Source organism: Mucilaginibacter aurantiaciroseus (assembly GCF_024055595.1).
Taxonomy (GTDB): Bacteria; Bacteroidota; Bacteroidia; order Sphingobacteriales; family Sphingobacteriaceae; genus Mucilaginibacter; species Mucilaginibacter aurantiaciroseus.
This window is the reverse complement of sequence record NZ_JAMXOF010000001.1, coordinates 519044-575654: the sequence shown is the minus strand read 5'-3', so window position 1 is coordinate 575654 and position 56611 is coordinate 519044. Positions and strand designations below refer to the sequence as shown.

At 42.3% G+C, this 56611-nt stretch carries 61 protein-coding genes and 1 tRNA gene (2 of these 62 cut by a window edge); 30 read left to right on the top strand and 32 right to left on the bottom strand.

Going from position 1 to position 56611, the window contains the following annotated elements; all coding sequences use genetic code 11:
• Window positions 1-230: the 5' end (the start) of an orotidine-5'-phosphate decarboxylase gene (pyrF, locus tag NAF17_RS02640; protein ID WP_252757470.1), read on the bottom strand. Its footprint begins 601 nt before the window's first position; only the first 230 of its 831 coding nucleotides appear in the window; the start codon lies at window positions 228-230; the stop codon falls past the left edge of the window.
• A gap of 255 nt (window positions 231-485) precedes the next feature.
• Here pyrF and rho point away from each other — a divergent pair, with 255 nt between their 5' ends.
• The 3 genes from rho (at window position 486) to purS (ending at window position 3246) form a co-directional block, all read left to right on the top strand.
• Window positions 486-2120, top strand: coding sequence for a transcription termination factor Rho (rho, locus tag NAF17_RS02635; RefSeq protein ID WP_252756428.1), 1635 nt, complete (start codon window positions 486-488; stop codon window positions 2118-2120).
• Window positions 2121-2212: 92 nt separating this feature from the next.
• The gene (gene pssA, locus NAF17_RS02630) at window positions 2213-2953 is read left to right on the top strand and encodes a CDP-diacylglycerol--serine O-phosphatidyltransferase (RefSeq protein WP_252756427.1); all 741 of its coding nucleotides are present in this window, start codon (window positions 2213-2215) and stop codon (window positions 2951-2953) included.
• Between the two features lie 38 nt (window positions 2954-2991).
• The gene (gene purS / locus NAF17_RS02625) at window positions 2992-3246 is read left to right on the top strand and encodes a phosphoribosylformylglycinamidine synthase subunit PurS (RefSeq protein ID WP_252756426.1); all 255 of its coding nucleotides are present in this window, start codon (window positions 2992-2994) and stop codon (window positions 3244-3246) included.
• 126 nt (window positions 3247-3372) lie between these two features.
• Here purS and NAF17_RS02620 read toward each other — a convergent pair whose 3' ends face one another.
• Together NAF17_RS02620 and folK are read right to left on the bottom strand one after the other, a co-directional pair.
• Window positions 3373-3750 (bottom strand): Hpt domain-containing protein, encoded by a 378-nt coding sequence (locus NAF17_RS02620; RefSeq protein WP_252756425.1) that lies wholly within the window; start codon window positions 3748-3750, stop codon window positions 3373-3375.
• A gap of 23 nt (window positions 3751-3773) precedes the next feature.
• Window positions 3774-4253 (bottom strand): 2-amino-4-hydroxy-6-hydroxymethyldihydropteridine diphosphokinase, encoded by a 480-nt coding sequence (folK, locus tag NAF17_RS02615; protein ID WP_252756424.1) that lies wholly within the window; start codon window positions 4251-4253, stop codon window positions 3774-3776.
• Between the two features lie 81 nt (window positions 4254-4334).
• Between folK and sppA the strand changes: the two genes are divergently transcribed.
• The 8 genes from sppA to NAF17_RS02575 all read left to right on the top strand — a co-directional run bounded on the left by sppA (window position 4335) and on the right by NAF17_RS02575 (window position 12397).
• Window positions 4335-6110 (top strand): signal peptide peptidase SppA, encoded by a 1776-nt coding sequence (sppA, locus tag NAF17_RS02610; RefSeq protein WP_252756423.1) that lies wholly within the window; start codon window positions 4335-4337, stop codon window positions 6108-6110.
• A gap of 125 nt (window positions 6111-6235) precedes the next feature.
• On the top strand, window positions 6236-7915 hold the full coding sequence (locus NAF17_RS02605) for a DNA polymerase/3'-5' exonuclease PolX (RefSeq protein WP_252756422.1): 1680 nt from the start codon (window positions 6236-6238) through the stop codon (window positions 7913-7915).
• An 83-nt stretch (window positions 7916-7998) separates the two neighbouring features.
• Window positions 7999-8982, top strand: coding sequence for a D-glycero-beta-D-manno-heptose-7-phosphate kinase (gene rfaE1, locus NAF17_RS02600; RefSeq protein WP_252756421.1), 984 nt, complete (start codon window positions 7999-8001; stop codon window positions 8980-8982).
• A 147-nt stretch (window positions 8983-9129) separates the two neighbouring features.
• Entirely contained in the window at window positions 9130-9684 is a 555-nt protein-coding gene (gene gmhA / locus NAF17_RS02595; protein ID WP_252756420.1) for a D-sedoheptulose 7-phosphate isomerase, read from the top strand.
• Window positions 9685-9702: 18 nt separating this feature from the next.
• On the top strand, window positions 9703-10209 hold the full coding sequence (gene rfaE2 / locus NAF17_RS02590) for a D-glycero-beta-D-manno-heptose 1-phosphate adenylyltransferase (RefSeq protein WP_252756419.1): 507 nt from the start codon (window positions 9703-9705) through the stop codon (window positions 10207-10209).
• On the top strand, window positions 10209-11171 hold the full coding sequence (locus NAF17_RS02585; protein ID WP_252756418.1) for a glycosyltransferase family 9 protein: 963 nt from the start codon (window positions 10209-10211) through the stop codon (window positions 11169-11171). Before rfaE2 ends, NAF17_RS02585 begins: the two co-directional genes overlap by 1 nt.
• A gap of 59 nt (window positions 11172-11230) precedes the next feature.
• A complete protein-coding gene (locus NAF17_RS02580; RefSeq protein ID WP_252756417.1) occupies window positions 11231-11854 on the top strand; it encodes a porin family protein in 624 nt (207 codons plus the stop codon).
• A 63-nt stretch (window positions 11855-11917) separates the two neighbouring features.
• On the top strand, window positions 11918-12397 hold the full coding sequence (locus NAF17_RS02575; RefSeq protein WP_252756416.1) for a SixA phosphatase family protein: 480 nt from the start codon (window positions 11918-11920) through the stop codon (window positions 12395-12397).
• A gap of 67 nt (window positions 12398-12464) precedes the next feature.
• On the opposite strand, the gene dprA is transcribed toward NAF17_RS02575, so the two are convergent.
• Complete coding sequence (gene dprA / locus NAF17_RS02570; RefSeq protein WP_252756415.1) at window positions 12465-13565, bottom strand: DNA-processing protein DprA; 1101 nt, start codon at window positions 13563-13565, stop codon at window positions 12465-12467.
• A gap of 126 nt (window positions 13566-13691) precedes the next feature.
• On the opposite strand from dprA, the gene NAF17_RS02565 reads away from it, so the two are divergent.
• The gene (locus tag NAF17_RS02565; protein WP_252756414.1) at window positions 13692-13862 is read left to right on the top strand and encodes a hypothetical protein; all 171 of its coding nucleotides are present in this window, start codon (window positions 13692-13694) and stop codon (window positions 13860-13862) included.
• Here the strand turns inward: NAF17_RS02565 and rsmG are convergent, their stop codons facing one another.
• Genes rsmG through NAF17_RS02550 form a run of 3 tightly spaced genes read right to left on the bottom strand, consistent with a single transcriptional unit; the run spans window position 13863 to window position 16139 of the window.
• The gene (rsmG, locus tag NAF17_RS02560) at window positions 13863-14489 is read right to left on the bottom strand and encodes a 16S rRNA (guanine(527)-N(7))-methyltransferase RsmG (protein ID WP_252756413.1); all 627 of its coding nucleotides are present in this window, start codon (window positions 14487-14489) and stop codon (window positions 13863-13865) included.
• Complete coding sequence (locus NAF17_RS02555) at window positions 14479-15084, bottom strand: RNA polymerase sigma factor (RefSeq protein WP_252756412.1); 606 nt, start codon at window positions 15082-15084, stop codon at window positions 14479-14481. The genes rsmG and NAF17_RS02555 overlap by 11 nt, the downstream gene beginning before the upstream one ends.
• Window positions 15075-16139, bottom strand: a complete 1065-nt coding sequence (locus tag NAF17_RS02550; protein WP_502212826.1) for a glycosyltransferase — start codon at window positions 16137-16139, stop codon at window positions 15075-15077. Before NAF17_RS02550 ends, NAF17_RS02555 begins: the two co-directional genes overlap by 10 nt.
• Before the next feature lie 694 nt (window positions 16140-16833).
• Between NAF17_RS02550 and tgt the strand changes: the two genes are divergently transcribed.
• The 4 genes from tgt (at window position 16834) to NAF17_RS02530 (ending at window position 21133) form a co-directional block, all read left to right on the top strand.
• Entirely contained in the window at window positions 16834-17964 is a 1131-nt protein-coding gene (gene tgt / locus NAF17_RS02545) for a tRNA guanosine(34) transglycosylase Tgt (RefSeq protein ID WP_252756410.1), read from the top strand.
• On the top strand, window positions 17965-19080 hold the full coding sequence (locus NAF17_RS02540; RefSeq protein ID WP_252756409.1) for an LptF/LptG family permease: 1116 nt from the start codon (window positions 17965-17967) through the stop codon (window positions 19078-19080).
• Window positions 19081-19089: 9 nt separating this feature from the next.
• Complete coding sequence (locus NAF17_RS02535; protein ID WP_252756408.1) at window positions 19090-20013, top strand: DMT family transporter; 924 nt, start codon at window positions 19090-19092, stop codon at window positions 20011-20013.
• 835 nt (window positions 20014-20848) lie between these two features.
• Entirely contained in the window at window positions 20849-21133 is a 285-nt protein-coding gene (locus NAF17_RS02530) for a hypothetical protein (protein ID WP_252756407.1), read from the top strand.
• Between the two features lie 51 nt (window positions 21134-21184).
• Here the strand turns inward: NAF17_RS02530 and ispE are convergent, their stop codons facing one another.
• Window positions 21185-21988, bottom strand: a complete 804-nt coding sequence (gene ispE, locus NAF17_RS02525; protein ID WP_252756406.1) for a 4-(cytidine 5'-diphospho)-2-C-methyl-D-erythritol kinase — start codon at window positions 21986-21988, stop codon at window positions 21185-21187.
• A 170-nt stretch (window positions 21989-22158) separates the two neighbouring features.
• Between ispE and NAF17_RS02520 the strand changes: the two genes are divergently transcribed.
• The 5 genes from NAF17_RS02520 (at window position 22159) to NAF17_RS02500 (ending at window position 29080) form a co-directional block, all read left to right on the top strand.
• Window positions 22159-22980, top strand: a complete 822-nt coding sequence (locus NAF17_RS02520) for a thymidylate synthase (RefSeq protein WP_252756405.1) — start codon at window positions 22159-22161, stop codon at window positions 22978-22980.
• A gap of 182 nt (window positions 22981-23162) precedes the next feature.
• The gene (locus NAF17_RS02515) at window positions 23163-23645 is read left to right on the top strand and encodes a dihydrofolate reductase (protein ID WP_252756404.1); all 483 of its coding nucleotides are present in this window, start codon (window positions 23163-23165) and stop codon (window positions 23643-23645) included.
• 114 nt (window positions 23646-23759) lie between these two features.
• Complete coding sequence (secDF, locus tag NAF17_RS02510) at window positions 23760-26732, top strand: protein translocase subunit SecDF (protein WP_252756403.1); 2973 nt, start codon at window positions 23760-23762, stop codon at window positions 26730-26732.
• Window positions 26733-26905: 173 nt separating this feature from the next.
• Window positions 26906-28219 (top strand): NAD(P)/FAD-dependent oxidoreductase, encoded by a 1314-nt coding sequence (locus NAF17_RS02505; RefSeq protein ID WP_252756402.1) that lies wholly within the window; start codon window positions 26906-26908, stop codon window positions 28217-28219.
• A gap of 3 nt (window positions 28220-28222) precedes the next feature.
• Window positions 28223-29080 carry a hydroxymethylglutaryl-CoA lyase gene (locus NAF17_RS02500; protein ID WP_252756401.1) on the top strand — a complete coding sequence of 286 codons (858 nt, stop codon included), beginning with the start codon at window positions 28223-28225 and terminating at the stop codon, window positions 29078-29080.
• A 567-nt stretch (window positions 29081-29647) separates the two neighbouring features.
• On the opposite strand, the gene NAF17_RS02495 is transcribed toward NAF17_RS02500, so the two are convergent.
• The 3 genes from NAF17_RS02495 to fbaA form a co-directional block, all read right to left on the bottom strand.
• Window positions 29648-30076: a GNAT family N-acetyltransferase gene (locus tag NAF17_RS02495; RefSeq protein WP_252756400.1), complete on the bottom strand. Its 429-nt coding sequence runs from the start codon at window positions 30074-30076 to the stop codon at window positions 29648-29650.
• Window positions 30042-30542 (bottom strand): low affinity iron permease family protein, encoded by a 501-nt coding sequence (locus NAF17_RS02490; protein WP_252756399.1) that lies wholly within the window; start codon window positions 30540-30542, stop codon window positions 30042-30044. The genes NAF17_RS02495 and NAF17_RS02490 overlap by 35 nt, the downstream gene beginning before the upstream one ends.
• 85 nt (window positions 30543-30627) lie before the next feature.
• Window positions 30628-31707, bottom strand: coding sequence for a class II fructose-bisphosphate aldolase (fbaA, locus tag NAF17_RS02485; protein WP_252756398.1), 1080 nt, complete (start codon window positions 31705-31707; stop codon window positions 30628-30630).
• A gap of 255 nt (window positions 31708-31962) precedes the next feature.
• Between fbaA and accD the strand changes: the two genes are divergently transcribed.
• Complete coding sequence (accD, locus tag NAF17_RS02480) at window positions 31963-32847, top strand: acetyl-CoA carboxylase, carboxyltransferase subunit beta (RefSeq protein ID WP_252757469.1); 885 nt, start codon at window positions 31963-31965, stop codon at window positions 32845-32847.
• Between the two features lie 443 nt (window positions 32848-33290).
• Here the strand turns inward: accD and NAF17_RS02475 are convergent, their stop codons facing one another.
• From NAF17_RS02475 to glmM, 3 genes are all read right to left on the bottom strand, one after another.
• Complete coding sequence (locus NAF17_RS02475) at window positions 33291-33581, bottom strand: hypothetical protein (protein WP_252756397.1); 291 nt, start codon at window positions 33579-33581, stop codon at window positions 33291-33293.
• 79 nt (window positions 33582-33660) lie between these two features.
• Window positions 33661-34797 carry a cysteine desulfurase family protein gene (locus NAF17_RS02470; RefSeq protein WP_252756396.1) on the bottom strand — a complete coding sequence of 379 codons (1137 nt, stop codon included), beginning with the start codon at window positions 34795-34797 and terminating at the stop codon, window positions 33661-33663.
• A gap of 74 nt (window positions 34798-34871) precedes the next feature.
• The gene (glmM, locus tag NAF17_RS02465) at window positions 34872-36263 is read right to left on the bottom strand and encodes a phosphoglucosamine mutase (protein WP_252756395.1); all 1392 of its coding nucleotides are present in this window, start codon (window positions 36261-36263) and stop codon (window positions 34872-34874) included.
• Window positions 36264-36398: 135 nt separating this feature from the next.
• Here glmM and NAF17_RS02460 point away from each other — a divergent pair, with 135 nt between their 5' ends.
• Window positions 36399-36968 (top strand): phosphatase PAP2 family protein, encoded by a 570-nt coding sequence (locus NAF17_RS02460; RefSeq protein ID WP_252756394.1) that lies wholly within the window; start codon window positions 36399-36401, stop codon window positions 36966-36968.
• Window positions 36969-37128: 160 nt separating this feature from the next.
• Here NAF17_RS02460 and NAF17_RS02455 read toward each other — a convergent pair whose 3' ends face one another.
• From NAF17_RS02455 to NAF17_RS02415, 9 genes are all read right to left on the bottom strand, one after another.
• A complete protein-coding gene (locus NAF17_RS02455) occupies window positions 37129-37578 on the bottom strand; it encodes a MarR family winged helix-turn-helix transcriptional regulator (RefSeq protein ID WP_252756393.1) in 450 nt (149 codons plus the stop codon).
• A gap of 29 nt (window positions 37579-37607) precedes the next feature.
• On the bottom strand, window positions 37608-37769 hold the full coding sequence (locus NAF17_RS02450) for a DUF5522 domain-containing protein (protein WP_252756392.1): 162 nt from the start codon (window positions 37767-37769) through the stop codon (window positions 37608-37610).
• The gene (locus tag NAF17_RS02445; protein ID WP_252756391.1) at window positions 37769-38707 is read right to left on the bottom strand and encodes an MBL fold metallo-hydrolase; all 939 of its coding nucleotides are present in this window, start codon (window positions 38705-38707) and stop codon (window positions 37769-37771) included. The genes NAF17_RS02450 and NAF17_RS02445 overlap by 1 nt, the downstream gene beginning before the upstream one ends.
• Window positions 38704-39306, bottom strand: a complete 603-nt coding sequence (gene coaE / locus NAF17_RS02440; protein WP_252756390.1) for a dephospho-CoA kinase — start codon at window positions 39304-39306, stop codon at window positions 38704-38706. The genes NAF17_RS02445 and coaE overlap by 4 nt, the downstream gene beginning before the upstream one ends.
• Window positions 39306-40253, bottom strand: coding sequence for a YbbR-like domain-containing protein (locus NAF17_RS02435; protein WP_252756389.1), 948 nt, complete (start codon window positions 40251-40253; stop codon window positions 39306-39308). Before NAF17_RS02435 ends, coaE begins: the two co-directional genes overlap by 1 nt.
• Window positions 40254-40386: 133 nt before the next feature.
• Complete coding sequence (yajC, locus tag NAF17_RS02430) at window positions 40387-40707, bottom strand: preprotein translocase subunit YajC (protein WP_252756388.1); 321 nt, start codon at window positions 40705-40707, stop codon at window positions 40387-40389.
• Window positions 40708-40720: 13 nt separating this feature from the next.
• Window positions 40721-41164, bottom strand: coding sequence for a DUF1573 domain-containing protein (locus NAF17_RS02425; RefSeq protein WP_252756387.1), 444 nt, complete (start codon window positions 41162-41164; stop codon window positions 40721-40723).
• Window positions 41165-41247: 83 nt separating this feature from the next.
• A complete protein-coding gene (locus NAF17_RS02420) occupies window positions 41248-42195 on the bottom strand; it encodes a transcription antitermination protein NusB (RefSeq protein ID WP_252756386.1) in 948 nt (315 codons plus the stop codon).
• Window positions 42196-42237: 42 nt separating this feature from the next.
• Complete coding sequence (locus NAF17_RS02415; protein ID WP_252756385.1) at window positions 42238-43323, bottom strand: Glu/Leu/Phe/Val family dehydrogenase; 1086 nt, start codon at window positions 43321-43323, stop codon at window positions 42238-42240.
• Between the two features lie 222 nt (window positions 43324-43545).
• Between NAF17_RS02415 and NAF17_RS02410 the strand changes: the two genes are divergently transcribed.
• Window positions 43546-45333: an ABC transporter ATP-binding protein gene (locus NAF17_RS02410; protein WP_252756384.1), complete on the top strand. Its 1788-nt coding sequence runs from the start codon at window positions 43546-43548 to the stop codon at window positions 45331-45333.
• Window positions 45334-45459: 126 nt separating this feature from the next.
• Entirely contained in the window at window positions 45460-45780 is a 321-nt protein-coding gene (locus NAF17_RS02405; protein WP_252756383.1) for a DUF3276 family protein, read from the top strand.
• Between the two features lie 115 nt (window positions 45781-45895).
• Here NAF17_RS02405 and NAF17_RS02400 read toward each other — a convergent pair whose 3' ends face one another.
• Together NAF17_RS02400 and mgtE are read right to left on the bottom strand one after the other, a co-directional pair.
• On the bottom strand, window positions 45896-46375 hold the full coding sequence (locus NAF17_RS02400; protein ID WP_252756382.1) for a DUF5362 family protein: 480 nt from the start codon (window positions 46373-46375) through the stop codon (window positions 45896-45898).
• A 91-nt stretch (window positions 46376-46466) separates the two neighbouring features.
• Window positions 46467-47837, bottom strand: a complete 1371-nt coding sequence (gene mgtE / locus NAF17_RS02395) for a magnesium transporter (protein ID WP_252756381.1) — start codon at window positions 47835-47837, stop codon at window positions 46467-46469.
• A 197-nt stretch (window positions 47838-48034) separates the two neighbouring features.
• Here mgtE and ychF point away from each other — a divergent pair, with 197 nt between their 5' ends.
• The 4 genes from ychF (at window position 48035) to NAF17_RS02375 (ending at window position 50953) form a co-directional block, all read left to right on the top strand.
• Window positions 48035-49138 (top strand): redox-regulated ATPase YchF, encoded by a 1104-nt coding sequence (ychF, locus tag NAF17_RS02390; protein ID WP_252756380.1) that lies wholly within the window; start codon window positions 48035-48037, stop codon window positions 49136-49138.
• A 158-nt stretch (window positions 49139-49296) separates the two neighbouring features.
• A complete protein-coding gene (locus tag NAF17_RS02385; RefSeq protein ID WP_252756379.1) occupies window positions 49297-50298 on the top strand; it encodes an SDR family oxidoreductase in 1002 nt (333 codons plus the stop codon).
• Between the two features lie 106 nt (window positions 50299-50404).
• A tRNA-Arg gene (locus NAF17_RS02380) sits at window positions 50405-50476 on the top strand.
• Window positions 50477-50611: 135 nt separating this feature from the next.
• Window positions 50612-50953 (top strand): hypothetical protein, encoded by a 342-nt coding sequence (locus NAF17_RS02375; RefSeq protein ID WP_252756378.1) that lies wholly within the window; start codon window positions 50612-50614, stop codon window positions 50951-50953.
• A 180-nt stretch (window positions 50954-51133) separates the two neighbouring features.
• Here NAF17_RS02375 and NAF17_RS02370 read toward each other — a convergent pair whose 3' ends face one another.
• From NAF17_RS02370 to NAF17_RS02350, 5 genes are all read right to left on the bottom strand, one after another.
• A complete protein-coding gene (locus NAF17_RS02370; protein ID WP_252756377.1) occupies window positions 51134-51577 on the bottom strand; it encodes a carboxymuconolactone decarboxylase family protein in 444 nt (147 codons plus the stop codon).
• 157 nt (window positions 51578-51734) lie between these two features.
• The gene (locus NAF17_RS02365; protein WP_252756376.1) at window positions 51735-52310 is read right to left on the bottom strand and encodes a Crp/Fnr family transcriptional regulator; all 576 of its coding nucleotides are present in this window, start codon (window positions 52308-52310) and stop codon (window positions 51735-51737) included.
• A gap of 91 nt (window positions 52311-52401) precedes the next feature.
• The gene (locus tag NAF17_RS02360) at window positions 52402-52683 is read right to left on the bottom strand and encodes a hypothetical protein (RefSeq protein ID WP_252756375.1); all 282 of its coding nucleotides are present in this window, start codon (window positions 52681-52683) and stop codon (window positions 52402-52404) included.
• Between the two features lie 152 nt (window positions 52684-52835).
• Window positions 52836-52985, bottom strand: coding sequence for a hypothetical protein (locus NAF17_RS02355; protein WP_252756374.1), 150 nt, complete (start codon window positions 52983-52985; stop codon window positions 52836-52838).
• A 171-nt stretch (window positions 52986-53156) separates the two neighbouring features.
• Complete coding sequence (locus tag NAF17_RS02350; RefSeq protein ID WP_252756373.1) at window positions 53157-54362, bottom strand: GAF domain-containing sensor histidine kinase; 1206 nt, start codon at window positions 54360-54362, stop codon at window positions 53157-53159.
• Window positions 54363-54529: 167 nt separating this feature from the next.
• Here NAF17_RS02350 and NAF17_RS02345 point away from each other — a divergent pair, with 167 nt between their 5' ends.
• Window positions 54530-54883, top strand: coding sequence for a DUF4174 domain-containing protein (locus tag NAF17_RS02345; RefSeq protein WP_252756372.1), 354 nt, complete (start codon window positions 54530-54532; stop codon window positions 54881-54883).
• Here NAF17_RS02345 and eutC read toward each other — a convergent pair whose 3' ends face one another.
• Both eutC and NAF17_RS02335 read right to left on the bottom strand, forming a co-directional pair.
• Window positions 54884-55642: an ethanolamine ammonia-lyase subunit EutC gene (gene eutC / locus NAF17_RS02340; RefSeq protein ID WP_252756371.1), complete on the bottom strand. Its 759-nt coding sequence runs from the start codon at window positions 55640-55642 to the stop codon at window positions 54884-54886.
• Window positions 55630-56611, bottom strand: the 3' portion of a protein-coding gene (locus tag NAF17_RS02335; RefSeq protein ID WP_252756370.1) for an ethanolamine ammonia-lyase subunit EutB. Its footprint extends 407 nt past the window's final position; the window shows 982 of its 1389 coding nt (coding positions 408-1389); the start codon falls outside the window, past its right edge; the stop codon is at window positions 55630-55632. Before NAF17_RS02335 ends, eutC begins: the two co-directional genes overlap by 13 nt.

Below are 56611 nucleotides of genomic sequence, written 5' to 3'. Positions count from 1 at the left end.
CTGATGAGGCTCTGCAATCCTTTCAATCCACGGCTCTCATAAAAGGCCGCATTTGGTTTGTAGGCGATACAAAGATCTTTAGTGGCATCAATAATGCGCTTATTAAATTCAAAAACAGGATCGGGGTATTGCAGCAGAAATTGAGGGATCTTATCTATGTCGGTATCAAGGCCAACGCATAAAAATGATTTTTTTTGTTTGATCTGTTCAATAAGCTGTGCGCGAGATATCATGTAGATTTTGAATTTATTATGGTTCGCAAAACTAAAAAATTAAAATCAACCCTTTATTTTTTTAATAAATTTGAATTTTAAGATAATTTCGTTAAAATTGCATTGTTCTCCTGAATTATTTCTTGCACTAAAGAAACAATTTCATCTCCACGTACTTTATTAGTTAATACATTACCTGGCCTTTAATTGCATAATCAGGGTTTCACAAAACAATTTTCATATACAAAATCCTTTTGAACTATAATTCATATCATGTCTGATACAATCGAATTGAACGACAAACTCGTTTCTGAGTTGCGCGAAATTGCTAAAAGTTTGGGTATTGCAGAAGCAGATGAGCTTAGAAAAGCATCATTGGTCACAAAAATAGTTGAACAACAGCAGCTAATAGAAGCCGCCAGAAACCAACATAATACTGTTGAAAACAACTACGCAGAAAAACCGGCTGCAGAAGAAGCCGCCCCAGATACCGAGAAAACACGCAAACGCATCCGCTCTGTAAAAACCAAAGATACCCCACGCATTGAGGTACCTTTAGATGATACCAATCTATTTGAGCAGGAAGAAGATGCCCAGCAGCAACTGGAAGACGAAGGCAATTCAATAAATGCCGAAGCAGCACCTGCTATTGAAGCTACCGAAGAGCAAACCGGTGAAAAACCCGAGCAAGCCGGCCAGCCCGAGCAACCTGCCACTGAAGGCCGCCCTCAAAAATTTGAGCGTCGCGCGCCGCAGCAGTCAAAAAACCAGGAGCCAGCTATAAATCTCGATTTTGATAACGTTATTGTTAACGAAGGAGTTTTAGAAATTATGCCTGATGGTTACGGTTTCCTGCGCTCGTCTGACTATAACTATTTGACTTCTCCCGATGATATTTACGTATCACAATCGCAAATAAAATTATTTGGCTTAAAAACAGGTGACACTGTTCGCGGTAGCATCCGCCCGCCAAAAGAAGGCGAAAAATATTTCCCGCTGGTACGTGTGGAAGCCATTAACGGCCGTATCCCGGCCGAAGTGCGCGACCGTGTACCCTTTGACCACTTAACGCCGCTTTTCCCGTCGGAGAAACTAAACTTGTTTACTGATGCAGGTAATTACTCTACCCGTATTATGGACTTGTTTTCGCCAATTGGTAAAGGCCAGCGTGGTTTAATTGTGGCGCAGCCAAAAACAGGTAAAACCATGTTGTTAAAGGATGTTGCCAACGCCATAGCCAAAAACCACCCGGAAGTTTACCTGATCATACTACTGATTGACGAACGCCCCGAGGAGGTTACCGATATGGCCCGTAGCGTACGCGCCGAAGTGGTTTCATCAACATTTGATGAGCCTGCAGAGCGCCACGTAAAAATTGCCAACATTGTGTTGGAAAAAGCAAAACGTATGGTTGAGTGTGGGCACGATGTAGTTATACTTTTGGATTCTATCACCCGTTTGGCACGTGCTTACAACACGGTAGCGCCTGCATCTGGTAAAATATTATCGGGTGGTGTTGATGCCAACGCACTACACAAACCGAAACGCTTTTTTGGTGCCGCCCGTAATATCGAGGATGGCGGTTCATTAACCATCATCGCGACAGCATTAACAGAAACCGGTTCTAAAATGGACGAGGTTATATTTGAAGAGTTTAAAGGTACAGGTAACATGGAGCTACAGCTGGATCGTAAACTATCTAACAAACGTATTTTCCCTGCTATCGATATTACCGCATCAAGCACCCGTCGAGACGACTTATTGCTTGACCGCGACACGCTGCAACGCATCTGGATACTTCGTAACCACCTTGCAGATATGAACTCGCAGGAATCAATGGAATTCTTACAGGCGCAAATTAGAGGCACCCGTACTAACGAAGAATTTTTGATATCAATGAATTCATAATATCTTTACACCCAAAGGAATTAATATTTAACAGAACGTTAATAACAACTCCTTTGGGTTTTTGTAAAATTTGTGATACCTTCATGATCATTATGAGGCGACGAGTAAAAAAACATCTTCCAAATGCTATAACGTGTGCAAACCTGTTCAGCGGCTGTGTAGGTATTGTTTTTACTTTCCAGGATAATCTTGTTTTTGCCGCCTATGCAATTTTCCTGGCAGCCATTTTTGATTTTTTCGACGGATTTGCCTCACGTGTTTTACAATCCTTTTCGGGCATAGGTAAGGATCTTGATTCCCTTGCAGATATGGTGAGCTTTGGCGTACTGCCCTCGGCCATTATGTACGAGCTATTGCTGCAAGCCCCACAAATACCGCATATAAGTGATTATCTGAATTTTATAGCGTTCCTGATCCCGGTATTTTCGGCACTAAGGCTCGCTAAGTTCAATACCGACACCCGCCAGGCCGAAAGTTTTATTGGCTTACCAACTCCCGCAAATGCAATCCTGATCGCCTCTATACCGTTGATATTAGAAAAATATAGCAGTATATCACACTACATACTTAACCCTTACGGTTTAACGCTATTTATTATTGTGATGTGTACACTGCTGGTTGCCGAGATCCCACTAATGTCGCTAAAGTTTAAGAACCGCGATCTGCATAAAAATTTTTATCGTTATATATTGCTGTTATTCTCGGCAATACTCATTCTATTTTTTAAATTTGCGGCAGTTCCGGTGATCATAGTTATGTACATCACCTTATCTTTAATTCAACTTAAATTTGCGGATGGTTCTGTAATAAGCGGCTCACAAAAACACAGTTAAGCCTTTATTATTTTACTATCCTCTTAACAAAAAAACCAATGAAAAAATTCCTGGCCGAAATTGATGTAATGCCGAAGAAAGAAATACTTGACCCACAAGGAAAAGCCGTAACCGGCAGCATGAAAAACCTGGGCTTATCTGAAATACAAAACGTACGGATAGGTAAACACATCACCCTCGAAATTGAAGCCGACAGCACCGAAACCGCCAACGCTAAAGTTGACCAAGCCTGCAAAAGTCTGTTAGCCAACCTTATTATGGAAAGCTACACCTTTACGGTTGAGGAAGTATAATTAAAGTCGAAAGTCTGTATTCTACATTCAAAAGTCTTTTTAAAGGTTACACAATATAACAGAAAGGGCAATCACATGGTGATTGCCCTTTCTGTTATATGACTTTTAACTGGAATACTTTCGACTCTACAAATTCGCTGCTTTTTCTTTCTTAATTTTCTCCAGTTCGATAAGATTGTTTTCTACCACTTCTTTAACGGCATTAAAATTGGCCTTTATTTCTTCGGGGTTTTCACCGCCGGCTTTGCAGGCCAGTTCAACAACTTGTATGTTAGCCTGGCTTTGTGGCATCCCAAAAAAGCCCAGGTTTGGTTTTAATTTATGTGCAGATTGTGCCGCAATAACCCAATCGCCGGCATTTATGGCATCAGTAATAGCCGTAATTAACTGAGGTGTTTGCTCCAGGAACATCCCGATAGAATCAACAATAAAATCGTCGCTGCCATCGGCAATTTCGTATAAAAACGACAGGTCAAGGTCTTGTGGGGGTAAGTTATCTGGCATCGTGCAAGTTTGTGAACTTAAATTTACACCTTTTTTACGGTCAAATCGTCGTTAAGGTTATTTTTTAACTCTAATATAGTTTTATTTAAAACAGGATGCACCAAATTGGGCGCTATCATTCCCAAAGGCTCTAAGGTAAACCTTCTGTTATGTAATTGTGGATGGGGCACAGTTAGATTTACATCTTTAATGATCTCATCCCCATAAAACAAAATATCGATATCAATCGTGCGGCTTCCCCATTTCTCTTCCCGCTTGCGCCCCAGCTCGATCTCAATGGCCAATATCTTTTCCAATACTTTTTGTGCCGATAAAACGGTTTGCAGCAATATAACCTGGTTTAAATAATCGGGGAGGTCCGTTTTTCCCCATGATTGTGTTTCGTAAACAGGCGAGGTTTGTTTTATAGGCGCTATCTCCTGCCCTATGCGCGATATTGCCCTGTGCAAAAACAAATTACGGTTGCCAAGGTTGCTGCCCAGCAGTAAAAAAACATTAATCATGTTGTAACAAATAGTGTGTACGAGGCTCTAAATAGTAAGCTAATTACTAAGTTTGCATATATAGATTATTTATAACAGTTAATGAAACAATTCTTCAAATTTGTATTCGCCACAATAGTAGGTTTTACCCTTATTTTCGTTATAGGGTTTGCAATTTTATTAGGAATAATTGCTGCAGCCAGTAGTGATAAGGCGGTAGATGTGGACGCCAATTCGGTGCTGCATATCAAATTTACAACCCCAATAAATGAGCGTACGCCAAATAACCCATTAGCAAATTTGAGTTTTTTGGGCCTCGATGGCGAAAAATCTATCGGCCTTAACGATATATTGGCAGGCATAAAAAAAGCCAAAACCGACGATAACATCAAAGGTGTTTTCCTGGATGAAAGCTACATGATGAGCGGCCAGGCCACAACCGAAGAGATCCGTAATGCGCTTATCGACTTTAAAAAATCTAAGAAATTTGTAATCGCTTATTCTGAAATTTACACCCAGGGGTTTTACTACCTGGCATCTGTTGCAGATAAAGTTTACATCAACCCAAAAGGCATTTTTGAGTTTAGGGGCTTTAGCTCCGAGATCACCTTCCTGAAAGGCGCACTGGATAAATTAGGCATCGAGGCACAGGTTATAAAAGTAGGCACTTACAAAAGCGCTGTAGAGCCTTACATCCTTACCAAAATGAGCGATGCTAACCGTTTGCAGGTTACTTCTTATTTAGGGTCGATGTATGATTATTTCCTTACGGGAATTGCTAAAAGCCGTAACATCAATAAAGATTCATTATTTAACTACGCCAACAGCGGCCTCATCCAACAACCGGAAGATGCCCTAAAATACAAACTAATTGATGGCTTAAAATATAAGGACGAGATCCTGAGCGACCTTAAAAGCCGCACCGGGAAATCTGAGAAAAAAGATATATCGAGCGTTGAACTTGCCGACTACCTAAAAAGCAGCACCAAAACAACAACCGACCCTGATGATGTATCTTCATCAAACCGTATAGCCATTGTTTACGCATCGGGCGAAATTAATGGCGGTGATGGCAACGATAACAGCATTGGGTCTGAAACCATCTCCAAAGCCTTGCGTAAAGTACGTATGGACGATAAAGTAAAAGCTGTTGTTTTGCGCGTAAACTCACCGGGTGGCAGTTCGCTGGCGTCTGACGTGATCTGGCGCGAGGTAATGCTCACCAAAAAAGTGAAACCCATTATTGTTTCGATGGGTGATGTTGCAGCATCAGGCGGTTATTATATAGCCTGCGCAGCCGATTCTATCATTGCCGAGCCAAATACCATTACAGGTTCCATCGGTATTTTTGCCATACTGCCCAACATGCAAAAACTATTTACCGATAAACTAGGCCTTAGTTTCGATGGCGTAAAAACCGGTAAATATGCCGATCTGGGTGATGTTAGTCGCCCGCTTACGCCGGAGGAAAGAGCTATCCTGCAAAATAGCGTAAACCGTGGTTACGACGATTTTACAAAAGCGGTAGCCGTGGGCCGTGGCAAAACACAAGCTTATATTAACAGCATTGGCCAGGGCCGCGTGTGGACAGGCACCCAGGCTTTAAAAATTGGTTTGGTAGACAGGTTGGGTAACATTAACGACGCTGTAGCTTCTGCCGCTAAAAAGGCAAAGGTTAAAGATTACAAGCTGGTATCCTACCCCGAGCAAAAAAGCATCTTCAACAAATTTGGCGAAGGTTTATCTGCCGAAGTTAAAGCTCATTTCGTACAATCCGAACTTGGCGACAACTATCGTTACTACGAACAAATAAAAGGCGTTACCAAAATGATGCGCAACCCGCAGGCACGCATGCCTTATGATGTGGTGATAAAATAATATTTTCGAGCTTATAGTGATGGTTCATGGTTGATGGTACGAAATGTGCTGTTGAAACTGTGAACCATTAACTATTATCTATGAAGTCTTCCTCCACTTTTGTATTTTTACCACATATCTAAATTATGGAGAACAAACCCATAGCGCGCACGCTTCGTTTATTGTCGCAATTGATGGAATTGAACGATATAAACCAGTTTAAAATAAAATCCATAGCTAATGCTGCCTTTAAGATAGATAAGTTACCTTTTCAGCTTGCGGGTAAATCACCTGCCGAGTTGGAAAATATCGACGGTATTGGCAAAAGTATCGCATCAAAAATTGTTGAACTGCTTGAAACTGGTACAATGACCGAACTGCAGGACATGCTCGACAAAACCCCCGAGGGTGTGGTAGAGATGATGAATATCAAAGGCATCGGTGCAAAAAAAGTAGCTATTATCTGGAAAGAGCTTGGCATCGAAAACGTTGGTGAGTTATACTACGCCTGTAACGAGAACCGCCTTATTGAAGCCAAAGGCTTCGGGTTAAAAACCCAGGACGAGATCAAGAAGGTGATCGAGTTCCGCATGGCGGGGAGTGGTAAGTTCCTTTATTCGCAGGTAGAGAAGGAAGTTAAAAACCTAATGGAAGAGATTAAAGGAATCTTTCCGGATGCGCTTAAACATGTAGCCGGCGAATTTCGCAGGCTTAACGAGATCATCAGCGAATTGGTTATAGTTGTAGGCAGCCTAAACCAGCAAGTAGCTTTTGACGCATTAGCAGAATTAGATACCTTACATAATGTTGTTTTAAACGGAACTCATATCTCCGCGGAACTAAAAAACGGCCTGCTGATTGATATTATCTGTGTTGATAAGGCAGACTACTATTACGAGCTGTTTGTAAATACCGGCACAACCGATCATGTGGAGGAAGTACTATCCCGCATCAACATCCCGCTGGAGCAGCCTGAAACCGAAGAAATCATCTATCAAAAAGCAGGCCTCGCCTGGATGCAACCCGAGTTGCGCGAAGGCACCGTTTTTATAGAGAAAGCGGCAGAAAATAAACTGCCAACACTGATAAGTTATCACGATTTAAAAGGAACGCTGCACAACCACAGCAACTGGAGCGATGGCGTAAATACGCTGGAAGAAATTGCGCTTTACTGCCGTGATGAGTTAAAACTGGAATACCTTGGCATCTGCGATCACAGCAAAAGCGCCTTTTATGCAAAAGGTTTAAGCATCGAGCGGGTATTACAGCAACAGCAAGAGATTGACCATACTAATAAAAAGATAACCGGTTTCCATATTTTTAAAGGTATCGAATCGGACATATTGAATGACGGCGCGCTGGATTACCCGGACGAGATCCTGAAAAAGTTTGATTTTATTGTGGCATCAATACACTCCAACCTAAAAATGAGTGAGGACAAAGCCACCACCCGTTTATTAAAAGCGATAGAAAACCCATATACCACTATATTAGGCCACCCTACCGGCAGGCTTTTGTTAAGCCGCAAAGGGTATGATATAGATTACAAAAAAGTAATTGACGCCTGCGCTGCCAACAATGTGGTGATAGAAATAAACGCCAACCCGGTAAGGCTGGATCTTGACTGGCGCTGGCACCAATATGCGCTGGATAAAGGCGTTATGCTATCTATAAACCCGGATGCGCACCGTAATAGCGGTTTCCACGATATGAAGTATGGTACAAATGTTGCCCGTAAAGGCGGTTTAACAAAAGAAATGTGCTTAAACGCGCTATCTTTAACCGAGATTACCAAAGTTTTTGAAAAGAAGAGAAAAGGGCAGTAAAGACAGAATTTGTCTGAACCTGAATTTTCAGAATGACCAGGTTTGAAGAAAGCAATGATTTAATGACCCAATGATACTAAAGAATGCTAACAGATAAAGTACGCGAACTTCAACAATCGGGCCCTACACCAAACATTTTGGTAATTGGCGACCTAATGATCGATCATTATATTATAGGTGATGCCACCAGGCTTTCGCCCGAGGCACCAGTGCCCATCGTGAACGTAAAAAAGGAATTTACTACACCGGGTGGTGCAGCTAATGTCGCTCAAAATTTATTGTCGCTTGGTGCTAAAATTTCTTTAGCTGGTATCACTGGTGATGATGCCGATGCGGTGCGATTAACCGATATTTTAGTTGAAGAAGGGATAAATGTAGATGGTATTTTTAAAGATATCACCCGCCCTACTACGGTAAAAACCCGTATAATGGCAGGCAGCCACCAGTTGGTGCGTGTAGACAGGGAGGTTACAAACCCGCTAAACGAAGCCCTGCAAGCCGAATTTTTTGAGCAGATAAAAACGGGTATTGCGCAAGCGGACATTGTTATATTTTCGGACTACAATAAGGGCTTATTTTCTGAAAGACTTACACAGCAACTTATTGATGAGGCCAACAACCAAGGTAAAAAAGTAGTAATTGATCCAAAGGGACTTAATTATGGTAAGTATAAAGGCGCTTACATCATCAAACCGAACCGCAAGGAACTTGCTGAAGCTGCCAAGACGGAAAAGATCACCAATATTGAAGAAGTACAGCAAGCAGCCCGCATCATCCTGAAACAAACCGGTGCGGAATACATTGTGGTAACCCTATCTGAACAAGGTATGGCGATCATTAGTGAGTTGACTTACAAACTGTTACCGGTAAAAGCTACATCCGTATTTGACGTGACCGGCGCAGGCGATACCGTTATTGCCACCATGGCTTACTTTATGGCCCAGGGAATGAATGTAGAAGAAGCCTGCGAATTGGCTAACCATGCTGCCGCCATTGTAATTAGGCAAACCGGCGCAGCAGTTACTACAGTTGATGAAATACTGGAAGACATTAGTGGCAGAAGTTAGATATTTGTGTCACAATAGCAATAGGGAAGAGATTAGATTTTAAATCTTAAAACTTGAGGTTACTTAAATTCAGAATTTAGAGCTTAAAATTTAAGATTTAATTTTAGCTTTAGGATTTAAAGTTTTAGAAATCAGGATTTAAAAGAGATGGTTATTGAAGAACTATACGAGCATCAAAAATTAATACAGCTGGTTATCCAGAACCTTACGGGTGATATAGAGGCGGCTTGCCTTACTATTGTATCTGTATTAAAAAATGGTAAAAAGGTACTAATCGCAGGCAACGGCGGCAGCGCTGCTGATGCGCAACATATTGCTGCTGAGCTTAGCGGCCGCTTTGTAAAAGAGCGTAAAGCATTGCCGGGCATAGCCTTAACGGTTGATACATCGGCACTTACGGCTATCGCTAACGATTATGGCTACAACCACGTGTTCTCGCGCCAGGTAGAGGCTTTGGCCCAACCCGGCGACTTGTTTATCGGGATCTCTACAAGCGGTAACAGCCAGGGAATTTTGAATGCATTTGAAACAGCTACTAAAATTGGCTGTAAAACGCTTGGTTTATCCGGCCGCGATGGTGGCAAAATGAATGGCATCTGCGATTTGAATATCATTGTTCCATCAGACATTACAGCAAGGATCCAGGAAATTCATATCCTTATCGGCCATATCCTGTGCAAGGCTGTGGATGATGCCTATTAATTTTCTTAGCTTTATAACATGCGCCACGATCTCGAAAAAACACTCCTCGGCAAAATTACTACCCTGCCCCAACTTATCGTAAGCATCGCTGCATGGAAAAGCGAAGGCAAAAAAGTGGTGTTTACCAACGGCGTATTCGATCTGTTGCATTTGGGGCATATTACCTACCTATCTAAAGCTGCCGAACTGGGCGATAAACTTATCATCGGCTTAAATGCGGATGCATCGGTAAAAAGATTAAAAGGCGAAACCCGCCCGGTAAATGATCAGAATAACCGTGCAGCGCTATTAGCGGCCCTGTTTTTTGTAGATGCCATAATATTGTTTGAAGAAGATACCCCACGCGAACTCATCACCCAACTGATGCCCGATGTATTGGTTAAAGGTGCTGATTATACGGTAGAAAATATTGCCGGTGCCAAAGAAGTATTAGCCAATGGCGGCGAAGTGAAAACCATTACATTGGTTGATGGCTATTCTTCTACTTCCATCATTAATAAAATACGGGCACAAACGGTAAGCTGATGAAAATATTGGTTATCCGGTTTAGCTCGATGGGTGATATTATATATACCACACCGGTTGTGCGATGTTTAAAAAAGCAGTTGCCGGATGCCGAAGTGCACTTTCTGACTAAACCAGCCTTTAAATATATTTACGATAATAACCCCTATGTTGATAAGCTGCTGCTGCTGAAACCAGCCCTTAGCAAAACCATAGCGGAGATCAAAGCAGAGGGGTATGATTATATTATAGACCTTCATAATAACCTGCGTACCGCTATAATCAAATTGCGTACGGGGATCAAATCATCCACTTATAAAAAGCAAACCATCCGTAAGTGGCTCAGCCTTAAGTTTAATTTGAAGCTGGTGCCACCTACGCATTTGGTGGATAGGTACCTAAAAGCAGTCCGATTTTTTGGCGTGACCAATGACGGTAAACCTATCGATTACTACATTAAACAAGATTACCAGCTACCTGCCCTGCTCCCGGCTTCCCACCAAAATTATGTAGCTTTTGTGATTGGCGCTACACATTTTACAAAGCGGATGCCCAACAAAAAGATCATCAACATTTGCAGGCAGATCAATTCGCCAATTATACTTTTGGGCGGTAACGATGTAAAAGCAAATGGCGACGAAATTGCCGCGGCTGTCGGCACAAATATTTATAATGCCTGCGGGGTTACCACGCTTGATGAATCGGTTTTCCTGGTATCGCAAGCCAAAAGCATTATTGGTTTTGATACCGGCCTTACCCACATTGCAGAAGCTTTCGACAGGCGCATCGTATCTATCTGGGGCGGCACCGTACCCAATCTTTTGGGCGTACAACCCTACATGGTTAAAGATGTTTTAGTAGCCGGGATTGACCTCAGCTGCCGTCCATGCTCGAAATTTGGACTTGAAAAATGCCCGCTCGGGCATTTCAAATGCATGCACGACATTCCCGAAGAAACTATCATAGCTTTTACAAACAATTAATTTAAACGAATAGTTTAGTTTAATTACTTATGTTTATCACAAAAAATAAATCTTATCACATGAAAAAATTATTACTATTACTTTGCTGCGGCTTCGCGGCATCAACAGCATTTGCCCAAAGGCCAACATTTGGTATAAAAGGCGGTGTGAATTTTGCAAAAACTGCGTTTTCAATCCCTGACAAAACTATATCTACCGGGTTTACTACAACATTCGCAGCTGGTTTATTTGCTGATTTTAAAGTTGGCAACAATGTTTCCATTCAGCCGGCATTAAATTACACAGGTAAAGGTGGCAAGTTATCCGATTTTGATAGCGAAGGCACAACGGTTGACATTAAAACTTATTATTTACAGGTTCCTGTAAATGTTGTATACCGTGTACCTGTAGCAATTGGCAACATTTATTTTGGAGCAGGCCCATACGTCGGTATCGGTTTATCTGGTAAAGGAAAGACTACTAGAAACGGTAATACTGAAAGCCAGGATGTTAAATTCGGCAGCGACGCACCAAATAAAAGAACCGAATATGGTTTAAATGGTATTACCGGCCTTGAATTTAAAAGCGGTTTTCTTATAGGCCTTAACTATGATTTGGGTTTAACAAATACCAATAACCTTGAGGGAACCGGAGTAGTTGCTAAAAACCGTGTATTCGGTCTTTCTGTAGGTTATAAATTCTAAGCAAAAACTTATATTGAAACAAAAAAAGAGGGACAAACGTTCCTCTTTTTTTGTTTGCACGCCATGAAAAAGTTATTGCTGATTCGCCACGCTAAGGCAACCCACGAAAGTGGCTTTGTTGATTTTGAACGCCCGTTAACCGATAAAGGTTTCCGGCAAGCCGAATTAATAGCCGCGCGATTGCAGGCGAACAGTATTCAACCGCAAATATTGGTAGCAAGCCCGGCCTTGCGTACCCTGTCTACCGCAAACGTTTTTATCCAGGTTTTAGGATTACAGCAAGCAATTACTGATAAGGCTATATACGATGCCAGCGAAAGTGCATTATTAAAAGTGATTGACGGTTTACCGAATGATAAAGATTTTATTGCCCTTGTGGGTCACAATCCGGGTATTAGCCAAGTGCTTTATTACCTAAGCGGGGCTATTAGGGAAATGCCCCCATGCTCGGTAGCGCTAATAGAATTTGAACCGGACACCTGGACAGAGATCTATGAAGCAACAGGAAAACTAAGCTTTTATGATACGCCGGGCTCCCTCTAAATCTCCCCCGGTAAGGGAGATTTTTTTATTTTAAGTCCTCCGTTCGGGGAGGGTTTGGGTGAGGCTGTTAATTCACCTTATACATTTTCCCGGGTAACGACCGGATGAAACCTTGCAACTCCATATCCAGCAAAGTCATAGCTAACTGGCTCATAGGCATATTGGCTTTTATCGACAGGTCATCAATTGCCAGGGGAAGTTTATTTTGTTGGATGATCTCGTAAACCGCGCGTTCTTCCGCAGATAAGTCAATTGGCAGTATTAATTGTTCAGGCGGGCTTGTAATATCACTATTTCTTTCCCAACCCAGGCTGTAGGCCAAATCGGCAACACAGGTAAGCAAGGCCGCTTTATTATTACGGATCAGGAAATTACACCCTTCAGAATACTCGTCTCCCAACCTGCCGGGGAAAGCAAACACATCACGGTTATAACTATTGGCGATCTCGGCAGTGATCAACGCGCCGCCTTTTAGTCCGGCTTCTACCACAATGGTAGCATCTGCCATGCCGGCAACAATACGGTTACGCGATGGGAAGTTCTCTCTGTTTGGCTTTGTGCCCGAAGGGTATTCTGTTAAAAGCCCGCCATTTTGCTGCATCTTTTCGGCAAGTGAACTATTTTGGGTCGGATACATCCTATCGTAACCATGCCCAAGTACACCAACCGTTGGCACATTTAGCGCCATACTTTCGCGGTGCGCGGCTGTATCAATACCAAGGGCAAGCCCGCTTACTATTAAAATATTATAATCCTGCAGTTCCTCAATTAGTTGCTTGCACAAATTACGGCCGTAATCAGTAGCGTTACGGGTGCCTACAATACTAATGATGCGATGATTATTAAGGTTGGCGTTACCTTTTGAATAGAGTAGCAGAGGCGAATCATGGCAGTTTTTTAGTTTTCGCGGGAAACGTGGATCGGTATAGTATAATACATCCACTTTGTTGTTTTCGATGAACTTCAACTCCTGCTCGGCCCTGCGCAGTGCCTCATTAAAGTCGGATAGTTCAAGTCTTTTCGCACCTACACCACGGGCTTGGGTTAAGGCCTCCTTCGATTTTTTGAATACTTCTTCGGCACCACCAAAGTGGCTTGCCATTGACCGGGCAAGCACCGGCCCTATTTTATTTACAAATGTTAAAGCAACCTGGTGTAGTAGAGACATGTATTTTTCTGAAGCCCTAAAATATATATTTTCCTAAAATAATTAGCATTTATAGGTGAAATAATTTATAGGCAGCCAATCCAACAGCCTTGTCATGGTGAGCCTGTCGAACCATTCGTCGCTTGTATGTGTCTACGAAGCGAACCGGTGCCAACCGGTAAAAAAGTGTATATAACCGCATCAGATTCATCTGTTGTACATATCAAAGGTGATGCATACGCTTTAAACAAGTGGGGAGCCGAAGCAAAAAAAGGCGTTATTGAACTATTTGGTAAATCATCAATCATCGTAAAGTAATTACCCCTTTACATAAATAACCTGCTTGGTTTCAAAAAACTCCTCCTCAAAGTAGTCTTTGAGATGATATTGCTGAACGGCTAAACCCGCTTCGGCAATTTCTTGTGTAAGATCACCCCCTTTTAAATATAGGATGCCGTTAGCCAGTTTATTGTTTGATTTTTTGCTGAATTTTCCCCTCACCCATGGGTAAAAATCTTTCAGCTGTGTAACCGCGCGCGAAATTACAAAATCAAACTGCAGTTTAATTTCTTCGGCACGGGCGTGGGTACCTTTAACATTCTTCAACCCTAAAGCGGCGGCAACTTCATTAACCACTTTTATTTTTTTGCCGATAGAATCTACCAAATGGAAGTTAGTCTCGGGGAACATAATAGCCAATGGTATCCCAGGGAAACCACCACCAGTGCCTACGTCCAGCACGTTTTCGCCGGGTAAAAAGGGCATTACTTTGGCTATGCCCAACGAGTGCAGCACGTGGCGCTCGTAAAGCAGGTCGATATCCTTACGGGATATTACGTTGATCTGGCTGTTCCAAAGGGTGTAAAGTTCCTGCAGCCGGGCAAACTGTGCTTGCTGTTCAGGAGTTAGGCCTGGAAAGTATTTGAGCAGGATATCAGATGTCATCCTTATTATGGCGGTTAATGACGTTACCTAACAGGTAGCGTGCCCTAAACAATTGGGCCTTAACGGTACCCAGAGGCAAGTCCAGCTGTTGTGCTATCTCCTCGTACGATAACTCGTCGAAGTAGCGCAGGGTGATCAGGTTACGGTAACGGATGGGTAAACTTTCTATCAGTAATTTAAGTTCTTCTGTCTGTTGTTTTTTGATTGACGACTCTTCGGGGTTCAGCACGTCCGATTTGATCTGCAACGGCTTTTCATCGCCATCCTCATCCAGCATCCCGTGTATCGATTGGGTATTCAGCTTTTTCTTGCGGATAAAATCTATACAGTTATTGGTAGCCACACGAAAAAGCCAGGTACTAAATGCATACTCAGGCTGGTATTTTTCCAGTTTTTCAAAGGCTTTGGCAAAGGTTTCAACCATAAGGTCGTTGGCATCCTCCTTGTTGTTCACCATCTTCAACACCATAAAGTAAATGGAATCTTTATAGCGGTGCATCAGGTCGGCATAAGCTTTCTGGCTGCCCTCCCTTGCCTTTACAACCAAGTGAAAATCGTTCTTCGCATTCTCGGTAAAATTCTTATTTATTTCCATCTGGTGGTTTTAATAAAGGTACCTATCAATCCAAACACATTTAAATATATGTAATATATCATATCAAAAAAGGGCAATGACCATACCAGATCACCGCAGGCCAATCGTTTAAATACCTTGCTATAAATAATTAACTGTAATGCTAACCTAAAAACCACTACGCCTATAGCCAACAGCGGCTCAAATTTGAATACCAGGCACAATATAAATAAAACATAAAATAAAAAGCCGCTAACCGCATCAAAACTAAGCGCGCGCCTGTGGATATTTTTATACAATTTACCTACGCCCATATGCCTTTTCTTTTGCCTGAACCAACCACCAAGGGTAGTTTTAGCATCGGTATAAATAAAAGTATCGGGGTGTATCTCAATTACTGTATTTTCCGGTGTGGAGTTTTGGTTTACAAAAAGGTCGTCATCGCCGGATATTACGTGCATGTGAGCGGCGAAACCCTTCGCCCCAAAAAATAAGCTTTTGGTATACGCCAGGTTACGGCCAATGCCCATGTAAGCATTACCACTAAGCGCTGCCGAGAGGTAGTTAAGAGCGGTCTTTAAGGTCTCGAACCTAATGAACGGGTTTAAGAAATTACCTGTACGGGTGTATGGCGAGTAGCCTAAAACGATCTGCGTGCTGCCGGTAAACTTGGCCGCCATACGGGTGATCCAATTTAGGGTAGCGGGCTTGCAATCGGCATCGGTAAACAAAAGATGCTCGTTTTTAGCCGCTTTGATACCCAGTGTTAGGGCGAACTTTTTACCGGTTTTAAAGCGAACATGTTCGGTAATGGTAACCACCTTAAGGTGTGCAAACTCGCGCTGTATATCCTGCAAAACCTCGTCAGAATTATCGCTCGAGCAATCGTTTATCACAACCACCTCGTAATCGGGATAATTTTGCTGTAGTATATAAGGTAAGTTTTGGGTAAGGTTGCGGGCCTCGTTACGGGCGCTGATGATAACGGAAATGGGCACGCTTGGCGCTGGTATAGCATTTTGCGGGCTATAGCGCATAAGCTTACTGTGATTACTAATGAGGTAATACAACTGCACAATAAAACATAACTGAAATAGAACAAATAATGCCTCTTGTATATAAGCTTCCAAACCCCTTAATAATAAGGTGCAAAGTTGATAAAAAAGGTTGTAATGTTGTAACGTTTTAAGGTTGAAATGTTAATATATTTAATATAAACCACTGCTTTTGAATTGTATTATTCCATAACCGCCAATTTCAGACCATCAATATCGATTATTTTGGTTATATTAGCATGTAGGCTGCTCAACTAATAACCAATCTTTAATTATGGCATTACCTGCGGCCCGGGCTTTACGCTCATACTGCGCAGGCCTTATCCGTTAGCCAACCTACGGTATCCGCTGCAATCCCTAACGCAAATCTGCTATCCAAGGAGAAACGAAGTATCGCGTGTCTGCAGATATTTTTAACGTAGAAACCCGATACTTCTCGTGTTTTGGAGATACAACAATTTTATTGCAATGGCTTCAGCCAACGGATAGCGAACATACATAAATAACTTTAGCCTAAATTAAGCATGAATATTTGGCTAAAGCCATCTAATATGTTTAACTATTCCGTCCTCTAAAAGAGATGGCAATAAAATCTAAATTATTTTGTTTTCGCAGGTTGCATATCGTGTACTTTACGTTGCCCCTTTACCACTTTGCATCTCCACATTTCTGTCACCTCATAACCCGCAAACTTTTGTTAATTTTGCTATTATAAATGAAATTTAATTTAACAGCACAAGATCCCCTTTCTAAAGCCCGCGCGGGCGAGCTGACTACAGACCACGGGGTTATACAAACGCCAATTTTTATGCCTGTTGGCACAGCCGGCACGGTAAAAGCAGTACACCAGCGCGAGCTGAAGGACGATATTAAGGCGCAAATCATATTAGGGAACACCTACCACCTATACTTAAGGCCGGGGTTAAACACCATTGAACAGGCCGGTGGCCTGCATAAATTTAACGGTTGGGAAGGCCCTATTTTAACGGATAGCGGCGGTTACCAAGTGTATTCGCTCACCGATGTTCGTAAGATAAAGGAAGAAGGCGTAACATTCCGGTCGCATATAGATGGGTCTAAACACCTTTTTACGCCCGAGAATGTGATGGATATACAACGCGTTATAGGTGCCGATATCATTATGGCATTTGATGAGTGTACGCCCTACCCCTGCGATTACAACTATGCCAAACGCTCTATAGAGATGACCCATCGCTGGCTTAAACGCTGCTGCGACCGCTTTGACACTACCGAACCTAAATACGGTTACAACCAAACGCTGTTCCCTATTGTACAGGGGTCGGTTTATAAGGATCTGCGGATGCGTTCCGCCGAGGTTATCGCGTCTTTTGAGCGCGAAGGAAACGCGATTGGCGGCCTCAGCGTAGGCGAACCGGCCGAAGAAATGTACGCCATGACCGAGGTAGTTTGTAACATACTGCCCGAGCATAAGCCACGTTACCTGATGGGTGTGGGCACGCCACTTAACCTGTTGGAAAACATTGCTTTAGGTATTGATATGTTTGATTGTGTAATGCCTACCCGCAACGCGCGAAACGGTATGCTGTTTACCAAAGAAGGCATCATAAACATTAAGAACGAAAAGTGGAAGAATGATTTTAGCCCTATTGAGGCCGATAGCGATCTTTTTGCCGATACCTGTTACAGCAAAGCATACCTGCGCCACCTCATACATAGCGGCGAAATGCTGGGCGCGCAGATAGCAACCCTGCATAACCTGCACTTTTACATATGGTTAGTTCAGGAAGCACGCAATAAAATCATTAGCGGTGAGTTTTACGACTGGAAGAAAGTTATGGTAACCCGTTTAGGCCAAAGATTGTAAATGAAGCGCTTTTTAGATAAGTATTTGACCATTATAGATTCCTTTATCATAAGGAAGTACCTGGGCACATTCGTGTTCACGCTGGGTATTTTTTTGGTGATATCGGTTGTGTTTGACGTATCAGAACACCTGGACAATTTCCTGGGGGATGCTACTACGATACATGATGTAATATTTATTTATTACGCCGGCTTTGTGCCATTTTATATGATGCTGCTATCTCCGCTGATCAACTTTTTGGCGGTAATTTTCTTCACGGCCAAGATGGCCAACCAGACCGAGATCGTTCCTATCCTGACCAGTAAGGCCAGTTTTTACCGGTTTATGAGGCCGTATCTAATCTCCGCATCACTTATATTTTCGGTTTCTTTGTTGCTGAATCTTTACGTTTTACCATACACCAACAAGCTAAAAGTAACATTTGAAGCCTCGCATTTCTTTAAAAACGACGATCCATCCAAGAGCGAAGTACACATACAACTGGATAAACGCACCTTTGTATACCTCCAAACTTATGACCCAAGCCTGCAAACAGGCTACAATTTTACCCTTGAAAAATTCGATGGGGATGAGTTAAAAGAGAAGCTTACTACCACCAGCATTAAGTTTGATTCGCTCAAAAACAGGTGGACTTTGAACACGCCAACCATCCGTTATGTGAACGGTTTAAAAGAGATTTTAAAACAAAACATGCCTTCTTTAGATACCGTTTTAGACATGCGCCCGGTAGACTTTGAAGCCCACGATAACGTGATCAGCAACATCTACGGAGCCATGAGTTTGTCTATTTTAAACAAAGGAATTGAGAAGGAAAAAACCCGCAGCACGGGTGTTATTGTAGATATGCAATTCGAAAAATACAGGCGTTTTGTAGAACCAATATCAACCTTTGTGCTCACTTGTATAGGCGTTGCCATCTCCTCCAGGAAGGTTCGCGGAGGGGTTGGGCTGCCACTTGGGATAGGGATTTTTATCTGCTTTACCTACATCGTGGTTAACAAATTCGCACTGGTTTTTGCCATTAAAGGAGGCTTCCCACCATTAATAGCAGTGCTTACACCCAGCTTAATTTTTGGCACCTTAGCCTATATCCTCATCATCAAAGCACCAAAGTAATCAACAATAATGGCCGAAACGGGTACTAATTCAGGACGAAAAAATGTGATTTCGGGACTAAATAAAAACCTATTAATCCTCCATTTTACCGTTTTTATTTGGGGATTTACCGGAATTTTGGGCCAGGCGATCACCATTTCGGCCGTAAATTTGGTTTGGTATCGGGTGCTAATTGCAACCTTAACGTTGTTTTTATACTTCAAATTCAACAAAACCGCGTTCAAAATTGAGGCGAAAACGGTGCGGAAATTGGCGTTAACGGGCGCTTTAGTGGGCGGTCACTGGATTCTTTTTTTCGCTTCTATCAAGCTTTCTACCATCCCTGTGGCCTTAGTATGCCTCTCATCTATCACCCTTTTTACCGCCATTTTTGAGCCACTGATCAACAAAACACGTATCTCTAAAATGGAAATCGTAGCCGGAATTTTAATAATTATCGGCATCATTCTGATCTTCAAATTCGAATCTAAATACACTAAGGGCATCATATCCGGGCTTGTAAGCGCTATACTGGCCAGCCTCTTCTCCATCATCAACAGCCGCTTTGTAAAGAAACTGGACGCCTCTGTGATTGCATTTTACGAGCTGAGCGGCGCGCTGTTATGGATCACTATTTACCTATTTGCTTCCGGGGGGCTGGTAGAATTTGCAATACCCAACCTGTCGGATATTGGTTACCTGGTTATCCTAGGCACCGTATGTACAGCCCTTGCGTACGTTGCAGGCGTATCTGTAATGCGCGAGATCTCGGCTTTTAAAGTAGCGCTTGTTACCAACCTTGAGCCGGTGTATGGCATCATTATGTCGTTCCTTTTCTTTGGCGATATGAATAAAATGTCAATTGGTTTTTGGGTTGGGTCTGTTATTATTTTGTCTACCGTTTTCCTGTTTCCTGTTGCCCAAAAGCAGGTGGCAAAGCGCCGTAGCCGTTAATCTTTACATCCTTTTTTAATTTAGATCATGTCCCCTTTATGCCTCAACTCCGCGGGGTAGGGGCAAAGTACGCCTCCATTTATAAGGCATTTTAAGCCATTTTAAGCCATTTTTATTTTTAGAGGTACAATTTCACACCACAAACTTTTTGGGCTAAATGGTGCCATTTTCAGAAATCAATTAGTGTATTGAATTTAATATCCACTTTTACTTGTAAAAAGCCCTAAAAACGGTTTTAATTTCATAATAAAGATTGAATATACATTACATTAATATTAAATAAATATCTTATAATCAATACAATATAAAATTTATCTACATTAAAAATTGACATATATTAAGTTTAAAAAAAATACAAATACTAATAATTATAGTAATTTATAATATAAGCACTATATAAATCATTTAACTTATTGTAAATGATACGCTTAAACAAGGTTAAATAACGTTAAAATTCGCCTTGCTTAAACAGTAAGTGATTCGGAAGATAGTGTACCAAACTGGAAAAGTGAGATTTTAAATAAATTGGGACAGATACCAAACGCGTATACAGATTTGTATTTTGAGCTAAAAATCGGGATCAAAATTCAACGCCCGTTCAATCGATATAAGGCGATTATCGTGCCATTAAAATTGAGCTGTAATTTATTGCAGGGCGAAATTGAAAAGCCATTTGCCGGGTCGCGATTTTAAAAATAGATCTTGAGGTGTCTTGACCCGCCCGGTTTTATTCCGGTCAGAATTTCCCTTCAGGTTTTAGATTATCAAAATCCGGTATTTTAAAAATAGGTTTTAAAATCGCATCTTGTAGAAACTTAAAACCGGGGAAGAAACGATGAGCATTAAAAATATTATCGCGCTTGTAATTGTGGTGTTACTAACCATCATCATCATGCAAAATACCGACGAGGTGAAATTCACACTTTTGTTTAGTACGGGCTACATGTCGAAGTTGCCGGTGATGACAGCGATTGCGGTGGCGGCGTTTATATTAGGCATACTTGTTGGCCGCCCAAAAAACAAGAAGTACAACATCAGCGAGCACTATGATGAACTGCACGCCGATGAGGATAAAAATACACTAAGTGACGAAGACCGAGATTATATCAGCAAAGATTAGATGTGAGGTATGGAACGTAAGGTTTGAGATAGATTCACATTCCATGCCTTATCACACATTTTCAAATACCTGGTAGTGCTCCTTCATGTCATCAAGGTTTGGCGCTGTCTCAAAAATGCCAAAAACGGATGCGCCGCTTCCGCTCATACTCGCGTATACGGCGCCATGCTCATACAGTTCTGCTTTTACGCCACGTATAACGGGATGATCGCGGAAGATATGGCCTTCAAAATCATTCTTAATATGCCCTCTCCATGCCGTAAGGGGCATTTTTATCTGGTCGTATAACGAGTCGCGCACGGCAGCAGGTTTTACGCCCCTGTACGCTTCTGCGGTAGATACTTGCTCATCAGGCATCACCAATACTATTTTATAAGCTGATAGGTCAAGGTTGATGGGTTCAAACTCATCTCCCTTCTCAAACGCGAAAACCGGCCTGTTCCTGATAAAGAAGGCACAGTCGGCGCCAAGCGCACGGGCGTGATCTTCCATCTTGTCGTCACCCAGCTCAAGCCCAAATTTATCGTTCATCAGTTTAATGAAAAATCCGGCGTCGGCAGATCCGCCTCCAAGCCCCGCGCCTATCGGAATATTCTTCTTCAGGAAAATCTTCACGGGCGGTATATCGTGATCTTGTCTCAGTAGATGATAACCCTTGATGCAAAGGTTGTCTTCCATCCTGCCGGGGATGTCCAAACCGTCAGATTCAAAACTCAGTTTATCGGCCTCCACCACCTCCAGCACATCGTTAATTTTGACGGGGTAAAAAACCGTTTCCAGATCATGGTAACCATCGGGGCGACGGGCAATAATATTAAGGCCGATATTTATTTTGGCGTTGGGAAATGCTATCATCAAAAATTCAATTAACACCGCATGTATTTATACACATCAGTAGGATACCAAAAATAGATTATTTTTATTTGTAGTGATTTATAAAAGTGAATAGTGGGTGGTTGATTGGGAAAATGGCTATTCTCTTTACCAACTACTCACCATTTAACCACTCACCAATAAACTAACAAATGAAACAGTACCTCGACCTGATGCAGCATGTGATGGATAACGGAGCGCAAAAGCATGACCGTACCGGTACAGGCACATTAAGCGTGTTTGGTTACCAGATGCGTTTTAACCTACAGGATGGCTTCCCGATGGTAACCACCAAGAAACTGCACCTGAAATCTATCATCCACGAGCTGATCTGGTTTTTAACCGGCGATACCAATATACAATACCTGAAAGATAACGGCGTACGCATTTGGGACGATTGGGCCGACGAGAACGGCAACCTTGGTCCGGTATACGGTTACCAATGGCGCAGCTGGCCTAAGCCCGATGGCGGCCACATAGATCAGATAACACAGGTTGTAAACCAGATCAAAAACAACCCGGACTCGCGCCGTATGATGGTATCCGCATGGAACGTGGCTGATGTAAACCAGATGGCGCTGCCACCCTGCCATAGTTTGTTCCAGTTTTACGTGCAACCTGCTGATGCTTCAAAAGGAGAAACCCGAGGTAAATTATCCTGTCAGCTATATCAGCGTAGTGCCGATATATTTTTAGGGGTACCCTTCAACATTGCATCCTACGCCCTGCTTACTATGATGGTGGCCCAGGTGTGTGATCTTGACTACGGAGACTTTATCCACACCTTTGGCGACGCTCATATTTACAACAACCACCTGGAGCAAGCTACGCTGCAATTAAGCCGCGACCCAAGGCCACTGCCAACTATGAAAATAAATCCCGATGTAAAAAACATCTTCGATTTTAAGTTTGAAGATTTTACATTGGAAAACTATGCCCCGCATCCGCATATTAAAGGGGTGGTTGCGGTTTAACAATATTTATATGTTTGCAATACAAACACGGAAAGAAATACATGATCTGATAAATGAACTACCTGACAAACATTTATTAGAAGTTTTACAATACATAAAACAGATTATAAATGATGCTACCATTGCTAAGCATATAGAAAACATCATTGAGGAAATAAAGAACTTTTTACAATACTTGCCCAATGACAATAAGTATCATAGTAGCCATAGCCCAAAATTACGCCATTGGTAAAAACAACCAGTTGCTTTGGCATATGCCGAAGGACCTTAAACATTTTAAGGAAATCACATCCGGCCGCACCATTATTATGGGGCGCAAAACTTACGAGTCGGTAGGCAAGCCCCTGCCAAACCGTCGCAATATTGTGGTCACAAGACAGGATATTGAAATCCCCGGCTGTGAAGTGGTAAAATCTATAGACGAAGGACTGTCGCTTTGCGCGCACGATGATGAAGTGTTTATTGGCGGCGGGGCCGAGATATATCGCCAGGCTATGGATAAAACCGACCGTATTTACCTCACAATAATCCACAAAGATTTTGAGGCCGATACCTTTTTCCCCGAAATTGATTACGTGAAATGGGACGAAACCAGCCGGGAATATAACGAGCCGGATGAGAAAAACTCGCTTCCTTATTCATTTATTACACTAAACCGCCATTAACAAAAACTTAGAATACTTTGTTTCAATTAAAAATTTCAGGCTTGTGAAATTTTATTAGATTTGCCATCTTATTTAAAAAGCTAATAAACTAATTAATTACATATTTAATTCGCGATGCAAGGTAAAGGGGTTATTAAATTTTTCGCCATTCTGCTGGCTGTGGTATGCTTATACCAGCTTTCATTTACATGGGTGGCCCACAAAGTTGAGAATGATGCCAAAGCATATTCTAAAGGCAATCTTGAAAAGGAAAGGTCTTATCTCGATTCTGTTTCATCATTACCGGTTTATCCGGTGTTTGGCCATACTTACCAATATTGCGTAGACAGGGAGCTTGCCCTGGGCCTCGACTTAAAAGGAGGTATGAACGTTACGATGCAAATTTCGTTACGCGAGCTGGTAACTAAGTTATCAAACAATAACGCAGATGTTGCCTTTAAGCAGGCTTTAACAAACGCGCAACAACTTAGCGTAACCGAGCAAAAGGATTATATAACCCTTTTTGTTAACGAGTATGAAAAATTGGCACCAAACAGCAAACTTGCCGCCATATTTGCAAACAGCAACAATCAGGATAAGTTAAAATTCAATTCATCAAACAGCGAAGTTGAAACTTACCTGAAAGACCAGGCATCGGTAGCGGTTCAACAATCATATACGGTATTACATACCCGTATAGATCAGTTTGGTGTTACACAACCAAACATCCAGCTACAAAAAAGCACCAACCGGATTTTAATTGAACTACCAGGTGTTAAAGAGCCGGAGCGTGTTCGTAAATTATTATCGGGTTCGGCTAAATTGGAGTTTTATCAAACTTTTGATAATACCGAGGTTTACGGTTTATTAAACAACATTAACGGTTTATTGGCTGCAAAAGCTAAAACTGCTGCTCCTATAAAAGATACCACTAAAGCAGACACTGCTAAAGTGAAACTTGCAGCTACTGCTAAAAATTCTGCCGCATCCCTGTTAAGCAAATTAAAAAATGCAACAGCGGGTAAAGATTCTGCAGGCCTAAACAAAACACAAATTGCTGCACAGAACCCGTTATTCGCGGTAATGTCGCCGGTTACTTACCAGGACAAAAGCGGCCAGCAGCAATTAAACCCGGGCCCTATCGTAGGTTACTCGGCAGTTAAAGACACCGCTAAGGTTAACAACTATTTACACAGCGCAGATATCAAATCTGTTATACCGCAAAACATGAAATTCCTTTGGGGTGTAAAACCTATCAAAAAAACAAAGGTATTTGAATTATATGCAATTAAACTTGCGGGTGCCGAAAATGGACCGGTATTACAAGGTGACGTAATTAACGATGCCCGTGCCGATATTGACCAGCAAAAAGGTGGCTTTGAGGTTACCATGTACATGAACTCTCAGGGTGCACAAAAATGGAAAACCGTTACTGCAGAGGCATCAGCTTCAGCACAAAAAAGAGCTATCGCTATCGTGTTAGACGATAACGTTTACTCTGCCCCTAACGTTCAAAACGAAATTTCTGGTGGTGTATCATCAATATCTGGCGGTAACTTCACACAAGAAGATACAAAAGATTTAGCCAACGTATTAAAAGCAGGCCGTTTACCGGCACCTGCCCGTATCATTGGCGAAGAAGTTGTAGGCCCATCATTAGGTGCGGAGGCTATCAGCGCAGGTTTATTATCATGTATTCTTGGTTTAGTAGTTATCCTTATCTTTATGGTAGCCTACTACAAACGCGCAGGTACTGTAGCGGTAATAGCGGTATTGATCAACGTATTTTTCCTGCTGGGTGTATTGGTTAGTATCCGTGCGGTGTTAACACTGCCTGGTATCGCCGGTATCATCCTGATATTGGGTGTTGCGGTTGACGCGAACGTATTGGTATACGAGCGTGTGCGCGAAGAGCTTGGCTTAGGCAAGTCTATCCGTATAGCTGTTGCCGATGGTTTTAAACACGCTTTACCATCTATCCTTGATGCCAACATCAGTACCTTCTTAACAGGTGTTATCTTGTTCTTATTTGGTAGCGGCCCTATACAAGGTTTCGCAACTACATTGATGATCGGTATCATAACAACGTTGTTCTGTTCATTATTGATCTCGAGGTTGATATTTGAGTTTATGTTAGATAAAGGTTGGGACATTACCTTCTCTCGCCCTTGGAGCTCTCATACCTTCAAAAATGCTAACTACGCGTTTGTTAAAAATCGCTTCAAATTTTACATCTTCTCTGGTATATTTATTGTAGCTGGTCTGATATCAATGGCGACACGTGGTTTTAACTACGGCGTTGATTTTGGTGGTGGCCACACTTACATTATTAAGTTTGCCCATCCGGTTACTACCGAGCAGATCCACGAGTCTATTGACGGTGTTATTGGCCATGGTGCTGAGGTAAAAACATACGGTACTGGTAACAAGATGAGTATCAATACTAACTACCTGATCAATGACACTTCACCAAATGCCGATGATAAAGTAGAGGAAGCACTTATAAAAGCTTTAGCTGCAAACCCGGATACTAAAATTGAGAAGAGCCAAATCTTAAGCCACCAGAAAGTGGAGGCTACTATAGCAAATGAGGTTAAAGCTTCTGCTAAGTGGACTATCATTTTGGCTATCATCGTTATCTCTGCCTACATTTTGATCAGGTTCCGTAAATGGCAGTTTAGCCTTGGTGCAATGGTTGCTACCGTGCACGATTCATTGCTGGTACTATCATTCTTCTCGTTATTTAAGGATATCCTTCCGTTCTCTTTAGATATCGACCAGGCGTTTATCGCTGCATTGCTTACCGTAATTGGTTACTCAATTAACGATACCGTGGTAGTATTTGACCGTATCCGCGAGTTCTTGCTACACGAGAAAAATACCGACCCGAAAGAGGTTATTAATCACGCTATTAACAATACCTTAAGCCGTACCATTATTACTGCATTTACAGTAATCCTGATATTAGTGATATTGTTCATCTTTGGTGGCGATGTTATCAAAGGCTTCTCATTCGCGTTGTTAATTGGTGTTATTTTTGGTACTTATTCGTCTATCTGTGTTGCCACACCGGTTATCATCGATTTTGGAAAGAAAGACCTGAAATAATCATTTCAATATAATTTTCAAGGCTCCAAAGAACATTTGGGGCCTTTTTTGTTTTACTACTAATAGTATGCCAGCCCCCTCTAAATCTCCCCCAAAAAAGGAGACTTTAAAAATTATTAGTTCTCCTATCCGGTGAGGGTTTGGGTGGGGCTGGCTAAACAAAACATTTGCTCATGAACCTAACTGATAAATCAAAATTCCCAACGGTAGTTATAATAGGCGGCGGCTTCGGCGGCATACAGGTAGCCAAACAACTTGCAGATAAGCCTGTAGAAGTTATCCTGATAGATAAGCACAACTACCACACCTTTCAGCCCCTGTTATACCAAGTAGCTACGGGTAGTTTAGAGTCCGAATCTATCGCTTTCTCGCTCCGAAAGAATTTTGAGGGACAAAAGAACTTGCGTTTCCGCCATACCGAGGTGAGCAAAATAGATGCCGAACGCAATGTTATCATGACCAGTATAGGTGAGATTGCCTATGATTACTTGGTTGTAGCCACAGGCTCAACCACCAACTTCTTCGGTAATAAAGAGATAGAGCATTACGCGATGCCTATGAAATCTATCCCCGAGGCATTAAACCTGCGCTACATGGTGCTACAAAACCTGGAGGAGGCTATTTTAAAACCCTCTAAGGAAGAACGCGCGCCTTTCTTGTCATTTGTATTAGTTGGCGCCGGCCCTACCGGTGTAGAGCTTGCAGGCGCATTAGCAGAGTTACGTAACCACGTGCTGAATAAGGATTACCCCGAACTGATGAAAGAGGAAATGAAAGTTTACCTCGTAGATTTTCTCCCGAAGGTATTAGGCTCATTCTCTGACGAAGGCTCAAAAGCTGCCGAGGATTTTCTGCACAAAATGGGCGTTGAGATATTGCTGAATGTTAAAGTAGAAAGTTTTGACGGTAAAGAAATAAAATTTGAGGGCGGTAAAAGCATCCTTACCAAAAATGTGATCTGGTCAGCAGGTGTGTTGGGCGTTGTGCCCGAGGGCGTATCTAAAGATGCCATTGAAAAAGGCAACCTTATAAAAACCGATACAATTTGCCGCGTTGCCGGCAGCACCAACATATTTGCTATTGGCGATGTGGCGGCTATGATTACTGAAGAAACCCCTAAAGGGCATCCCGGTGTGGCACAGGTTGCCATCCAAATGGGTGAAACTACAGGTAAAAATATTTATCGCTTAATAAAAGGCGAACCAACCGTTCCGTTCAAGTATAACGACAAAGGCTCATTGGCAACTATCGGCCGTAATAAAGCCATTGCCGATCTGGGCAAACTAAAATTTCAGGGATTTTTTGCCTGGCTGATATGGATGTTTGTGCACTTAATATCACTTATGGGTGGCCGTAACCGCGTTATTGTATTCATTAACTGGGTTGCCAGCTACGTTACCTATAATGGTGGCAGTAGGCTGATAATAAGTAACTTTAAACGCGAAGAACTTGTACAAAAAGACGAGCAGGTATCAAAACCAGACTAACCAATGGCCGAACATTTTAAGATAACAGAATGCCCCCGCGATGCCATGCAGGGCCTGCACGACTTTGTACCTACTGACGTAAAAGCCGCGTATATTAACCTGCTTTTAAAGGTAGGTTTTGATACGATTGATTTCGGCAGCTTTGTATCGCCAAAAACCATACCGCAACTGCGCGATACAGCGGGGGTTTTAAGCAAGCTCGACCTGGATAACACCAAATCGAAACTTTTAGCCATCATCGCCAATTACCGCGGCGCTGAGGATGCGGTTGTTCATCCGGAGATCCATTACCTGGGTTATCCCTTTTCAATTTCAGAAACATTTCAGCTTCGCAATACCAACACTACTATAGAACAGGCGTTTGACAATGTGAAGCACATTAACGAGTTGTGCGGCGCTAATAATAAAAGACTGTTAATTTATCTGTCCATGGGTTTTGGTAACCCTTACGGGGACGAGTGGAATACCGAAATAGTGCAACACTGGGCGCAAAAGTTGATAGATGAAGGGATTGGTTACATCGCTTTATCTGATACTATTGGTGCATCTACCCCTGAGCAAATCATCAGCCTTTACCCTACACTCACCAACTTATCAGAAATTACGGAGTTTGGTGTACACTTGCATTCCACGCCCGATACCTGGCAGGAAAAGATCGCCGCCGCCTATGAAGCCGGTTGTAAAAAGTTTGACGTAGCGTTAAAAGGATATGGTGGCTGCCCAATGGCCGCAGATGACCTTACAGGCAATATCGCTACCGAAAACCTCATAGCTTACCTCCTGCACCAAAACCTCGACCCGGGGCTTGATCTTGACAAATTAAGCGAAGCTATGGATTACTCGGGGAAAGTGTTTGGATAAGTTAAAAACGGCCATTACGAGGCAAAAAATAATCTTACTTATATAAGAGCCGTTCTCATAAGTAATTATTATTTTATCGATATAAATAGTTAGCTATTGTGTTCTTTATAACTCTGTACCTAAATTGCTCTGGCATGTTATGAGAATAGCATTCTAAAAGAGTTCTATTACCCTCAATAACTGTGTTTTTCTACTTATTGATTCACTTAACGCGTTTAATCCTTTGTTTCCATAAATAACTACGTAATAAGGTTTACTGGCTGTTGCCCTCAACCAAGTCATTTTAGTTTAAAAGAAAAAAGCTCCTGTGAAAATAATCATCAACAAAAACTCAGCATATACCAACGTATTTTGTTTTACTCTCTTAAAAAGAATTCTGTCAATTTGATAGATTAGTATAGCGAAAATTATCAGGCAAAGTAAAATCCCTGATGCCAATTCTCCCGACCCACTCCTAAGAAAATATATCCTAATAAAACACCACCCACAGTTATTATCAACAGCGCAACAACAGAAAATGGTGTTGCGCTCTTAAAAATATTAAGGATTGTATGCTTCATTTATCAATTATTTCTTTTTCACCATCTTATAATGCATCATACCCGCCTCTTCAAACTCAGGCCCTACTTTTTCAAAGCCGAAGCGTTCGTAAAGGCCTACCGCTGGTGTTTGTGAATTTAGATAAACATAATTGTCATCCGTAGGAAGATCTGCCAAAACGGCTTTTACAAGCGCCTGCCCTACGCCAAAACCACGGAATTTTGAAAGCACAGCAAAACGTTCCAACTTATAGCCATCGGCAGTTTTGCGCCAGCGCGATGCCCCGGCAGGTTCACCATCAACGGTAACTAAAAAATGGTGAGATTCTTCTTCATTCGCCCGTTCAAGGTCAGCAGGGCAGTTTTGGCCTATAACAAATACCTCGTTCCGTATAGCAAAAGCCGTCTCCAGGTCGGCGGGATTATTTACCGGCTTTACTTCTATTTTTGATGGCATGCTGGTAATGTGGTTTTGACCGGTAACCGGATAGTTTAGATTCGTGGTTCTCTTCTGCCGCATCTATTGAGTGCGTACAGGTAATATCATCCTCTTTCTCGGCCAAGTCAGATAATTGCACATAGAATTTATGCAGCTGATCTAGTTCTTTTTCGGTCAGGTCTTCAATAACAACCATCCGGTTACTGGCACCCTGGTGCGATGCAAGCAACTCGTTCAACTTAAGGTGGATAGCTTTTGAATCTTTATTCTGCGTTTTTTGGATCAAAAACACCATTAAAAAGGTAATAATAGTTGTACCTGTATTGATAATAAGCTGCCAGGTATCCGAATAGTTAAATATCGGCCCGGTTAACAACCATACTAAAATGGTACAGATAGCTATGATAAATGCTGCCGAACTACCAGTTGCTGCTGTTGCCCAGTTGGCAAACCTTTCAAATAAATTTTTTTTACTCTTAGCCATTTTTTTTAAAATTTAAATAACAACTAAAAAAAGCGCCAATGTTGTAACATCGGCGCTTTTTTTAATCCTAATAGTTTTGTAACAGTTACAGTTTGCTGTTAACGTCTATACAGTTAAGATCGCCAAAAGCTTCGGTAAGCCTTTTTACAAAGGTTTCTTCTGCTTTACGCAACCAAACACGTGGGTCGTAATATTTTTTGTTTGGAGAATCTTCTCCATCAGGGCTGCCAATTTGTGTTTGCAAATAGCCCTCTTTAGCCTGGTAGTAATCTCTTATACCTTCCCAAAATGCAAACTGCATATCGGTATCGATGTTCATTTTAATAGCACCGTAAGATATCGCCTCGCGAATTTCTTCCTGGCTTGAACCAGAACCACCGTGGAATACAAAGTTGATCGGTTTCTCGGCAGTTAGGTTATGTTTCTCTTTCAAAAACTCTTGTGAGTTGTGTAAGATAACCGGCTGTAATTTAACATTCCCCGGTTTGTAAACACCATGCACGTTACCAAAAGCAGCAGCAATGGTAAAACGATGGCTAACTTTAGAAAGTTCTTCGTAAGCGTAAGCAACCTCTTCTGGTTGGGTATATAAACGTGAGCTATCAACGTCAGAGTTATCAACGCCGTCTTCTTCGCCACCGGTAACGCCAAGCTCGATCTCTACAGTCATGCCCATTTTGGCCATGCGCTCAAGGTATTTAGCAGATATTTCAATATTTTCTTCGATAGTCTCTTCAGAAAGGTCTAACATGTGCGATGAGAACAACGGTTTGCCGGTTTCAGCAAAAAATTTCTCGCCATGCTCTAATAAACCGTCTATCCACGGCAATAATTTTTTAGCGGCGTGGTCGGTGTGCAAAATAACCGCAACACCGTAATGCTCGGCTAATAAATGCACGTGCTTAGCAGCAGATACACCACCTAATATGCAGGCCTGTAATTTTGAATTATCTAATGATTTACCAGCGTAAAACTGGGCACCACCGTTTGATAACTGGATAATAACAGGTGAGTTAACAGCCGCAGCTGTTTCCATTACCGCGTTAATAGTGTTTGTGCCGATAACGTTAACGGCAGGTAAAGCAAACTGATGTTTTTTAGCTGCTTCAAATAATTCCTGCACTTGGTCACCATGCAGAACACCTTTAATATTTTTTAAATCCATGAGCGTATGTTTGGGGCTCGAAGTTATAAAAATTATGGGTTTTACCTATATCATTATTAAAGTTTTAGCCAATTACGCTTAGCTAAATGCCAATAAATGTGCATTAAAGCTGCTTAAGGCTTTATATTGGGTGTTATTTTTACACTTAGCTACCCTGCAGAAACACTTGCAACAACTTTAACTTCTGTTAACATTTACAAACTTGTTGTGATATTTTTTGTTTCTTTGCAGTACTTGAAAGACTTAGAAATAGACATGGCGTGGTTTAAGCGAGAAATTAAAGGGATAATTACGACTACTGAGGAGAAGAAAGAAGCCCCTGACGGCATCTGGAACAAATGCCCCAACTGTAAAAAACCTTTACACTACTCTGAACAGGTTGAAAACCAATACGTTTGCCACTACTGTGGTTTCCATTTACGCATTGGTTCAAAAGAATACTTTTCTGTTTTGTTTGATGATAACCAGTTTACCGAACTGTTTTCCAACCTGCATTCAGGCGATCCATTAGAATTTACCGATACCAAAAAATATACCGACAGGTTAAAAGAAACTAAAACCAAAACAGGTTTAACCGATGCTATCCGCGCCGCTCATGGTAAAATGAACGGACAGGAATTGGTTATTGCCTGTATGGATTTTAACTTTATAGGCGGTTCGATGGGATCTGTAGTGGGCGAAAAAATAGCACGTTCTATAGATTATAGTATCACTAACAAAGTACCTTTCATGATGATCTCCAAATCGGGCGGTGCACGTATGATGGAGGCTGCATTCTCGTTAATGCAAATGGCTAAAACATCTGCTAAACTTGCTTTATTAAGCCAGGCAAAAGTTCCTTACATATCTTTATTGACTGACCCTACCACAGGCGGTGTAACCGCATCATACGCGATGCTGGGCGACATTAACATTGCCGAGCCGGGCGCGCTGATAGGTTTTGCAGGCCCGAGAGTTATTAAAGAAACTATCAAAAAAGACCTTCCAAAAGGCTTCCAAACCGCTGAGTTTGTAAAGGAGCACGGTTTCCTTGATTTTATAGTCGACCGTAGGGAGATGAAAGAAAAACTGGCATCATTTCTTAAAATGCTTGCGCCAGTTGTTAAGAAAGAAGAAAAGTCTGAGCAACAGGCTCAATAACAAAATACAATCCGCAAAAAAGGCCATTCGTTAGTTTTACGTATGGCCTTTTGTTGAATAAGATGTTGTTAAAAAGACGAACTTTCAGTTGTGATATAAACCAATCCTACTAATAAAACAAGGTAGATAATGATGCTGGCAGCAAATAGTAAGGTATAATACAAAATTGCACTCATAATACTATCCCGAATTTTATGAGAAAGCCAGTAAACTAATAATGCGATGATAAAGATAAATGGCAAATGAAAAAACATTTCGAAATTCATTCCGCAATTTTATGAAAATCCTGTAAAGCAAAAGGCCATTCGCTAGTTTTGCGAATGGCCTTTTCTATTTCACTTTGTGATCCTGAGCGATAGCGAAGGATCTGTAATGAACTATGCAAATCGCAACCATGCATAGCGGAGAATAGATACTTTATATACGTTCGGCATCACAAAGGACTATATCCCCTCAGTACCCGGCTCGTGGCCTAACATACGGCCTGTGGTGCGGCCTTGGTTACGGCTGGTAAAATTTGTTTTAGTTGCTGCCCCTGTGGCCGGAAACTCGTGACTATCCGGCGGGGTTACATCATTTTGTTCGCTATATGATGTATCAGCACCATCCTGCTGTTGTTCCTGCTCGTTTTGCTGGCGGTATCCTGTGCCTTCGTTGTCTGATTGGCTTTCTTCAGGTGTTTCGTTTGGGTTGTGGCTCGGAGTATATTCCGGGTTTTTTTCGTTGCTTTCCATGTTTTTAGTTTTTAATTATTAACTAATAAACTATCAAAAACAAGGCCATTTTTTTTCAAATTTAGAAATTACTTGCATATTATGCGCTAACCATGCAAAGCTCTTTAAGCTTAGCTACCACGTAATCAACTTCATCTTTAGTGTTATATTTAGAAAATGAGAACCTAATCGATGGCCTATTAGGATTAGCGCCTATTGCCGTTAACACATGTGAGCCAATATCCGTACCCGAGCTGCAGGCACTGCCGCCAGATGCCGAGATACCTGCAATATCCAGATTAAATAACAGCATATCTGCCATTTCCATCTCCGGGAAAGAAGCGTTTAATACGGTATATAAACTTTTAGCAGGATCAGTTTCGCCATTAAACTCTACACCCGGAACGTTTTGCTCCAGTTGGGCTTTCATATAACTTTTTAAGCCCTGAATATACGCCTGGTGGGCATCCATATCAACATAAGCCATTTCAAGCGCTTTGGCGAGGCCTGCAATTCCATAAACATTTTCGGTACCGCCACGCATATTGCGCTCCTGCGATCCGCCATATATCATCGGGCTAATTTTAACTTTATGGTTGATGTGTAAAAAGCCAACTCCTTTTGGGCCGTGTAGCTTATGAGCCGCACAAACCATAAAGTGCAATTTAAGCTTTTTAAGGTCGTGCTTGTAATGGCCTAACGTTTGTACCGTGTCGCTATGATACATGGCGTTGTAAGCCTCGCAGATCTCCCCTACGCGTTGGATATCTGTTAAGGTACCCAACTCGTTATTGGCATGCATCAGGGAAACAAAACTGCGGTCGTTGGTTTTTAATAAAGTTTCCAGGTGCTCATAATCAACGTTACCCCTACAGTCAACATCGGCATAACTTAATTTGATAACACCTGCTTTTTCCATTGCCTGTAGCGTATGCACTACCGCATGGTGCTCCAGTTTAGTAGTGATGGCATGCGTTAGTTTATGATCAACAATACCACAACGGATGGCCATGTTATCGGCCTCGGTACCACCGCTGGTAAAAAATATCTCGGCAGGCGATGTATGCAGCAAGCCGGCAATGGTTTTGCGTGAACGCTCTATTAAAGTGCGTACCTCTCGCCCATGTGAATGAATGGACGAAGGGTTGCCAAATTGGCCTTCCATCGCCTTGTACATTTCCTTTAAAACTTCCGGATCAATAGCGGTAGTAGCGGCGTTGTCGAAATAAACTCGCATCGTTTCTTTTAATTATTACAGGCAGTAAAAATAACAGTTAACCAGCAGGATTCCCAACCCTAAAGGTTTATCTGTTATTCGTTTAAATTCAAAATTTCTTTTATATCAGTGATGATCTTGTTAGCCAAACTCTCTGCAACAGCTTCCGAATTTGCTTCAGAATAAATGCGGATAATAGGCTCAGTGTTTGACCTGCGCAGGTGCACCCATTGCTTGTCAAACTCTATTTTTAAACCATCGATGGTAGAGTGCGGCTGTTTTTGGTATTTCTCTTCTACCTTTAACAACAACGCGTCGATATCCATCTCCGGTGTTAACGTGATCTTATTTTTAGAGATAAAGTAGCTTGGGTATGATGCCCTTAAAACCGATACCGGTTTGCCGTAATTAGCCAAATGTGTTAAAAACAAAGCTATACCCACCAAAGCATCACGGCCATAGTGCAGTTCGGGGTAAATTACTCCGCCGTTACCTTCACCACCGATTATGGCATTAACTTCTTTCATTTTGTTAACCACGTTCACCTCACCTACCGCGGCAGCATGGTATTCGCCACCGGCACTTTCGGTAACATCACGCAGGGCACGGGTTGATGAAAGGTTTGATACCGTGTTACCTTTTGTATTTTTCAACACGTAATCGGCAACGGCAACTAATGTATACTCTTCGCCAAACATGCTTCCATCTTCGCAAACAAAGCAAAGGCGGTCAACGTCCGGGTCAACAGCTATACCCAAATCGGATTTGGTTTTTAAAACCTCTTGGGACAAGGCTACCAGGTTTTCAGGCAGAGGCTCCGGATTGTGCGGGAAGTTGCCATCAGGCTCGCAATAAAGCTCATGGATAACCTCTACACCAAGTGCTTTTAACAAGGCCGGTACAAAAATACCACCTGTAGAGTTAACGCAATCAATAGCTACTTTAAAATTTGCTTTTTTGATCGCGGCAACATCTACCAAAGGTAAGGCCAGCACTTTGTCGATATGTTTTTGCAGATAGCTGTCGTCGTTGGTAACAGTACCCAAATCATTCACGTCTGCATATATAAAATCACTGTTCTCAGCAATTTCTAAAACTTCTTTACCATCAATATCATTGATGAACTCACCTTTTTCGTTCAATAATTTAAGGGCGTTCCATTGTTTTGGGTTATGGCTTGCAGTGAGGATGATACCACCCGCAGCCTTTTCATCCGGCACGGCAACTTCAACAGTTGGTGTGGTTGACAAGCCTAAGTCTATCACATCAATACCCAAACCTTGCAGCGTGCCTATCACCAGGTTGTTTACCATACTGCCGGATAGGCGGGCATCGCGGCCCAAAACTATCTTTTTAATACCCGTGCGTTTTACCGCCCAACTACCGTATGCAGATACAAATTTTACAATATCCAAAGGGGTTAAACCGTCGCCGGCTGCACCACCTATGGTACCCCTGATGCCCGAAATTGATTTTATGAGTGTCAAAATATATAGATGATTAGCCGCAAAAATAAGAATATTTAAGGTATGGCATTGAAAAAAAAGCAATAGTTTGCACATCAATTTATTGGCTATATTTACCACGGTTCAAAACACTAAGTATATCACCACCATAACCCGATGCCCGATTTCCTGCTAAACTTTGACCGGCATTTATTCTACTTTATCAATCACGACCTTTCAAACTCGATTTTTGACGGTTTGATGCCGCTGATGCGCAACCCCAAATTCTGGATCCCGCTGTACCTGTTCATCATTATTTTTAGCATCTGGCGATACAAGAAACAGGGCATTATACTGGTAGTATTTTTAGCTATTGCCGTTGGCTTTGCTGACTTTACCAGCGCCAGTATCATTAAACCCTACGTTCACCGCCTTCGCCCCTGCCGCGACCCGGCGACTGTACAAACCGACATTAACCGCGTAGCCTGCGGCCCGGGCTATAGCTTCCCATCCACACACGCTACAGATCATTTTGCCATAGCCGCATTTTTAAGCTTTATATTTTTTAAACGGTGGAAATGGGTACTGCCAGCAATGGTTTTATGGGCAGCTATCATTTGCTTTGCACAGGTTTATGTGGGTGTACATTACCCAGTTGATGTTATCGGCGGGGCTATTTATGGCAGTTTGGCAGGAGTGCTGTTTGCGTTTGTGTTTAGAAAGGTAGTTCCGGGGTTTCAGGCGTAGAAATCGTTCAAAACTATAAATATCATGGTGAACACCTCGAACCATTTGTGGCTCGCATAAGTCTCCGACAAACTCAGACTGACAAGGATTCGCAAACAAAAAGGCGCCTACTAAGCGCCTGGTATATTTTCCTGATTCTAAAAACCCTGACTCTCTTAAATTATCCCCTCATCTTATCCAGCAGATCGCTCAATTGTCCTGCTTCTTCTTCGCTGAGATTTTGTTTAAACAGGTCTTTGATTTTAAAGCTGGCATCCGTTTTTTTAAGGATCTCTAAACCTTCGCCGCTAATGCGGATATCCACGGCGCGGCGGTCGCGGGAGTTTGTACAGCGCGATACCAGGCCTTTTTGAACCAGGCGGTCTACTATACGCGATGCATCCGACATCTTGTCTATCATCCTATCCTTTAACAAATTTACGGTGGCAGGTTTTGGGTACTGGCCACGTAGTATGCGCAGGATATTAAATTGTTGTTGGGTAAGTTTATAACGCTCAAATTCCGGGCGCATGTAGTTGTTGATCCAACCGTACGTATAATTAATGTTAATTACCGCTTTGTGGTAATTATCCTCAAAATTCGTGCTTTTTATATCTTCCTCTATTCCCATAATTTAACTATTCGGCAAATATAACCTATTTATTTTTTTCTTTTCTGTTCAGTTTTATCCTCGCCCCGGTAATTCCACGGGCAGTGCAGGCATTGGTTCTTACAGCAATAACCACGCTTTAAATGGTATTCTTTTGTAAAAACGAAGTTACCATCCTCATTAATATAATAATCTACATTCTCCTGCAGCATCAGCTCAGCAATTTCACAAAAATATTGTTATTAAAGTAATTTTTTAAATGTGTGCCATCGCCATGCAGCGTCCAGATCTGTTGTGGTTCAGTTTGTTCGATAGTTTTGATAATGTCGTTCCAATCGGCATGGTCAGATATATACAGGGTATCCTGGTTGTTCACCTGCAGGTTTTTCCAACCCGATGCAAACAAGCGCTTCACCCCCGTAGCCCTTATATAACTCTCAAATGTAAACGGCGGAACGATGTATATCCACTCCTCCTGCGTTTTCATGAGTTTGCGGCCATAGATCTGATTTTTGCCTAACTCGTAACCTAACTTTTGATAGATGGCATTGATAGGCATAATGCGGTGGTGTACCAGCACCTTTTTCTGCGGCGCGTAATCATTTATCATCCTGATCAACCGCTGGCTTTTACCCAGGCTGTAAGCGCCCAGCAAGATGTTTATTTTAATGTCGTTCAGCTTCTTGATCTCCTCTACCGGATCGGGGTGCCCGGTGTTGGGGTCTGCAAAGGTACTTTCGGTTATCAGCACGTCGGCCTTTACAAACTCAAAGGGTTCGCAGGTGGTATCGGGCTGTAGTTTATAATCACCGGTATACAGGTAACGTGTGCCCTGATAGTCCATCAGCACCTGTGCGGAACCCGGCATATGCCCCGCGGGTATAAAGGTGACCTGTACCTCGCCAATAGTAAATGGCGCGCTGTAGGCCATTATATGGCTTGTTTTAGCCGCGCCTTTGCCGTAGCGCAGTTGCATAAAGGCATAAGTAGCAGCGGTGGTATAAACATTGGCGTTACCGCTTTTGGCATGATCGGCGTGGGCGTGGCTTATTACGGCGTTGGTAACCGGCAATTGCGGATCAAGGTAAAAATCGGCGTAACGGCAGTACAGGCCATTGGCATTAAAGGCAATAAAATCGTCTAATATCATGAATTTTTTTGGGCGATGGATAGATACAGCTGGTGCAGTTTTAATACCTGCGGGATAACGAGCTGCGTATCATCATTTTTAATTACATCGTTGGCCAGGGCCAGTTTTTTTTCTTCGGTAAACTGGCGGTCGTTCCGGGCCTTTACTTCATCGGCGGTAATGCCGTCGCGCTGGGTAACTCGTTTTATGCGGAGGTTTAATGGTGCGGTAACCATTATAGCCCTGTCGCATTTTTTATAGGAGCCACTCTCGAATAATATAGCGGCTTCCTTTAGTACGTAAGGCACCTCTTTTTGGTTGAGCACCCATTTATCAAAAGCACGAAAAACAGCCGGATGAACCAGTGCATTCAGTTTGGCAAGCTGCTCTTTATCGTTAAACACAATACCTGCAATGTGCTTGCGGTTGAGCGTGCCATCCTCAAAATAGGCTTCTTTGCCAAAGGTTTGTTTAATACAGGCAATCAGTTCGGCATCGGTTACCATCACATCTTTGGCGGCATCATCAGCATAAAAAACCGGGATACCCAATACCTCAAATATCTTGCAAACGGTGGTTTTGCCGCTGCCTATATTACCGGTGATGCCTACTTTAAACATTATTTTTTAATGATAAAATCAATATTCTGCGGCACTATTTTTACCACTTTACTGTACGATGGCATGCGCGTTACTTTTATCGGTAATACACTATAGCCATTATGCCGCCATAGTTCCAGGTCGGCAACGGCTTCAAAATCATCTTCGCTCAAATCCGGGTAACGGGTTAACGATGTGGTGAACGTTACCTTAACCTTTTGTGGGAATATCTTCACATCGTAATAATTATGGTTGTTCACCAGCTTTACGGGCACTTCTATCGTTTTCTCGGTGTATTCATCAATAGGAATGTTCACCATAACCGTTTTAGGCAGTACGCTGAGGTTACCCTCCCTAACGCCCTGAACCTTTATGCGGCCGTAATAATCCTCGTTCGCATTATTAATTTTAATGGTGTCTGTCTTCCACGAAGTTATCTTCTTTAAAATCTCGGCCGGGCCGCTAATGGTCACATAACGGGGTTTTATGTTGATGTTATCTGATTGTGCAAACTGCTTTTGATAGTTAACTGCCTGTACCAATTCGACAGGTACACGTTTTACCGTACGGCTGCTAAAATCAAAAAACAAGGTATCGGGAGTTATAGCGATGATCTCGTGCTCCATATCCTTATTGGCATTAATTTGCTTTAGCTGCGAACTAAGTACCACGTAATTTTTGGGGTCGATAGTATGAAGGTCGACCGTAACTACCTTCTTCTCGTCACTCATTCTGAACATCAGCATTTGCCAGCCTGTACCCTGTACCGTGGCATTAACCGTATCTGGCTGTAATGGATGAAAAGCGCGTTTCTGAGGAGCGTTCTTAAATACGATTACCTGTTTTATACTGAATTTGTAGGGATTGGACAACGTGGTAAAAATCCATGCAACTATGGCAATTACAAAGCAGGTTACAAAGGCTGATAACCGCCGGCGCTCAATTGCAGATAATTTAATTATTGCCATTTTTCTTGAGGTAAAGGGTCAAGGGCGAAAGGTTAAAGGTAAAGCAAAAGTTTTTAAAGCGAAAAGGCGAAAGATATGGCAAGCTATAAACCTGTGCCAATACCCTTCGCCTTTTACCTTTATCCTTTAAACCTTATTTAGTAACAACCGGCGTATTCAATGCTTTTGAAGCATCTAACGATACGGCAGATTTATCGAAACGGATGCGGCCTCCGCCTTCTGTTTCGACAAGGAAAGTAGTATCGGCAACTTCGTAAATTTTACCGTGGATACCGGCAGTGGTTACAATTTTATCGCCTTTTTTAAGCTCGTCAACGTATTTCTTCTGGTCTTTTTGTTTCTTCATTTGGGGGCGGATCATGAAAAAGTAAAACACCACGGCAATTGCGCCAAACATAAGTAATTGTGGTAAACCTAAGCCTCCGCCGGCTTGTAATAAAACTGTATTTATCATCTGTATATTTAAATTATTTAGTAGTTGTTGGTGTGGTTACTTCGCCAATTAAATGTACCATGCTTTGCGCAGGGTTGGTATTGGATGTAATGGTAATTTGTTTATCCTGCAAACCCATTTTGTGGGCGCTGTTAAAAGTTACTGTTATAGCACCATCTGCACCCGGTTGTATTGGGGTAACAGGCCACTCGGGCTTGGTACAGCCACAGGTTGCCACGGCATCTTTAATAATTAAAGGCGATTTACCGGTATTAGTGAACTTAAATTCATAAGTAACCTTTGCACCTTCGGCAATTTTGCCAAAGTCGTGAGTTTCTTTTTCAAACTTCATAACAGGCGCGTTGGTTGCGCTTGTATTACCATTATCAGCAACAGCCGCGCTTGCATTTTGGCCGGTTTGGTTACAGGCTGTAAACAGCATGCCTGCAACAATTGCACATAAAAACAGCTTTTTCATTTGGGTTTATTTTAATTTATTAACCGATAGCTAACGGGATTATCAAATATTTTTCTTATAATAGCAATAGGAATTCGCCAACACTACTCAATCAATCCCCTGCCTATTTTCTTTATTTTGTTCTGCTCTTTTAGCTCAAACAAAATCTTGTCTAATATACCGTTTATAAACGAATTACTCTTAGGTGTACTAAACTCCTTCGAGATCTCCAGGTACTCGTTAATGGTAACCTTAACCGGGATGGATGTAAAGTTAATAAACTCGGCAATAGCCATCTTCATTAGTAGCGTATCCATCATCGCGATACGGTCAGGCTCCCAGTTCAGGGTCTTTTGTGCTATTAGCTCCTGGTAAGCTACATCATGGCGGATGCTTTGCTCAAACAGGTTCACCACAAACTCCCTGTCCTCAACCCAGTTACCGCTAATGTCGGCAAGCTTGTTTTCGGCGTAATTATCTGATGAAAAGTTTTTGAATGTTTTTGCGATCAAAGCCTGAAGCACCTCGCGATCAACCGGCCAGTATATAAATTTATCCTCAAAAACCTGCTCAGCTAATGTCGATTTAAGGATTACTTTTTTAAAGATGAACTTAATAATGTCTTTATCCGTCTGCAGGGTATCGTCCGTTTTTGCGATGTATTCCGCATACTCGGTTGAATTTTTCAGCGCGGTGAAAAGTGATTTTGCAAGTTCAGGATCAAACGACCATTCAACTTTATACTTTTTAAGCGCGATAAGGTAATCGCGGTTATCTTTTAACGATACCAGGAAACGGTTGCTCATGATCTTAACACTGGCGTTAAGGTCATCGGCCGTTGGCAAATGTTTGTTGGCCCTCTCGGCCGCATCGGTTTCGCTGTAATCAATAACTTCGCTTATGAGCGATAGCATCCAGATATACATTTCAAAAACCTGATCGATACTGCTGAGTAGGTTTTTCTCGTGCGCTTTAATATCTCTTGTATCCGATTGGTGGAACGCGTACAGCGACTGTAACACTTTTACCCTAAGGTGCCTTCTGTTTAACATGTTGTAAGAACGATTATGCCCGCAATGGGCTGATGATAAATTTTAATAGGTTGATTTTACTTTTTTAATATCAGCAATACGCTTTTCGGCAATTTTATTTGCCGCGTTAGTAGTAGAAATATTTTCCAACTTAGAAAGTTTCAAAACATTACGGGTTGCCTCGTAAATATTTTCGGTAAGCTGAAGGGTGCGTTTTTTACTAAAACCCATCAGTTCCGAGTAGCAGTTAATAATACCGCCCGCGTTTATAACATAGTCGGGCGCAAACAGAATGCCTTTCTCCAGCAACATCTGCCCGTGCTCATGCTCGTCCTGTAATTGATTATTGGCCGATCCGGCTATAATGCCGCATTTTATCTTGGCGATGGTTTCGGTATTGATAGTAGCGCCTAATGCGCAGGGCGAATAAATATCCGCGTCGATATCAAATATCGAATTATTGGATACTGCTTCGGCACCATATTTTTTAGATACCTGGCGGGTGCGTTCGTCGTTAATATCGCTAATGTAAACCTTGGCGTTCTCGTCGCGCAGTAACTTCACCAGGTTTTCGCCAACATGGCCAATGCCTTGTACAATTACCGCTTTGCCTGTAAGGCTATCGCTGCCAAACAGTTCTTTTACACAGGCTTTAATACCCATGTAAACACCTTTAGCTGCAATTGGCGATGGGTCGCCACTACCGCCTAAGCTTTCGGGGATGCCGGTAACGTGCTGCGTTTCCATACGGATGTACTCCATATCGCGCGGGTTGGTACCCACATCTTCAGATGTAATAAACTCCCCATTAAGGTTTTTGATAAAGCGGCCAAACTTACGCATCAGCGCCTCGTTCTTATCCTTGTGCGAATCGCCGATGATAACCGAATAGCCACCGCCCATATTTAAGCCGGCAATAGCACACTTGTAAGTCATACTTTTTGAAAGGCGCAAAACATCATTCAAAGCATCTGCCTCGGTTTTGTATGCCCACATACGGGTACTGCCAAAAGCAGGGCCAAGTGTGGTATCATGTATCGCAATGATCGCCCTTAAACCGGTATCCGGGTCGCTGCAATACACAACTTTTTTGTGTCCAAAGGCATCGAGCTGATTAAATATACTATCGGTGGGTTGTTGAACAAACATTTTATGGACGCGGCAAATGTATATTAATTATCGTTCGGCAAAAGTAGAGGTTTTTTTTTGCGTGGCAAAGTTAAAGTCGGGAAAGTCGATAGCCGGAAAGTCTGAAAGAAGAACATTACAGCTACTTTTTACTTAAGAGTTACTATTAAACATGTACTTTTGAAACACAAGGCAGCATCTTCCGGTCTTGCGGACTTTACTGACTTTTCGGACTGCTAATAAATGAAAGACCTCGCATACCTCAATAAATTCTTTTATAAATACCGCTGGCGCCTGGTGCCGGGTATACTGTTTGTGATTATATCGAACATATTTGGTGTGCTGCCGGCACAGGTTATCCGCATAGCTTTTGACCTGGTTACAGAGAATATCGGCGTTTACCAATTATTTGATGGTTTTAACAGGCAAACGGTTATTTACGATATTTTCGGTTCGAGTTTGTTGCTGTTTGGCCTATTGGTGTTGGTGCTGGCATTGCTCAGGGGATTGTTCCTGTTTTTTATGCGGCAGACCATTATCCTGATGTCGCGGCATATCGAGTATGACTTGAAGAACGAGATCTATGCCCATTACCAGCTTTTATCCCTTGCCTTTTACCGCCGCCACAACACCGGCGATTTGATGAACCGCGTTACTGAGGATGTAAGCCGTGTGCGCATGTACCTTGGCCCGGGCATCATGTACACCATTAATACCATTGTATTATTTATACTGGTAATATATGCCATGCTTACGGTAAATGTAAGGCTGGCCGTTTTTTCGGTACTGCCATTGCCCATCTTGGCGGTGATCATATTTTATGTAAATACGGTTATCGAATATCGCAGCGAGAAGATCCAGCAGCGCTTGTCTTCTCTATCCAGCTTTGTACAAGAGAACTTTTCGGGCATCCGTGTCATCAAGTCATACGTGCGCGAAAGCTTTGTACGCGAAAAGTTTGCTGCCGAAAGTGAAGATTACAAAACCCAAAGCATGGCCATGGCTAAGGTGCAGGCTATGTTTTTTCCGTCGATGCTGTTGCTGATCGGTTTGAGTAATGTGATCACCATGTACATCGGTGGTGTTGAGGTAATGAAAGGCAACATCACCCCCGGTAACATCGTCGAGTTTATTGTGTACCTGAATATGCTGGCCTTCCCGGTGATATCCTTAGGATGGGTTACCTCACTGATCCAGCGTGCGGCGGCTTCCCAAAAACGGATCAACGAGTTTTTGCACGAAGAGCCGGAGATCATTTCACCAAAGGCTGTCGACCATAAACTTGCCGGAAAAATAGAATTCAGGAACGTTTCTTTCAATTATCCGGACACTGGCATAACCGCCCTGAAAAATGTTTCTTTTACGGCTAATCCGGGCGAAATGGTGGCGATAATTGGTCGTACAGGGTCGGGTAAATCCACCATTGCCAACTTGGCAATGCGAATGTATGATACCACCGGCGGCGAGATCTTAATTGACGATAGACCGCTCACCAAACTCAACCTGGACAATTACCGCTCGCAAATTGGCTTTGTACCACAAGAGGTTTTCCTGTTCTCGGATATCATCTCCCATAACATTGCCTTTAGCGCCGATGTACTGGATATGCCCCGTATAGAGCAAGCCGCCAAAGATGCTGCCGTTTATAACAACATTATGGAGTTGGAGAAAGGGTTTGAGACCTTGATCGGTGAGCGTGGCGTTACCTTATCAGGCGGGCAAAAACAGCGTGTAAGCATAGCCCGGGCCATTGTAAAACACCCGCAGATATTGATATTTGATGATTGCTTATCGGCAGTAGATACCCGTACCGAGGAAGAAATATTAAACAACCTTGGACGTATTATGCAGGGCAAAACCAGTGTAATCATATCGCACCGCATCTCTACCATTAAAAATGCCGACAATATTTTAGTGCTTGATAATGGTGAAATTGTAGAGCAAGGCACACATAGCCAGCTAATGGAACTTAAAGGCCCATACTTTGAGTTATACGAAAAACAACTGCTCGAGGAAGAGGAGCAAGCCTAAAGCGCAAGCCTTTACTCCTAATTGGCGTAAAAAATGAAATAAAGGCTTATTTGTTGCCAGATTAAATACTTGCAATTAGTTTTTTATATATATTTATACCACCAAAACTATTACAATAAAAAAAATATGGGAGATTTTGACAATAGAGAGCGTGAAGAAGTGTACTCCAAAAAGATAAGGGCAGGTAAACGCACTTATTTTTTTGATGTAAAAGCAACCAGGTCTAACGATTACTACGTGACTATCACAGAAAGTAAAAAACGTTTAGAGGACGGTGTTTTTGTAAAACATAAAATTTTTCTTTATAAAGAAGACTTTGAAAAATTTGCCGAAGGTTTTAAAGACGCGGTTGATTATATAAAAGACCACCAGGAAGTAGTTGAAAAACGCTACGAGTTTGGCGAGAACGTTGAAACGGCAAAAGCCGACGAGGATTTCTCTTTCTAATAAGAAATAACAAACCTAAATTATACAAAGAAGCCCGGATTATAGACTACCACCAAAAAGTTAGACACTTATTGGAGGCAGCCCAGTAAGCAGGGCTTTCTTATTTGATTTTGTATTACCTACCCATCATTGCTGCGGCACCGCCAACAACAGCGATAAGTATAAACAACGCCATAAATGAAAGGTAGATGATAGCAAATATCCCCCTCAATTTAAAAAACGATTTCAGTTTACCAAAAGCCAGATTGATTTCTTCCTGGTTTTGAAACGTCACTCCTTTTTTGATGCGATCGCCAAATTGATAAAGATACAAGGCAAAGAAAAAATTTATCGCGGCTATAAATAAATATAAAACTGTAACTGCACCACCTGCACCCGCAGCGCCAGCCATCATTGGGTTCAAAGCGGCCATGGTAGTGAAAATAGTACCAACAAATAATGCCATAATAGCAATAAAAGCGGTGCCAATAAAGCCCATGATACCTAAAAAATACGCCCATTGGCCGGCCTTTAGCAGGTAATACTGTGCTTGCTCGTTCAGGATAAATTGTGGTTCGGGGGTTACCGGTTGTACCGGCATTTCGTCAATTTCCATTGTGTTAGTTTAAGGTGTTTAAATTTCTATTTAAGATATAAATTATCAAAATCGAAACAGGAAATAAACTAAATTTTCGGTACAAATATCCTTAATGGTTTATGCCTGGCATAAACAGCACGGCTATGGTAAAGTAAATAATTAGGCCAGTAACATCTACAAGAGTTGCCACAAATGGTGCGGATGACGTTGCAGGATCGGCCCCTAATTTCTTTAGAATCAATGGCAGCATAGATCCCGCTAACGAGCCCCAAAGCACTACCCCTACAAGTGCTATACCCACTACAAAACCAACTATCATCCAGTCGGCGCCATAGATATTGCTGAATAGCGTCCAAACATAGATCCGCATAAAGCCTATTACACCCAAGGTTGTACCCAGTAATAAACCCGATATGATCTCGCGGCGCATAACCCGCCACCAATCTGAAATTGTTACCTCGCCCAAGGCCATTGCCTGTATAATTAAGGTTGATGCCTGCGAACCGCTGTTACCCCCGCTTGATATAATAAGCGGCACAAATAAAGCCAGCACAACTTTTTGTGCAATAGCATTCTCAAAATGCCCCATAGCAGTAGCGGTAAACATTTCGCCCAGAAAAAGCACAATTAGCCAGCTTACACGCTTTTTTACCAGGCGAAAAATATTGATATCCAGATAAGGTTCGTCCAAAGCCTCGGTACCACCAATTTTCTGGATATCCTCAGTGTATTCTTCATTTGCAATCCAAAGGATGTCATCTACCGTAACGATACCCAGCAGGATGTTATCAGCATCGGTTACCGGCAGCGCGGTGCGGTTATTCATTCTGAACACATTGATAGCGTCTTCCTGAGGGTCGTTGGCGCTAAGGGCAATCAGGCGGCCATCCATCAGGTCGCTGATTTTAGTTTCGGGTGCTACCAATAAAATCTCGCGGATCCGGATATCATCCAGCAAGATACCGTTCTCCCCTATCACATATATAACATCGATGGTTTCGGAATTTTTGCCGTAGCGGCGAATGTGAGCTAACACGCGGTTTACATCCCAACTTTTTTTAACGGCAATGTAGTCGGGCGTCATCAAACGGCCAACGCTATCTTCTTTATAACCTAACAGGGAAAGCGCCTCTTTACGGTCGGCAGGCGATAGGTGCAATATCAGTTTAGTAACCGCATCGCCATGCAATTCGCTAAAAAACGCGGTACGGTCATCGGGGGGCAGTTCGTTTATGATCTCGCTTACCTTTTTTCCCGAAAGTTTTTTGATGATACGTTCCTGTGTAGGAAAATCAAGTATGCGGAACACATTTACCGCCCGGTTGATGGACAGGATCTCAATAAATTTTGGACCATGTTCGGGCAGTTCATCTATAAGTTCCTCAACGTCAGATATATTGAGATTATTTAAATACTCCTGTAGCTGCGTAGTATCTTCCTGCTTCAGTAATAATTCTACCTGCTCAACCATCTCTTCCATAAGCTCCGTTTTTACATGTTATTAACCTATTTTGCTGCCTTTTGTGACGCTGGCAAAAGTCGTTTATTTTTTCAAATTACAAGGCTTTTTTTCTGTTATCTTTGCGCTTTTAAAAGAGGCAGGAAAACGAGAATCAATAGACAAGATTCTTTTCTTAATTCCTGCGTCTTGTCATCTTGATTCAAAAAAATATACAAATGGGTTTACAATGTGGTATAGTGGGTTTGCCAAATGTGGGTAAGTCTACACTTTTTAACTGTTTATCAAATGCCAAGGCGCAGGCGGCAAATTTTCCTTTCTGTACCATTGAGCCAAACGTGGGGGTAATTACCGTACCTGATGAACGCCTTACAAAATTAACAGAGATTGTTAACCCAAAAAGTATCGTTCCGAATGTTATAGAGATAGTAGATATTGCCGGCCTTGTTAAAGGTGCCAGCAAAGGAGAAGGTTTGGGTAACCAGTTCCTGGCTAATATACGTGCTACTAACGCTATTATACACGTATTACGTTGCTTTGATAACGATAATGTGATCCATGTAGATGGTTCGGTTAACCCTATCCGCGATAAAGAGATCATCGATACCGAATTACAGTTGAAAGATTTGGATTCGATAGAAAAGAAGATCCAAAAGGTAGAAAAAATGGCTAAAACCGGTGGCGATAAAGAGGCTAAAAAAACCTACGATGTGCTAACCGTTTACAAAAACCATTTGCTTGAAGGTAAAAGCGCACGCACCGCACCCGTTGCAGAAGAAGATAAAGAATACATTGAAGATATTTGGTTGCTTACCGCAAAACCGGTAATGTACGTTTGTAATGTTGACGAAGGTTCGGTTAACACCGGTAACGCTTACGTGGAGAAGGTAAAGGCAGTGGCCAAAGAAGAAGGCGCCGAAGTTTTGGTGATATCTGCCCAAATAGAAGCCGAAATTGCCGAACTGGAATCATTTGAGGAGCGCCAGGAGTTTTTGGGCGATCTGGGATTAACTGAATCAGGCGTTAACAAGCTTATAAAAGCGGCTTACAGCCTGCTTAACCTTGCCACATACTTTACCGCGGGTGTACAGGAAGTACGTGCATGGACCATCACTAATGGCTTTACAGCCCCACAGGCGGCAGGTGTTATCCACACCGATTTTGAGAAAGGTTTTATCCGTGCCGAGGTGATCAAGTATGATGATTTTGTGAAATTTAACGGATCTGAAGCATTAATCAAAGAAAACGGTAAAATGTCTGTAGAAGGCAAGACATACATTGTGCAGGATGGCGACATTATGCACTTTAGGTTTAACGTGTAACGTTTCATCAAACTATATTTTAAATGCCTTCGTAAGATTACGAAGGCATTTTTTATTTTCAGGCCCGTTACTAAATATTATTCCAATTTATCTTTAAACAAATCAAACCAAAATAGAAACCAAGAGTTATTAATTTATATTATAAAGAAAATAGTCTCATGGATAACGATAACAAAATTAGCCGTAGAACAGTAATAGCCGGTATTGGCACCGGGCTTGCAGTAGTGGCAGTTACACCTGTATTGGGTGCAACTACAGCCTTAAATGACCATAGGGCGCAATCGCTGGAAGACCCGCAAACTAAATACCCCAAACCACCTTTTAACGGGCAATCGCAACCATGGCCCGGGTTAGCAAGCAAAATGGACCCCGTACCTGATCATGGCGAAAAAAGCTATAAAGGTTCTGGCCGGTTGGCGGGGCGCAAAGCTTTAATTACCGGCGGTGACTCGGGTATGGGCCGCGCAGCCGCCATAGCTTATGCACGCGAAGGTGCCGATGTTGCCATTAACTATTTACCTGCCGAAGAAGAAGATGCACGCGAAGTTATTGCTTTAATAAAAGCTGCAGGCCGCAAAGCTGTTGCTATCCCCGGTGACTTGCGCGATGAAGCTTTTTGTAAAAGAATGGTAGACGATGCTGCTAAACAATTAGGCGGGCTGGATATATTAGTGAACAATGCCGGCCGCCAGCAAACACATGCATCTATATTGGACATCAGTACCGAACAATTCGACTGGACCATGAAAACCAATATTTACGCGCCATTTTGGACCATTAAAGCCGCACTGGCTTATTTAAAACCGGGTTCGGCTATTATTGGCTCTACATCAGAACAAGCTACCGACCCAACACCAGACTTGTACGATTACGCACAAACGAAAGCGGCAACAACTAATTACGTAAGGTCTTTAGCCAAGCAACTGGCACCAAAGGGTATCCGTGTAAACGGCGTAGCCCCCGGCCCTATCTGGACACCATTGCAGGTAAGCGGTGGCGCCACGCAAGAAAAGCTTAAACAGTTTGGCGGCCAAACTCCAATGGGCCGCCCCGGCCAACCTGTCGAACTCGCTTCTATATATGTTCAGTTAGCCGCCGCTGATGCAAGTTATGCCACCGGGCAAATCTATGGGGCATCCGGCGGTGCAGGCATGCCATAATAGGTTCCAAATTCAGTTTTAAAAGCCCGTGTTGTAATTTGCCAGCACGGGCTTTTATATTGGGGTGAATTAGTAGCGTCAAAAATTCTATATTTGCGCAAATATAGTTCTCGTAGTTCAATGGATAGAATTATGGCCTCCGAAGCCGTCGATATGAGTTCGAATCTCATCGGGAACACTGGTAGAAATCCGTCTTAATTAATTTTAAGGCGGTTTTTTAGTTTTAAAATAAAACTTATACATTTCTTAAGTTATAGATAAAAAGTAGAATAGTTAGGGTAACCGATTAATTAGTCTACCTTTACACACACACATGGAAGAAAGAAAATATTTAACAACCTGGAGAAAATACATCCCGGTTATACGCCTGCATCTGAAAAGGAGCTTAAATGAGGATCAAAGTTTTAAACTGAACATCACCGATTTCGAGTCGGCAGGCGACAGGGGCAAATCTGGCTACACGTTTAACATCGCGATGGAAAACGGTAAAGTAACCAACAACATCAGCGGCTCGGCTGTAGCACGCGATCTGTATGAGGCCCTTAAAACCGACGAGGCCATCAAAGAGATGCTTCAGGACAAAAACATCAAAATAAGCGTAGGTAAATCTTTTGTGCTGAGCATTAAAACTACTCACGTATCTGCTTTTAAGTAAGCTATACCGATATTAAATAAAAAAAGCCGCTTACGTAAAGTAAGCGGCTTTTTTTATGTCCATAGATGTTCACGTTAACGCATGAACACTTGCAACATATTTATAATAAATTGATATACAGTTGATTAATAAATTTATGTTTTTTGCAAAATCGTGAATATGAACACTTAAATCCTGAAATTATTTCTGCAACGCCGGTTGAAAGTGCGAGCTGATAGAGATCCTGTTCCATGCGTTTATGGTGACGATAGCCAAAATTACCTGGCCCACATATTTGGCGCTTAATAGTTCGGTTGCTTTGTTATAGGTCTCGTCAGATACGCCTGCTTTGTTTATCAACGTAACCTCTTCGGTTAAAGCCAGTATAGCTTGTTCTTTCTCATCAAAGAATGGGGTATCCTTCCAGGCGCTAAGTGTATAAATGCGTTGCTCAGTTTCCCCTAATTTGCGGGCATCCCTGCTGTGCATATCCAGACAGTACGCGCAACCGTTTATTTGTGATGATCGTAGTTTGATCAGTTCTTTATGGATCGGGTCTATCTCGCTGCTGATAACGTAATTTTCTAAAGCCATTATAGCTTTATATGCATCGGGTTGGGTGGTTAAAATGTTTGCTCTTTTCATGATTGTCTTTGTTTTTTATTAAGACAAATTTGCGCACAAACACACCTTCAAAAAATGAACCGAGGTTAAGAAAAGAGGCAAGATGTTAAGAGTCAGGAATCAAGACAAGGCTAAAAGGTTTCTGTCTTGATTCTTGATCCTAATAATCTTGATCCTCCTATTTCTCTCTCTTCGCCCTTATCCTACTCAAAAACTGCGGGGTAAAACCAAGGTATGATGCCAGCATGTATTGCGGCACGCGTTGTACAAAGTCTGGAAATAGTGAAATAAAATAGCGGTAGCGCTGTTCATCGGTTTGGTTAAACAGGAAGCCTATACGGCGTTGCGAAGCTATGAAAGCCCTTTGCATGGTTAGCCTGAAGTAGGTATCAAGTTTGGGGATCTGCTCCAGCAGCGGGGCTTTATCGCGGTTATTAAGCAGCAATATTTCTGATGCTTCAATAGTTTGGATATAAGTGCCCGCGGGTACGTGGTTCAAAATACTGTCTTGGTCGGCTATCCACCAGTTCTCTAAAGCAAAATGTACTATCTGCTCATTTAGTTTGGCATTAACATAGTATTGCCTTAGCAAGCCACTCAATACAAAATACTCACCTTTACAATGCTGGCCCGGCTCGAGGATGATCTCCTTCTTTTTATATTTCTTCAGCTCCATAGCATCGCAAAGCACCTGCTCTTCCTGCGGAGTAAGCTGCACCTGGCGTTTAATATGGGCAAGTAGTTGTGGATACATAGAGATGCTAATTTAGCTAATCCACGGATATATCTGCATTTTAAGATTATAGCAGCTTAAACTCAAAGCGGTATAAAACCTTTTTGCCGGTTTAAGTTTTGGCATTAATTACCTCGTCATCAACCTTAATGGTGGTTACTAACTGAGTTGCAGAATCAGTTTTTGGCAGTTTTACATCAATAGTAAACTTTACGCCCTGGCCAGATGATAACTCTACAGTTTTATTGAAGTTGCCTTTGTGGTGCTTTTCTACATGCCTTACATTGTCTTTATCCTGGTATGAGATAAGAGCCGTTGTACCATCCGGGATCTCGGAAGTATACTCCACTTGATAAGTGCTTTTCTTAGCGATCTTCAGTCCGCCTTTGCTCATAACATAAACGGTGTAACTGCAGCTGCTGGAAATAAGGGCAAAATAAAAGATAAATGTATTTTTTTATAAAACGAATATAAAAATGTGTCTTAAAAAAACGAGGTGTCTATTAAGGTATAGACGCCTCGTTTTTTGATCCGTTGCAAACAATTTTAAAGCCTTGTTGGCGTACGCGTGGCATCGCCCATTAACTCAATGGCATTTATATTACAGTCGATGCAGTATTTAAGCAGGTCTTCTGCCGTACCCGGCATACTGCGGAATGAATAGGTAATTACTTCTATCTGTACCCCGTTTATCATGCTGTTGGGCTTAGCAAACCTGCTCAGCAGCGAATTAGCAAAAAGATATTTTTGAAATGAACAGCAGGCGCCAGTTTAAGGTTTGCTTTTTCGTAATTTAATACGGTTTGATGGGTTGGTTGTTTTAAAGTTATCAATTTACAATACGCATCAAACGGTGTATTATAAGTTTTACGCTTGCACCTGTGGCAATACTATCTCAAAGTTAGCCCCGTTACCGGGGTTTGAGTAAATATGCATAGTACCCTTCAGGCTATCTACCAAATGTTTTACCAACGCCAACCCAAAGCCGTAGCCCTGTTCGCCACTTGTGCCATCGGTAGATTGGGCTTTGCCGCTTAGTATGGTTTCTACAGCCTGCAGACTTAAACCTACTCCCGTATCCGTCACATTTATTTGAAGCAAGTTTTGCGTTTCCTCTATTTTAAGGCTCAGGACAACCGTTACCTTACCGCTTATTGGGGTAAACTTCATGGCGTTTGAAATGAGATTACCGGTAATTTGCAGCAGTTTGTTTTTAGAAAATGGTATGGTTGATAAATTTACCGATGTACTTACAGTAAAGGCAATCTTCTTATTCATGGCTTGAGGCGTGTAAAGTTTTTCGAGTTTGTCTTTAAAAACAATCAGGTTAAACTCGTCAGTTTTCAGGTCGCGCTGGGGCTTGTCGGCGGTTAATATCTCGTCGGCAAGTTCCAGTAACGAGCGGCCGCTTCGCTGGATCAGGTTAATAAACTCCAGCACCTCTTCTATCTTATTCTCGTGTCCCTGCTCACTTATTACCTGCGCCAGGCCTATAATACCCCCTAAAGGCCCGCGGATGTCGTGTGCTACCTTCATTTTGGTTTCGTTGGCTTCGTGCAATTTGGTTTTGAGGCAGGTAATTAAACGGTGCACATTCAAGCGGTTAACAATTTCGTCAACTATTATCTTTAACAACTCTATCTTCTCTGGCGACAACGTTTTCAAGTCTTTATCAAGCATACATAATGCCCCCAAATTATGGCCTTCATTTGTGGTTAAAGGGATGCCATAATAATAGCGTAGATTGGGTTTATCTGTCACATAAAATTTATCTTTGAAACGGTCATCGGCTTTAAGGTCCTGCACTTCAAAGTGGTCGTTATTGCCGGCAATGGTATATTGGCAAACCGAGTCCTCGCGCGGCATTTGGTCAATATCCAAACCATGGCTGGTTATTGTCCATTGTGTAAACGAATCAATTAAATTAATCAGCGATATTTCGGTACCTGCAACTTTCGCGGCTAACTTCGCCAAATCTTTAAAACTGTCTTGGAAGCTCGTGTAATCAAGGTCATAGTCGGCCAGACTGATGATCCTTTCCATTTCATTCTCGGGGATCGGGTTGTTTAGCATATATTAGAATTAATTAACCTAATTACGTATATTTATTCTGAATAGTTGTCAAAAAACCATCCAAAAACGGCAATTATTCTTAGTAGCTTTAAAGTTGCAATGCTTTTCGCAATTTTATCGCAACTAACAATTTCGGGTTCAATTCTATTACTCAATAAACAATATTTATGGTACGTTTAATAATCCTGTCGATAATGTTATTTTTTCAAACTAATGAAAAACGTGTTTTAGCGCTATATACCACCAGTGCTGATAATGCTGCCTATACACAGCAATTGAAAATATTAAATGACGATAAGCCCGGGCTTGCCATCAGGAATATTGTTATCCAGACTTATATTTACAGTGACGCAAACGCTGCAGTATTTAATAAAAATAAGATAACAGGTTTTTTTACAGTTACATTAACGGGGAAAGACGGAGGTGAGAAATACCGTAGTTCGCAACCCATAAACCTGCAAAAACTTTACGGAATTATTGATGCGATGCCGATGCGGAAACAGGAAATGAAAAAACAATAATCACCCCACCAGCAAACCTTCATTATCTTTCAACTCCACGCCTGAAAGTTTGCGCCTGAAACTTTCCTGCACCAGGTAAAAGATCTTATCTGCCGCAGATTTAAAATCCAGCCCGCCGGGGCGGATATTGGAGATACAATTGCGAGAATTATCCTTTAAACCTGGTTTGGGCTGATAAGTAAGATAAGCGCCAATACTATCTGCCGAGCTTAACCCTGGTCGTTCACCTATCAGTACGATAGAAAGTCTTGACTGCAACTCGTGGGCTATATTATCGCCAATGGCTACCCTGCCCTGCTCTACCAGGCATAGTGGCGCAATTTTTAAATTGGCGGCTGATAATTTGGGTATGAGCAATTGCAAAAGCGGCAGCACATTTTCATTTATCGCTATCGCGGATAACCCATCGGCAATAATAATCACCACATCGTCCCCTGTTATCTGGTCGGCGAGTCGGTTAAGGGATTCTTCGTTGGATTTTCGGCCGAGATCGGGGCGTTGCAGGTATTGTGCGCGGCTGTCAGCCATACTATGCAGTTGCAAAACGGGGCGGTGAAATTGCCCCAGCGCATCTTCCAAACCTTCAATGTCCATAGCAGAATAAACGGCGTCGCGGGCGTGGGCATGCGCCAGTTTAAACTCCAATGATTGTTTGGTTGGGATGCTGCTCCCCGTTGCGCCAATGGCGATGCGCGCGGCGGTAAACTCCTTTAAAAAGCTCAATGGATCGTTTTGGTCGGGTTTGGTTATTTTATCCATAGGTTTCCCATATCTTTTAACAAACCGGCTGCAGCGGTAGCAGAGCGGTTACCTTGTTCATCAAATAGGCCTTGTTTTATCAGCCATCGCTCAAACTCAGGCGCTGGTTTTAAGCCTAATACCTTACGCAAATACAAAGCATCATGGAAGGATGTGCTTTGGTAATTCAGCATAATATCATCGCTGCCGGGGATACCCATGATAAAGTTGCAGCCTGCTACGCCAAGTAGAGTGAGCAGGTTATCCATATCGTCCTGGTCAGCTTCGGCGTGGTTAGTGTAGCAAATATCCATCCCCATGGGCAGGCCGAGCAGTTTGGCGCAAAAGTGATCTTCAAGCGCTGCGCGGATGATCTGCTTACCATCGTACAAATACTCGGGACCGATAAAACCCACTACCGAGTTCACTAAAAACGGGTTAAACTTTTTAGCTACAGCGTAAGCCCTCGCCTCACAGGTTTGCTGATCTACCCCGTGATGTGCATTTGCCGATAAGGCGCTGCCTTGGCCTGTTTCAAAATACATTACATTGTTGCCTACCGTGCCGCGGTTTAATGATAACGTGGCCTGGTAAGCTTCATCTAATAAGTTTAAACTCACCCCGAAACTGTTATTGGCCTTTTGCGTACCTGCGATGGATTGAAAACAAAGATCGACGGGTGCATTTTTATTGATGAGTTCCAGCGTAGTGGTAATATGGCTAAGCACACAGCTTTGGGTAGGGATGTCAAATTGCTGCCTCAGGTTGTCAACCAACACGAGGATCTGCATTACCGCCTGCGGACTATCCGTTGCCGGGTTAGTACCTATTACCGCATCGCCGCTACCATACAGCAGGCCTTCTATCAAACTGGCGGCAATGCCGCGCGGATCATCTGTGGGATGGTTGGGTTGTAACCGGGTAGAGAAGTGGCCGTGTAGGCCTATTGTATTACGGAACCGGGTAACCACCTCGCATTTTTTTGCTACC

Coding starts and splice junctions, on each gene's coding strand:
- rsmG (WP_252756413.1), bottom strand. CDS start 14,489: ATGACATCTGATATCCTGCTCAAATACTTTCCAGGCCTAACTCCTGAA.
- NAF17_RS02470 (WP_252756396.1), bottom strand. CDS start 34,797: ATGCGAGTTTATTTCGACAACGCCGCTACTACCGCTATTGATCCGGAA.
- sppA (WP_252756423.1), top strand. CDS start 4,335: ATGAAACAATTCTTCAAATTTGTATTCGCCACAATAGTAGGTTTTACC.
- tgt (WP_252756410.1), top strand. CDS start 16,834: ATGAAATTTAATTTAACAGCACAAGATCCCCTTTCTAAAGCCCGCGCG.
- NAF17_RS02425 (WP_252756387.1), bottom strand. CDS start 41,164: ATGAAAAAGCTGTTTTTATGTGCAATTGTTGCAGGCATGCTGTTTACA.
- NAF17_RS02350 (WP_252756373.1), bottom strand. CDS start 54,362: ATGCTAAACAACCCGATCCCCGAGAATGAAATGGAAAGGATCATCAGT.
- NAF17_RS02535 (WP_252756408.1), top strand. CDS start 19,090: ATGGCCGAAACGGGTACTAATTCAGGACGAAAAAATGTGATTTCGGGA.
- NAF17_RS02365 (WP_252756376.1), bottom strand. CDS start 52,310: ATGTATCCACAACTACTTGCCCATATTAAACGCCAGGTGCAGCTTACT.
- purS (WP_252756426.1), top strand. CDS start 2,992: ATGAAAAAATTCCTGGCCGAAATTGATGTAATGCCGAAGAAAGAAATA.
- rfaE2 (WP_252756419.1), top strand. CDS start 9,703: ATGCGCCACGATCTCGAAAAAACACTCCTCGGCAAAATTACTACCCTG.
- NAF17_RS02515 (WP_252756404.1), top strand. CDS start 23,163: ATGACAATAAGTATCATAGTAGCCATAGCCCAAAATTACGCCATTGGT.
- NAF17_RS02620 (WP_252756425.1), bottom strand. CDS start 3,750: ATGCCAGATAACTTACCCCCACAAGACCTTGACCTGTCGTTTTTATAC.
- NAF17_RS02360 (WP_252756375.1), bottom strand. CDS start 52,683: ATGAGCAAAGGCGGACTGAAGATCGCTAAGAAAAGCACTTATCAAGTG.
- NAF17_RS02460 (WP_252756394.1), top strand. CDS start 36,399: ATGCCCGATTTCCTGCTAAACTTTGACCGGCATTTATTCTACTTTATC.
- accD (WP_252757469.1), top strand. CDS start 31,963: ATGGCGTGGTTTAAGCGAGAAATTAAAGGGATAATTACGACTACTGAG.
- NAF17_RS02375 (WP_252756378.1), top strand. CDS start 50,612: ATGGAAGAAAGAAAATATTTAACAACCTGGAGAAAATACATCCCGGTT.
- NAF17_RS02345 (WP_252756372.1), top strand. CDS start 54,530: ATGGTACGTTTAATAATCCTGTCGATAATGTTATTTTTTCAAACTAAT.
- yajC (WP_252756388.1), bottom strand. CDS start 40,707: ATGATAAATACAGTTTTATTACAAGCCGGCGGAGGCTTAGGTTTACCA.
- NAF17_RS02450 (WP_252756392.1), bottom strand. CDS start 37,769: ATGCTGCAGGAGAATGTAGATTATTATATTAATGAGGATGGTAACTTC.
- NAF17_RS02540 (WP_252756409.1), top strand. CDS start 17,965: ATGAAGCGCTTTTTAGATAAGTATTTGACCATTATAGATTCCTTTATC.
- NAF17_RS02420 (WP_252756386.1), bottom strand. CDS start 42,195: ATGTTAAACAGAAGGCACCTTAGGGTAAAAGTGTTACAGTCGCTGTAC.
- NAF17_RS02565 (WP_252756414.1), top strand. CDS start 13,692: ATGTGTCTACGAAGCGAACCGGTGCCAACCGGTAAAAAAGTGTATATA.
- dprA (WP_252756415.1), bottom strand. CDS start 13,565: ATGTCTCTACTACACCAGGTTGCTTTAACATTTGTAAATAAAATAGGG.
- mgtE (WP_252756381.1), bottom strand. CDS start 47,837: ATGGAAGAGATGGTTGAGCAGGTAGAATTATTACTGAAGCAGGAAGAT.
- NAF17_RS02520 (WP_252756405.1), top strand. CDS start 22,159: ATGAAACAGTACCTCGACCTGATGCAGCATGTGATGGATAACGGAGCG.
- NAF17_RS02405 (WP_252756383.1), top strand. CDS start 45,460: ATGGGAGATTTTGACAATAGAGAGCGTGAAGAAGTGTACTCCAAAAAG.
- pssA (WP_252756427.1), top strand. CDS start 2,213: ATGAGGCGACGAGTAAAAAAACATCTTCCAAATGCTATAACGTGTGCA.
- NAF17_RS02500 (WP_252756401.1), top strand. CDS start 28,223: ATGGCCGAACATTTTAAGATAACAGAATGCCCCCGCGATGCCATGCAG.
- coaE (WP_252756390.1), bottom strand. CDS start 39,306: ATGTTTAAAGTAGGCATCACCGGTAATATAGGCAGCGGCAAAACCACC.
- secDF (WP_252756403.1), top strand. CDS start 23,760: ATGCAAGGTAAAGGGGTTATTAAATTTTTCGCCATTCTGCTGGCTGTG.
- NAF17_RS02530 (WP_252756407.1), top strand. CDS start 20,849: ATGAGCATTAAAAATATTATCGCGCTTGTAATTGTGGTGTTACTAACC.
- fbaA (WP_252756398.1), bottom strand. CDS start 31,707: ATGGATTTAAAAAATATTAAAGGTGTTCTGCATGGTGACCAAGTGCAG.
- NAF17_RS02575 (WP_252756416.1), top strand. CDS start 11,918: ATGAAAAAGTTATTGCTGATTCGCCACGCTAAGGCAACCCACGAAAGT.
- NAF17_RS02585 (WP_252756418.1), top strand. CDS start 10,209: ATGAAAATATTGGTTATCCGGTTTAGCTCGATGGGTGATATTATATAT.
- NAF17_RS02455 (WP_252756393.1), bottom strand. CDS start 37,578: ATGGGAATAGAGGAAGATATAAAAAGCACGAATTTTGAGGATAATTAC.
- NAF17_RS02490 (WP_252756399.1), bottom strand. CDS start 30,542: ATGGCTAAGAGTAAAAAAAATTTATTTGAAAGGTTTGCCAACTGGGCA.
- NAF17_RS02505 (WP_252756402.1), top strand. CDS start 26,906: ATGAACCTAACTGATAAATCAAAATTCCCAACGGTAGTTATAATAGGC.
- NAF17_RS02400 (WP_252756382.1), bottom strand. CDS start 46,375: ATGGAAATTGACGAAATGCCGGTACAACCGGTAACCCCCGAACCACAA.
- NAF17_RS02435 (WP_252756389.1), bottom strand. CDS start 40,253: ATGGCAATAATTAAATTATCTGCAATTGAGCGCCGGCGGTTATCAGCC.
- NAF17_RS02580 (WP_252756417.1), top strand. CDS start 11,231: ATGAAAAAATTATTACTATTACTTTGCTGCGGCTTCGCGGCATCAACA.
- NAF17_RS02410 (WP_252756384.1), top strand. CDS start 43,546: ATGAAAGACCTCGCATACCTCAATAAATTCTTTTATAAATACCGCTGG.
- NAF17_RS02385 (WP_252756379.1), top strand. CDS start 49,297: ATGGATAACGATAACAAAATTAGCCGTAGAACAGTAATAGCCGGTATT.
- NAF17_RS02445 (WP_252756391.1), bottom strand. CDS start 38,707: ATGATATTAGACGATTTTATTGCCTTTAATGCCAATGGCCTGTACTGC.
- NAF17_RS02355 (WP_252756374.1), bottom strand. CDS start 52,985: ATGATAAACGGGGTACAGATAGAAGTAATTACCTATTCATTCCGCAGT.
- rho (WP_252756428.1), top strand. CDS start 486: ATGTCTGATACAATCGAATTGAACGACAAACTCGTTTCTGAGTTGCGC.
- NAF17_RS02370 (WP_252756377.1), bottom strand. CDS start 51,577: ATGAAAAGAGCAAACATTTTAACCACCCAACCCGATGCATATAAAGCT.
- rfaE1 (WP_252756421.1), top strand. CDS start 7,999: ATGCTAACAGATAAAGTACGCGAACTTCAACAATCGGGCCCTACACCA.
- NAF17_RS02555 (WP_252756412.1), bottom strand. CDS start 15,084: ATGGAAATAAATAAGAATTTTACCGAGAATGCGAAGAACGATTTTCAC.
- eutC (WP_252756371.1), bottom strand. CDS start 55,642: ATGGATAAAATAACCAAACCCGACCAAAACGATCCATTGAGCTTTTTA.
- NAF17_RS02495 (WP_252756400.1), bottom strand. CDS start 30,076: ATGCCATCAAAAATAGAAGTAAAGCCGGTAAATAATCCCGCCGACCTG.
- folK (WP_252756424.1), bottom strand. CDS start 4,253: ATGATTAATGTTTTTTTACTGCTGGGCAGCAACCTTGGCAACCGTAAT.
- ychF (WP_252756380.1), top strand. CDS start 48,035: ATGGGTTTACAATGTGGTATAGTGGGTTTGCCAAATGTGGGTAAGTCT.
- NAF17_RS02605 (WP_252756422.1), top strand. CDS start 6,236: ATGGAGAACAAACCCATAGCGCGCACGCTTCGTTTATTGTCGCAATTG.
- gmhA (WP_252756420.1), top strand. CDS start 9,130: ATGGTTATTGAAGAACTATACGAGCATCAAAAATTAATACAGCTGGTT.
- NAF17_RS02475 (WP_252756397.1), bottom strand. CDS start 33,581: ATGGAAAGCAACGAAAAAAACCCGGAATATACTCCGAGCCACAACCCA.
- ispE (WP_252756406.1), bottom strand. CDS start 21,988: ATGATAGCATTTCCCAACGCCAAAATAAATATCGGCCTTAATATTATT.
- NAF17_RS02415 (WP_252756385.1), bottom strand. CDS start 43,323: ATGTTTGTTCAACAACCCACCGATAGTATATTTAATCAGCTCGATGCC.